The organism is Effusibacillus consociatus (assembly GCF_042652925.1).
Taxonomy (GTDB): domain Bacteria; phylum Bacillota; class Bacilli; order Tumebacillales; family Effusibacillaceae; genus Effusibacillus; species Effusibacillus consociatus.
This window is the reverse complement of sequence record NZ_JBHSHC010000093.1, coordinates 1-57,671: the sequence shown is the minus strand read 5'-3', so window position 1 is coordinate 57,671 and position 57,671 is coordinate 1. Positions and strand designations below refer to the sequence as shown.

The following is a 57,671-nucleotide window of genomic DNA, read 5'->3' as shown; positions in this document are numbered from 1 at the left end:
ACCGTGCTTGCAAGCATTCAGCGTGAACGATCCTGTGTGGGAGAAACACTCTAGCACTTCGGCCCCGGCCCAGAACGGGTTCTTTATCACTTTCCCGCGTTTATCCATGGGTCTGAAGATCAGTTCTCCCTGTTCGTCTTCTTCCCCGGTCGGCTGCAGAGTGATTCCGTGGGTTGCCCCCCATCCGGTCATCAAGGGTGCAATGGCAGCCCGATTCTCCCGCTGATCGAAGAAAAATCCGGTCTTCTGCCCCTCGACAATGTCCACTACATAGCGCAGACCATTTTCCACGATCTCCACTTCCCGCGGTGCCTCTCCCCACACAAGGCCGGTGCGTTGCTCCAGCCCTTCCCGTTCGCGAACCGGTACATCGCTTCGTTCATAGATGCCCTTCGGTTCCAGTACCTTGATCAATGCATGAATAAGTTCGTTCCTGCGTACTTCCATGCCAAGAGACAGAATCTGAATCACAAGCACATCCGCGAACTTGTCCACCACAATTCCAGGCAGAAAATCCGCTTCTCCATAAATAACTCGGCAAGCGTTTGTATCCTCCAACAGACGGAGGCGGTACTCCCATGCGTCCCGAATGCGGCGTTCGAAGAAGGATTCGTCGATTTCCTCTGTCGGATTATAAGTTAACACCCGAACCGTAATCTGCGAATTCGGATTGATCATGCCCTTTGCCAGAAAATGGCCCGAGTGATTCACGACGTCCACAATATCTCCCGGTTGAAGAGCGCCCTCCACACGGTCAATTTCACTCTTATACACCCAGGGATGTCCCAGCTCCAACCGTTTTTTCCGATTGCGATTCAAAAACACCTTTGCCATGATTGGTTCCTCCGAAACAGCATGTCTTCTTCAGGACATGCTCGCATAGAATGTATAGATTGTATGTCATGAAAAATAGTCTACCCCACGGAGGATTGAAATGTATACATCCGTTTTGTTTCTTGCGGTTGGGCTGTCCGGTTTTCTTTGCGGAATCTGGATTCTCCGGCATGGGCTCGAACAAATGGCTATGGAAAAATTGCCCCTGATCCTGAAGCGGTTTGTGAGAACACCAACGCGGGGCTTGGTAACCGGAACTGTTGTTTCCGCGCTTATGCATAGTTCGGCTGCTGTGACCGTGATTACAATCGGATTCGTATCGGCCGGAACGATGACATTTGCCGATTCACTCGGCATTATTCTCGGTTCCAATATCGGAACCACGGTCACCACTCAAATCATTGCCTGGAATCCGGATGAGGCCATCCTCCCATGTGTGGTTCTCGGGGCATTGTTGTGGTTTGTTCTAAAGGATCAGAAAAGGTATATGGGATTGGCGATTTTCGGTTTTGGAGGTACTTTGTTCGCCCTCAATATGATGACGGACGCATTGGCACCATTGGGAAATACGGAGTGGTTTCGCGAGGTGTTGAGAACTGCCTCCCAGAATCCCATCTACGGGGTACTGGCCGGAACAGGGTTAACCGCTCTCGTCCAAAGCTCGACCGCAACCACAGCCTTAACGATTGCCATGGCCTCCCAAGGGCTGATTGATCTGCCGGGAGCGATAGCGATTGTCTTAGGCAATAATATCGGGACGTGCATTACCGCCCTTATAGCTTCTATTGGTAGTCCTTTACCGGCTAAGCGGGTAGCGATAGCCCATGTCGTGTTAAACGTGGCAGGTGTGCTTGCTTTCTTGCCAATTTTGGATACATTCGCGCAGACTGTTCGGTTGTTCAGTCCCTCTTTACCGGTCCAAGTGGCGACTGCACACACGCTGTTTAACATTCTATCGTCATTGGCTGTATGGCCATTTACACGTACTTTCGCCACATTGATCGAGTGGATGGTGCCGGGGCGGAAGTAACCACCAACGGGATTGAACATCAGGGGAACCAACCATGTTGGGTATACTTTTCAAATCCTTTTTGAGTCAGTTCTTGCAGTTCCTGAAACAGTTCGGAGTCGACCTTTTTGAAGTTGAAACATGACTTTCCCTGCATTCTCTTCTTTAGGGATTCTGACGTATTCTCCAGAAGCTCGGGGTATACATAAACCGGCATCAGATGATAGCTCACATATTCTTTACGAATTTGGACCGCCCCGAAAAACCCCTCCCCTTTCGTTCTTGGGTTACTTGAAGAATTCATTGAATATTCCCTATCATTATCGATTTTCACGATCGTGTAGGGTTCAGATTCCTTTAAGATCGATTTCAGTTCCTGGTACACTTGAGAAAAATCGTTCGTCATTTCAACTCTCCAATCTCATCACTTGAGTGTCGTAATCGGAATGTCAAAGTAACAGATCATAAAAATAGTAGATCCCAAACAGACTAACCATGCCCATAGCGGTCTTGTATGATGGAGCGGCATCACCGGGAACATCACACACCAAAGCAAAACTGACCACCCAAAATTCCATCCATTGTGATAGGATGTAATCTTCGTAAGCCAGAACAAACACTCAATTGACGCGAATACAACCACCCAAATGACAGTATAAGCGAACTGCCTCAACGCTCGTGACTTATAAGGATATCGTGAGAGAAACAGCAAGACCATGAGGGAAGTTTGTAAACTTCATAAATAAATCGCCTAATGTATGATTGGGAATGAATAGCGCCTTGTGAAAATACCAGAGTGAGTAATTGTACGTGAGAATCGTGCCAAACAAATTTACACTTATGATGAAAAGGATGGTTGGGTAATATTTCCGCCAATTTCTCCAATCCCCAAAACGCCACACTGCGAGCAGGAGTAATGCGGTTAGAACCAATACCATATATTCACCAATTTTGTATGCCATGTTCCTCCTCCAATTTTCAGAGTACTTTCAGTTCTTCACTCCTCAGATTAACCACTTATAATATCCGAATAAGGTCAAAATGAATTTGAATGATCGATTTCCTATAATTGGTATATCTTTTTAAAGGACGGGGGGCCTAAACCGCGGCTCGCATTCCTAGCAAGCTCAAAATACGCCGCAACCTGTTTTCATAGAAACAGGAGGTCATAATACATGACACAAGAAAAAGAAATTTCACCTTTTGTACGGCCACATCAAATCAACTTTATTCGAGACTGGAGGAAGCGGTCAAAGTACGCGCCCACTAAACTATCGGTCTAAGGCCGCTTTACTAGCTCTTTGTTTAAACACGGCACCTTTTCGTTTTCGATTCTTAGTATCGATCCCGCAATAAAAAAACCAGACTAGTGTTTGAATCGGTAAACCCAAACTATTGATTCGGCAACCCAGGAGGATAATAATAAGGCGGCACCTTTATCCACCCTCGTTTCCGCATTAACGCCTTAAGATTTGCACCATAGATCACGTGTTCTGTTTGAAATTCAAACCACATCATCCCCACGTCGTTTCGAACGGCTTGGATCAATCCTGTTCCACACATTGTTATCGCACTCGTTATTTTCAGTGCCACTCCGTTTGCAAGTTCCTCATCTGTTAGTTTTACCCCCGTTGGAACTGCGTTTGGTTCTGATTTTGGTTTCGATTCAGTCATTGGAGGTAGAGGAATCCCTTCTTGTTTCATGAAATTTTAAGTTGTTTAATTTGTGAGTTACACAGCTTGATTGCATCTTCAAGCATCCTCATTACTTCAGCATCTGTTGTCATATTCAATCCTGCCTCTTCAAAAACAACCGCTTCAGCCATTGCAGCCAGATGCATCCAACAAGTAAGAGCTTCTCCAATATGCAAAGGTGCTTTTGGTTCGTCATCAATCATGGATTTTAATGTATTGATTGCGGCTTCCCATAAGTTTGGCATACTTTCCCTCCTCTACATTAATTTGCTCAATGAGAGTAGAGTGTATGTATTTGATTGAATAACACCGTCACTGTTGTTGTTCGAGTCTCCTTGATTGAAAGTTGTACGGGGAGTAAAAAAATCCGCCCCTGTCAAACGACAAGGGCGGATTTTTGTTTGAAACTACAACACACCAAACTGCTCATCGCGCAAGTCGGTGATAAACATATGTCCAGGTGCATGGGTGATCATCAGTTCCGGCTTCACCTGCATCGCTACAGCCTGAGGGGTCACCCCGCACGCCCAGAAGACCGGAACTTCTCCGTCTTTGATGATAACAGGATCGCCAAAATCGGGCCGATCAATGTTTCGAATTCCGATTGCTTCAGGGTTTCCAATATGAACAGGTGCCCCATGGACTGCCGGAAAGCGTGACGTTACCTGTACTGCGCGAACTACATCTTTTTGAGGAATGGGTCGCATGCTGACCACCACTGGACCTTCGAACCTGCCCGCTTTGACACATGGAATATTTGTCTTATACATCGCCACGTTACGATCTTCTTCAATGTGTCGGACCGGAATTCCGTTGTTCAACATTGCCGACTCGAATGTAAAACTGCATCCGAGAAGAAACGCCACCATATCGTCTTCCCAGAACTTCACAATATCTGTCACTTCTTCAACCAACTCACCATGGCGGTAGATTCGATACTTCGGAAGATCGGTTCGCAAGTCAGCCCCCGGAGCAGCCAATTGCGGGATCGGAGAACCAGGCTCTGTCACGTCAAGTACCGGACAAGGCTTTGGATTGCGCTGACAGAACAAGAGAAACTCAAACGCGAGATCCTTTTTTAAAATCGCCAAATTCGCCTGTGTATAGCCATTTGCCATGCCGGACGTAGGCTTGATCAATTCATTCCGTCGGATCATAGCGCGGACTTCTTCAGGTTTCATGTTTGCAACGTTCATTTCCCTCTCCCCTTTGTAATTTGATTCAACATGATCGCTCAACTTACTTGAACAGGTTCGGTATCTGCTGGACAAGTGTTACCCAGCCCAAATAAGACATAACGGCAACAACCAGAGCCCCGAAGATCGTCAGCCACAACGGATGTTTGTAATTGCCGACAATCTTGCTCTTATAGGCAGCAATCAGCATAATACCCAGGGCAATCGGAAGAATCAAACCGTTCAAGGCCCCTACTAAAATCAGGGTTTTGACAGGACGCCCGATGAAAACGAATACGATCGTTGACACAATAATAAATCCGATAATGATCCATTTGTGGTTCTTTTCCAACTTTTCGCTGAAGGTTCGGATAAACGATACTGACGTATAAGCAGCCCCGACAACAGATGTGATCGCTGCCGCCCACATAACAACTCCAAATAACTTAAAGCCGATATCGCCTGCTGCCAGTTTGAATACAGACGCCGGCGGATTTTTCGGATCCAAAGACAGCCCGGCAGCTACCACACCAAAAGCGGCTAAGAACAATACGGTTCGCATAATAGCGGTGATCAAAATACCTGATACGGAGCTTCTCGTAACTTGCGGCAGGGCATCCGGACCTTTAATTCCGGCATCCAACAAACGATGACCGCCTGCAAAAGTAATATATCCGCCTACAGTACCACCGACTAATGTGACAATCGCCATGAAAAACGCTGCCCTGTCTTTTTCTGCTACCACAGGAGAAAAAGTTCTGATTACCGCCTCTCCTACAGGGGGTGCAGATTTAATTGCCACAAACAAGGTAAGACCGATCATTAGAAAACCCAGAATCTGAGTAAAACGGTCCATCGCCCTGCCTGCTTCTTTGGACAGGAAAATCCCAATTGCAATAATCGCACTTGCAATCGCACCAGTCTTTGGGTCAATGCCAAACAACACCTCAAATCCAAGACCCGCACCTGCTATGTTGCCGATGTTAAATGCAATGCCGCCTATAACGATCAATAAGGCCAGGAAATAACCAAGTCCCGGGAACACCAAGTTGGCAATGTCTTGCGCCCGTTTCTCCGAAACTGCAATGATCCGCCAAATGTTCATCTGGGCACCGATATCAAGAAGAATGGACGCCAGGATTACAAATCCAAAGCTTGCGGCAAACTGTGACGTAAATACGGAGGTCTGAGTCAAGAAGCCAGGCCCGATTGCCGAGGTGGCCATGAGAAACGCGGCTCCGAGCAGCAGACTCCAGTTCAATTTCTTTTCCAATGGAAACTTCTCCTTTCAAATTTTTCAGTCTGTTTTTATCTATGTCCAACCGCCTGAACGTTCACTCCTGAAGCTGTAAGGAGCTCCCGTATTTGACGGGCAAACACCAAGGCATGGGGGCCATCGCCGTGGATACAAACGGTATCAGCCTTGATGGCAACCTCTGTTTTTTGTTGAGATAGCACTTTTCCTTCTTTGACCATACGAACCACCTGTTGAACCGCTTTGTCGTGGTCGGTGATCAAAGCGTCCGGTTGACGGCGTGAAGTCAAAGAGCCGTCCTGCTGATAAGTTCGGTCAGCGAATACTTCGTTTGCTGTCCGAAGTCCGATTGATTCGCCCGCTTTCACCAATTCGCTTCCGGAGAGCCCGAACAGGATGAGTTCCGGATCGACTTTATAAACCGCTTCCGCAATTGCTTTTGACAATTCAGGACTTTTCGCAGCCATATTATACAAAGCACCGTGCGGTTTTACATGCTGCATGGTTCCGCCTTCCGCCTTGACAAATGCGTATAAAGCTCCGATCTGATAGACAACCATGTCATATGCTTCTTGCGGGGAGATGTCCATATTCCGCCGTCCGAAACCAACCAAATCGGGAAGTCCTGGATGGACTCCGATGCCAACCCCTTTTGCAAGGGCGAGTTTGACTGTCTTGCGCATCGTTGTCGGATCCCCTGCATGAAAACCGCATGCGATGTTCGCCGATGTAACAAAACTGAGAATCTCCTCATCGGTTCCCATCTTGTAAGCACCAAAACTTTCTCCCATGTCACAGTTCAAATCCACTCGGAACATAACGATTCCTCCAGAATTTTATTAAAGAAAACTTGGCATTCGCCAAGTCTTAGACTTGTGAATGCCTTAGCTGCCCTTATGTCGATAGGACAAAATTTATAATTTCCTATCGACCAAGTTTCGCCTTACACTTTTAACGCAACGCCTTGTTTCAACATGTGAATTTCCATTTCCCGAACCCGATACAGGTCTTGCGCTTCTTCAAGAGACACCTCTTGAAACCGAATCTTCTCGCCGGGCTTTACCTGTGCAATGACCGGAAGATCGACACTGGCAACCTGGGCAATTTTCGGATATCCGCCTGTTGTCTGACGATCCGCGAGCAGTATGATCGGATTCCCCGCGGGCGGTACCTGCACCGTTCCGGCCGACACCGCTTCCGAGATGAGTTCCATCGGTTCGGATAATGATAATTGCGGGCCTGCCAGCCGGTATCCCATTCGATCCGATTGCGGGGTGACCTGAAATTCCTGTGAGAAAAATTGCTCCCTGCTGTCCAACGTAAAGCGGTTAAATTGGCCGCCCGGCAGTACACGAACTACAGGATTCTTCCTGTAAGCCGAAAGGATGTCGCAGCTTACAGACCACTCACTAACCAAAAACGATTGGGTTCCCGCTGCTTCAGAAAACTGTCGCATCCTTCTGTTAGCCTGCTCGGAAGGTGTCCGCAGATTCAGAACATCCCCGTCTTTCAAGGCTCGTCCCTGAAAACCGCCAATCCCGGCACGCAGATAAGTGCTGCGGCTCCCCATAACTTGCGGGATGTCAAACCCTCCAGCCACTGTCAGATACGCTCGACACCCCGACACAGGTGCTCCAAATTGCACGACACTTCCCTGTTTCACAAATACGGGACGCCATCCGGGAATCTTATGTCCATCGATCGTCGGGGACAAATCTCCACCGCATATTGCAATCAATGTATCTGCCTCAAACAGAAGTGATGGCCCCATCATCGTAATTTCAAGAGCACCTTCTCCCTCTTCGTTACCAACCAACAGATTCCCGACACGAAGAGCGAAGGGATCCATGGCACCGCTCACAATGACCCCGTGTTTTTGCATTCCGAATCTGCCAAGATCTTGAATGGAAGTCAGCAGTCCTGCCCGGAGGACCTTTATACTCATTGCGCATCCTCCTTCCAAGCATCGTATTCCTCTCGGGATATCGGTCGAAACCGAACAATATCTCCCGCCTGCAGCAAACTCGGAGGATTCTCGTTAGGTCGAAAAAGGGCCAGCGGTGTCCGGCCAATCAACTGCCATCCACCCGGGGTTCCAATCGGATACACTCCGGTTTGTGAACCGGCAATTCCAACTGTACCGGCGGGAATGGAAAGACGGGGAGACTCGCGCCTCGGTGCCGCAATGCGTTCAGACATTCCGCCCAAATAGGGAAACCCGGGAGCAAACCCGATCATATACACCAAGTACTCACCGTTTGAATGGATGTCAATCACTTCATCCGGTGTAAGCCCGTTATGTTCCGCCACAAACTCCAGATCCGGACCGAACTCTCCCCCGTAACATACAGGAATCTCAACTGCTCTCGGTTCGGCATCTAGCGTATCCCCGAGTTCTGAAACGATTTCTTCCAGCACGGAACAAATCACTTTATAAGACGTCCTCAAAGGATCATAAAACACCGTAACGGTTGTAAACGCGGGGACATACTCTACCATCCCTGGGATCGGATGTTGATCCAGATACGCTGCCAAGGTTTTCACTTTGCGGTGTGTCTCGAGATGAATCGTTTGGCCTAATTGAACGATCACAGCAGAATCTCCAAGCGGGATCAGTTCAACATATGATACGCTCGGCACCCTCTCACCCCCATTTAGTTTTGTGCCAGGTCAGCCGCCAACGATTCCTTCAGGCCTGTCCATCCTAGTTTGTGCGAAATTTCATTGGCTGCACCCTGCACCTTTTTGATCAGGACCGGTAAGCGATCTTCTTGAAAACGAGCCTCCGGGCCCACAATACTCAGACCGGCGACAACCTGTCCCTGATGATTAAAGATGGGTGCCCCAACCGCAGATGTAGAGTTATGGAGTTCAGAATGACTAACGGAATATCCTGTCTTTCTCGACTCTGACAATACGGTCCGTAACCGGTCAGGATCCGTAATCGTGCCGGAACCAATCGGCTTAAGTTCAACCTCATTCAAATATTTATCCTGTTCAAAATCAGGCAAAAAAGCCAACAGTATTCGTGGACACGCCCCTGCATACATGGGCGCTCTTCGGCCAATTGCGGTATATACCCGGACAGGCTGGTTGGTATCCACTTTCTCGATATAGATGGCTTCATGACCGTCCCGAACAATTAAATTCACCGCTTCCCCGATCTCGTCCCGAAGACGCGTCATAACCGGAAGTGCCACTTGACGAATATCCAACCGCTCCGCCACAAGTTGTCCAAACTGGAGGAACAGCAATCCAAGCGAGTATTTACCCTCTTCGTCCTTCGTAAGGAATCCCATCTCTTCCAGTGAGCCAATCATTCGATGGACAGAAGTCTTTGGAATTTTTGATAACTCGGCCATTTCTTGCAGACTCAACCGCTCATTTGTGAGAAACAGATTCAGAAGTTCCATCGATTTGACAACCGTCTTGTTTTTATGCTGCACCGGGTCGCCCTCCCTACAGTGGATACATTTCGAGAAACTTCGTATTGACATCTCCTTTACAAAAGGCAGGATGACGGAGCACCTTCAGATGGAAAGGAATTGTTGTTTTGATTCCTTCAATCTGAAACTCAAGAAGCGCTCTCTCCATCCGGGCAATTGCTTCCATGCGGGTAGGAGCCCAGACAATTAACTTCGCAATCATCGAATCGTAAAATGGGGTAACCTTGTAACCGTTGTAGGCTGCAGAGTCAACACGGACCCCAAAACCGCCAGGCGGAAGGTACTTTGTGATTGTTCCGGGACAAGGCATAAAATTCTTGTCCGGGTCTTCAGCGTTTATGCGACATTCGATCGCCCAACCGTTGAGTTCGAGATCTTCTTGCGTAAAAGACAGCTTCTCTCCTGCTGCTACTCGAATCTGTTCCTGAACCAAGTCGATTCCGGTAATCATTTCCGTAACCGGATGTTCAACTTGAATCCGTGTGTTCATTTCCATGAAGTAATAATTTCCGTGCTTATCGAGCAGAAATTCAACCGTACCGGCTCCCGAATAATTCACTGCAAGAGCAGCTGCAACTGCTGATTCTCCCATTTGCTTCCTAAGCTCCGGGGTTAGAGCAGGGGAAGGAGCTTCTTCAATCAACTTTTGATGTCTGCGCTGAATGGAGCAGTCCCTTTCTCCCAGATAGACCGCATTTCCGTGCTTGTCAGCCATGACCTGAATTTCTACATGGCGTGGTTCTTCCACAAACTTCTCGAGGTAAACACCTGAGTTACCAAATGCGGTCTCAGCTTCAACTTGAGCCATCTGAATCGATTTTTCCAATTCCTCGGGATTGGAGGCAACGCGCATTCCTTTACCACCGCCTCCGGCAGTCGCTTTTACAATAACGGGATATCCGATTTCCTTGGCAACTTGCAGTGCTTTTTCAATATCCTCTATTAACCCGTCTATTCCGGGAACACAAGGAACATTGGCGTTTTTCATTGTCTCTTTCGCAACCGATTTGTCTCCCATTTTCTCAATTGCTACCACACTCGGACCGATAAAGGTGATGCCGCAAGCTTCAACGATCTCAGCGAAAGCAGCATTTTCTGCAAGGAACCCGTAACCGGGATGAATCGCTTCGGCTCCTGAAGCAGTGGCTGCGGACATAATATTAGGGATATTGAGGTAGCTCTTCGTGCTTGCAGTAGGGCCCACACAATATGCTTCGTCCGCGAGCTTAACGTGTAAAGAGTCTCGATCCGGTTCTGAAAATATTGCCACCGTCTGAATCCCCAGCTCTTTACAAGCCCGGATCACTCGGACAGCAATCTCTCCTCGATTTGCAATCAATATTTTCTTAAACACTTGGCCGCCCCTCCGTATTAGTCGACTTTGACAAGGAACAGCGGCTGTCCGTATTCAACCATTTCGCCGTCTTGGACCAGAACGGCAGCGATTTCACCTCGTACGTCCGCTTCAATTTCGTTCATTAATTTCATCGCTTCCAGAATACAGACCACTGTCTTGTCCGTTACTTTTGAACCGACTTTCACAAATGGCTCCGCGTCAGGTGCCGAAGCTTGGTAGAAAGTACCCACCATAGGGGATACTATTTTATGCAATGTCGGGTCCTCTACCGGTGTATCCGCTTTCTTTTTCGTAACTTTCTCAACAGTAACGGGAGTTTCTGCAGGTGTAACAACGACCGGGTTGATAGGTGAAGATGTCGTATATTCTGCGTTCACGGATGGTATCACCAGCGGAGCCGCAACACTCAACTCCTTTTTTATCACCAGCTTCGTCCCAGCCGCTTCGAGATTCAGTTCGGTCACGGAAGTTTCATCAATTAACCGTACAAGCTCACGAATTTCATTCAACTTCAACATTTTGAATTGTCCTCCGGTTTCACGTTCGTTCCGAATTTCGGAATTTAAGTTCCGAATTTTACAATGTCTTTACATGAATATTACAATTCAGCGAATAAAAAAACAAGAGTAAAAAATTAACCCCTCAACTTTTTGACTTTGAAATCGAAATCGAATCCTAATGCATATGAGTTAACCCAAATAAAATGACATGCCTTTATAAAACAGGCATGTCACTTTTGCAGAAATCTCACAATTTTCAATTCAATCCAATGCCACCCTTTCGCCAAATCATAGGGCAGCAGAATGAACGTGCAAAGAAAAGCCACCGGGAGAACCATTGTGAGCCGTAGAGTCCGGTTCTCCACCAGAGAGTGGATCATATCATATTGGATGTTATGCCGGTTTTCTTCCGCGACTTGCGGCAGAAGCTCCGATAACAACTCATGGTAGATACGGCCCGTAGAATTCACCAAGTAGAGAATCAGCCCGCTTACCAGTGCAATCGATACATATTTCCACAATGGAACAACCCCCTTTTCTCAAAGGTGTCTCTTCCAGTCTATGTACCCGGACAAAAAATGGGTTCCATTGAAAGCACAAAAATAGAGCAGCCAGTCGGAAATCCGACTGGCTTGTAATTAGATGCGTTTTGCTCCAATATAGCGGGGTCCCCAGTACGAACTGCTGAAACTGTCAATCTTTACCCCGTGGGAACTGGTTGCCGAAATAAACTGCTGATCCCCGATATAAATGCCAACGTGGGTAGCTCCTTGCGCGTATGTCGTGAAAAACACCAGATCTCCCGGCTGCAGTTCCGAAACAGCAGAGCCTTGTTCGAACATTGCTTGCGATGTGCGCGGCAGTTCAATGCCTTTCTGTGCAAACACATAACGGACAAATCCGGAACAGTCAAATCCTGATGGACTGGAACCTCCCCAAGCATACGGAACACCGACAAATTGTTTTGCGGTTTCTGCAGCATCCGCGTTGGCTGATTGAGCTTGTTTCAACTCCTCCGCTTTCTTTGCGGCCGCTTCCTCAATTTGTGGGGCGGTAGTCGGCCCGACTTTGCCCGTTTCTTGAATCCCGTGATCCTTTTGGAATGCTTTCACAGCACCTTCAGTGATCTCACCATAGTAACCGGTGTTTGAAGGATATGTGAAATATCCCAAAATCCTCAAGTCTTGCTGTAAGGCAACAACTTCTGATCCTTGTGAGCCTTTTTCCAGCAGCTTTTCCCCGTACTTTGTAGCAGCTTCCGCATTTGAAGCGCCAAGGGAGACAGTAACAATTGTCCCTGCAAATACAAGTGCCTTCAGAAACTTATTCAATTTGATTCGATTCCTCCTGAAGCCTCCGAGGTTAGTTGTCGGGTTCGGGTTGAGGTACCCTTCACAAAAAATGCGATTCACCCCATAAAGTAGGTCCCCCGTACTGACAAACACTGTCAGATTCGGCAATATTTCTACTAATCTTTTAAAAAATATCACGAATGATGTCGAACTTCAATAGACTTTGGTCCGAATGACAGTAGTACTTTAGACCTATTTTCTTTTGTTGATCCACTCTAGAATATCTGTCAAAACCTCTTCCTTTTCCGGTTCGTTCACCAACTCATGATACAATCCCGGATAGATCTTTAACTTCTTATCCCGCGAGCCGGCTTTCTCAACAAACGGAATAGCTGCTTCCGGATCCACAATTCGGTCGGCACCCGCCTGCAGGAGCAGCAGCGGCTGTTGAATTCTGCTTGCTTGGAGCATCGCCTGCTGCATCGCCACCTGCAATTCTTCAAACCATCTGATTGAAACCCGGGACTCGTTATAGGGATCTTCGGAATATTTTTTCACCACGTCAAGCGAACGGGATACATCCGCAGCAGCAATGCCATTGGGCATTCGCAGGCGAGGCGTCAATCTTCCAAGCACCCCTGCCAGGTTCCGTTTCCATTGGGGAACCTGCATCTTTAACCTGAGGCATGGAGAACTCAACACCACTCCTTTGATCGGCAGATTACCCGCATCCGGCTCCTGCAAAAAGCGAACCGTTACCAATCCCCCCATTGAGTGTCCAAAAAGAAACACAGACGTGTCCCCTACAGTATTTTTTGTTTCTGTCAGCCAGTTTCGTACGCAGTCAGTGTAATCGGAGAATCGATCAATATGGCCGCGTGTACCCGGGGACTGTCCGAATCCAGGCAGATCTCCGGCAAAAACTGCAATATTCCTGGCGAGAAACCAGTTGATCACGTGTTCATACCGGCCGCTGTGTTCCCCTGCCCCATGAATAAGTAATATTGCTACCCCAGTGGAGCCTTCCGGAATCCATTGTTGAAAATGTAGTCCCTCCATGTCCCGTCCTCCTTTTGTATCATGACATTATTCGAGGAATTTTCTGAAATTCCTGCAACAAAAAGAGCCGGGGGAATTTCCCCGACTCTCTCGTCACACAATATTAGTGCATATCCGCAAGTGCTTTCTGATCCAGCAGAACAATGTGTCGCTTTTCGACATCGATATGGCCTGCCGTTTTAAACTCATTCAGTATTTTACTGGTGGTTTCCCGCGTGGATCCGATCAGGCTTGCCATATCCTCATGTGTCAGTCGAATCCCGATTTTCACTCCGCCATCCACCCGTTGCCCGTGCAGATCTGCCAATTTCAGCAGCAGCCGGGCCAATCGGGTTTGGACGTCATAGAAAACGAGATTCTCGATTTGTTCCTGTACTTCTTCCAATCTCTGTTCCACAATGTGTGCCAGCCGCAAAGAAATCATCGGGTTGCGGGAAATGATTTTCTCGAACTCGTGCTTGTTGATCGCACAAATATAAGCATCATCAAGCGCTTCCGCATAGTACTTGCGCGGTTCATCGCCAAAAATCGCACTTTCCCCAAAGATCGCACCCGGTTCCAAAATCACCAGTGTAAAGTGTTTCCCTGTATCGGAAAGCCGGGAAATTCGAACCCGGCCTTTTTTTAACAAATATACTGCGTTGCTCGGTTCATCGGGGGTAAAAATAAAGTTTCTTTTTGGTACGACAGAAGGTTGACTCCCTTTCCCTAGCTGATCCAGCTCTTCCTGCTCCACCCCTTCGAACAGTTCAAACTCTCGTAATTCGCATACTGAACACAGACTGAGCATCCGTTGTCCCTCCTCTCAATCCGGAAAGATCCTGTATAGTACACCGTAGCACACTCCCCAGAAACTGACAAGAGGCGGATGAACCTGCACTGGATTTCCAATCTAATGTTCCGCAAGAATTTGCCCCAGCAATACCCCGCCGCCACCAGGTTTCATAGCGGCTTCCATCAGCTCTTCCTCAATCAAAATCCGCAAAGTCTGCTTTCGAGCGTCTCGTACATATACTACATGGTATGCATCCGGAGCAAACTGCGCGAGGACTTTTAACAAAGGTGTGTCTGCTGTCGCAGCGATTGACCTTACCGGAAGCGGGCGGCTACCCCGCTGCCGTTTTTTCGTATCCAGGAAACGAATGGTGTCGTAAGGCAATTGCCTTCGCAACTGCCAAGCAGACACAAACAGAAACACCCCGAGTGTCACCATTCCCATTTGGACGAATCCGGCCCATAATGCCAGCAATCCGGCAATCATCAAAACAGTTGAGAGGATAAAAGCCATTCCAATCGCCACCCCTGTCGCCTTCTGAAATCCCAATGATCGTGAATACGCCGCCCTGAGAATCCTTCCTCCATCGAGCGGTAACGCCGGCAGCAGATTAAAAAACGCAAGGGTCAAATTGATCGTGATCAGATAAGAGGCAGCGTGATCGTTCAGCAGTCGTAAGTCCTGCAGCCCAATCACCACAAACAGCAAAACGAAATTCATGAAAGGGCCCGCCATGGCAATGATCGTCTCATGGCGAGGCTGCCACCCCAGTGCTCCGTGTTCCAAGCGTGCAACTCCGCCAAACGGCAGAATCTCCATCTCTTTGACCCGGTATCCGTAAAAAAAGGCCGCTGCCACATGCCCCAGTTCATGAATCAGTACGGTGGCAAACAACAACACCATCTCACGGAAGTACGGCGTCCAGGCTGACACAACCATCAAGAGAACAAAAAGAGGATGAACCTTGATTTTCATCCCCTTCCCCAAGGCTCCCATCACGGCTTCTTCCCTGCCTGAGTTAAAATATCCTGCGGATTTACCGGTTTGTTTTTTATAAAACGGGCGAAGTACAGATCGGACGGCTCTTTCTTCGCCGTTTTCCCGATCGTCTGTCCCGTGTACACCCAATCTCCCGGTTTAACCGACCCCGACTCCAAGTGACCATAAAGCGTTTGCCCCGCCGACCCGTGATCCACAATGACATAAATGCCGTACTTGTCATTCTTGTCGAATTCTTTCACTTGACCTTTGGTCACCGCTTTCACATCTGCCGCCGAGGTGGTTTGCAAAATGACCGCGGGATGCTTTTCGGCATCGTAAGGGGTTGTAACCTTAAAATCTTTCAGAGGCGGTTCGTAGGTAATATCCTCGATTGTGGTATTGGAACCGGCGGTGGATGTCGGAATAGCCAGGTTCGCATTGCCAAGATGGGAGGCCATCCAATTCGAAAGTGCCGTAATGTCAGTTTCTTTTGTCATTACCGTTCTTACAACGTGTTGAGCGCGTTCTGCCAGTGGATGCGAGGATTGAAACGCTACATAGGTAACCAGCACCAAAACGGCCGCCCCAATCACCTGTGCCACGATTCGGCCGCTCTCATGTTCCTCATATTCGTCATGCTCTTTATATCCCCGCTTGGAACTCCACGGCCCGTCCCAACGGGAGTAATTCGAACGTCCCGCCATTCCGTAACGCCGTTCCATTGATCTGTAAGAACCAAAATCCGGCCGCTGATTTCCGTTCTTCTCCTCTTGTTCACGAATCCCTTGAAAAACCGGATGCGAGGGAGGCGGAAAATTGGAATCCTGTTCATCCCAGGATGGTGTACGTTTCACAGACAGACCCCCTTGTCCATACGTAGTGATACATCCTATTCACTTACGGACAAGGATATGACGCCTAAAACCGGATTTTCTTTCGTCTGTAGCCTACATTGAGAACAAGACCTATGGCCAGCATACTGGACAGTATGGAACTTCCCCCGTAAGACATGAGCGGAAGCGTAATTCCCGTAATTGGCGTTAACGACATTGTCATTCCTACGTTTTCAAAGACCTGTGCCAGAAACATGGAGAGTACCCCGGCCACAATCAAGGAACCCATTGGCTCCCGGGCTTCCCGCCCGATTTTAATCATGCGGATCAATAAAACAAAATAGGACAGCAGCAACAAGCCGGCTCCTGCAAATCCCAACTCTTCTGCAATTACGGAGAAAATAAAGTCCGTATGACGTTCCGGAATCCAAGCCCCCTGCGTCTGCACTCCTCTGAAAATCCCTTCCCCCCAGATCTGCCCGGCACCAATTGCCAGCAATGACTGGTAAAGCTGATAGCCGGCACCCGTCTTTCCTCCTTCAGGGTCTAGAAACATCGTTAAACGCTCCCATTGATAGGGATGGACGATGGAAAAGAACCAGTCTTTCCGGGCGAAATACAACATGGACAAGCTGCTGATCCCGGCACCGGCAAGAGAAAAGAGAATGAGTAAATATCTGCGGGGAATTCCGGCAGCCCAAATCATTCCGCAAGCAATCGAACTCATCATCATGGCGGTTCCCAAATCCGGCTGTAAGATCACCAGGCAGATGGGAAGCAGGATGAGAACCAATGTTTTCAGGAAATGAACGAACGAGGTGCTGGTTTTTGCGTCCTGCAGCAAGCGTGCCAGAACCAGAATCAAGATAATCTTCATGAGTTCAGCCGGTTCCAGCTTAACAGGCCCCAACTGAAACCAGCTCTTGGCTCCGTTGGCAGCATGACCGGCGATGGACAGGAGCATCAGCATGCCGACACCAAAACCGTACAGCCATTTCCAATGCTGACAATATTCGGCGTAATCGATGCGAATCACCAAAAACATCACAATCAATCCGATCATGAACCAGAAAGCTTGACGAATATAAAAATAAGCCGGATCCCCCGTTAGATTTACGCGGGAAGCACTGGAGACCATGACTACTGAAATGACGGCTAAGAAGAATACAATCAGGATGATCAGAACATCCAGATCCTGCAGGCGCTTATTGGGGGCGCGCTCGATCATTTCATCCTCACTCCGCACCTAAAAAAATCAGGGAATCAGGCTGTTTCACCCAATTCCCCTCTTTCCAGTATGTCAATTCCTGCCAGAAGCTATCCTCGCTTCAGGCTTTTTTTCTCTATACAAACCGTCAAGAGCTTGTGAACATCACGCACTTGATCCAGCCGTCCCAACCGTTCAAAAAACTGAAGGGCCGATACAAAAGCCGGAATGGCTTTCTCGTATTGGCCTTGTTCCATATGTATCAACCCTTGGATCCGCTGCACATTCCCGTATTCAGAATGATCCGCGGACAGTTGATCGAGCAGTCTTTCACATAGTTTCAACGAATTTTCATAGTCGCCCCGCTTGAGACACAGTTCTGCTATTTCTGTGTCAACCTCTGCAAGCCAGCTCTCTTCGCCCATTTCTTCAAACCGCTGCCGAACTTCCAAAAACAGTTTTTCCGCAGCTTTGTATCTCCCTGTATCAGCCAGGAACACTGCATAGTGAAAACGGATAATGGCATACACAAGGGGGCCGACCTCTTCGTTTACATTCTCCAGTTTTTGATACATTTCCGCCGCCCGCTCGTAGTCACCGAGAGAATTCAATGAGATCGCCATATTCATCATGGTTATGGATTGTTGAAATACATATTCAGATCCGTTCAGGATTTCCAATGCTTTCAGGTAATACTCGACTGATTTCTCGTGTTCACCCAAATAAAAATTCACAACACCCAAGCGGTTAAAAAGCCGGGCTGTTTGCGCGGGGTCGGGATCCTCAAGCAGACTGATGCGATCCTCCGCTTTCAGCCAGTAATGTTCGGCCAATTTGTAGTTTTGCTGCTTAAAATACACCTGCCCGATTTGTTGAAATGCTTGGCCGCGCCAAGTATGCAGACCACGGGAAACAGCAAGAGCGACCAGTCGCTCCAGCATCAACAAAGCCTGGTCCGCGTCTCCTGTTTCCGTATAGCAGATGCTAAGTTTATAGAGATAAGAAGGGTCCTCTTCCTCCTCCATCTCTTCGGATCGGACTTGTTGGAAATAAGTAAGAGCAATTGAATATTCCTGTTTGTCAAAAAGTACATTGGCCAGTTTCAGAAGATCGGACGGTCTCCGATCCCATGTCACATCTTTCAACAGTTCCCCGATTCCAACATCCAACCGATCCGCAATCTGCAAAAGCAGCTCAATGGATGGAGACGCTTTCCCCGATTCAATTTGGCTTAGTGTGCTCTTTTTTGCGATACCCTCAACCAATTGCTCCTGGGTGAATCCCTTGCTTTGACGGAACAAACGGATTTTCTCACCTAACTGGGGCACATGCAACCCCTCCTGTTACAACAAGACCTGGCTCTCTATTTCCCAAAACCAATCATTTTCTTGAACTTGGTCAGGAGACCCGGTTGATCTTGCAAATTCAATAACGGAACCGAATCTCCCAAAATTCTTCTTGCTATGTTGCGATAAGCCATTGCCGCTTTTGAAGACGGATTGAGCACGGTAGGTTCCCCATGATTGGAGCCGGAAATCACACTCTCGTCATCCGGGACTACACCCAATAAATCAATAGCGAGAATGGAAACAATATCGTCGATATCCAGCATATCTCCCTGGCGAACCATATGTGGACGAATCCGATTAATCACCAATTTCGGGCCATGTATTTTCGCTTTTTCAAGCAATCCGATTACCCGGTCCGCATCGCGAACCGCAGCGTTCTCCGGAGTTGTAACTACAATGGCACGGTCGGCTCCCGCAATTGCAATCTGGAACCCCTGTTCAATTCCGGCAGGACAATCGATCACCACAAAATCAAATCTTTCTTTCAGTTCCTGCACGATCTTTTTCATTGCTTCCGGTACCAAAGCGTTCTTGTCTTTCGTTTGAGACGCCGGAAGCAGATACAAATGATCGAATCTTTTATCTTTGATCAACGCTTGGTCGAGACGACAGGTTTCCGTTACAACGTCTACCACGTCAAAGATAATCCGATTCTCAAGTCCCAACACCACATCCAAATTGCGCAGTCCGATATCGGTATCCACCAAACATACTCTTTTTCCGGCCAGAGCAAGTGCTGTACCAATATTTGCTGAAGTGGAGGTTTTTCCAACCCCTCCCTTACCGGATGTGACAACGATCGCTTCACCCATCCTTCAGACCCTCCCGTAACACATCTCCCAATGTTTATTTTTTTGGTCTGATGCTGTATAAATTCAACAGTTTGTCGACTGCCATCTGCCCATTGCGCAAATAGGCAAATTCCATTTCCGCAGCTTCGATTTGCATCTGCGAATCCACGTCGGGGGCACGTGAAATCACGGAACCGATTCGTAATTGGGTCGGTTGAAAATAGACAGCCCCGATGACCGCGTTCTCGTCCCCCTTGCAGCCGGCATGTGCCATCCCCCGCAATGTGCCCATTACAAAAATGTCCCCGGTCGCCAGTACCTGACCTCCGGGATTTACATCCCCAACGATGGTAATATCGCCATCATGCTCCACCCGCTGGCCGGATCGGACAGTTCCCTTATACAGAAATGGACCCCCGGTTGGATTAATACTTTCACTCTCACGTGCAGAGACAAACTCTTGTATAATCAAGTTTCCGTAAATACTCAAAATTTCCCGAATCTGTTGTTTCTGTATTTCCGTTACTATTCGGCGTCCAGTCTGAATCGTCACACGAACGATCGGACCGAATAACAGTTGGCCCTGTGCACCATGCAATTTCTCTTTGAGATCACTGAGTATCTCCTCAAACGAGCATTGATCGTCAAAAAGAAAAACCAATCCATCACGGATGCCCTTAATAGTTACTGGATGTCTAACGTAGCGAGGCATCTCGCACCCGGGTTGATCCTGCATTTCGGGTCCTCCTGTCTTGCGGTACATTCCGGAATCACATATGTTCGCTCGTACTAATTCGCCAGTTCAAGGCCGATTTCCTTCCTGAAAATACACATCCAGAATTTTTCTAGCAATCGGACCGCTCGAATCCGATCCATGACCTCCCCCGGGAACAACCACTGCAACGGCGATTTGGGGGTTTTCAGCAGGCGCGTATCCGATAAAAAGGGCATTATCCTCCCCCTGTCCCGTTTCCGCTGTTCCCGTTTTGCCTGCTGCTGTATAAGAAGCCCCCTTAAATGTCTGGTGAGCGGTTCCGTAAGGTTTTGCAATCGCATCCCGCATTCCATCCCTCACGACTTTTAATGCCTCGGGATGGATCGGAACTTCGTTTAAAATCTTGGGATTGATGCTGGAGACAAGTTTTCCGTCATGGGATGTTATTTCTTTCACGACATGAGGCTCCATCCTTTTCCCGCCGTTCGCCAGCACACTCACATACTGGGCGAGCTGCATGGCGGTATAAAACTGATTTTGTCCGATCGCGGTAAACGGCAAATCAGCCAATTGCCCAGTCGCATACAGACGGCCTTTTACTTCCTCCGGCAAATCAATTCCTGTTGAAACTCCAAGACCGAACTGGCTATGATAATTCCGAAAGTTCTCAATGGCAGCCGGCAGATCTGTTTTCAACCAACGGGCCGCATCGACGGAGTGACTATATTTCCCAAGCCATAAGCTAAGTTGATACATGTACACATTGCAAGACACCGCCAACGCTTTTCTTGCATCCACATCCCCATGCCCCGCTCGGTCCCAACAATAAAAATAATGAGGATTTCCATTCGTTTCCCACCCAACCTGCAAGCGCCCGGGATCGTGGATATACTGGCGGGGTGTTACCAATCCTTTTTCAAACGCAAGCAGAAATGTCAAAGGTTTTACGGTGGAACCCGGGGCAACGGGTACCTGCAAAGCCCAGTTCTGCTGTGCGGGTTGAAAGGCCCGATAATTTTCCGGCGAGATCCCCCCGACCCAAATATTTGGATTAAATCCCGGGCAGCTTGCCATAGCCAGCACTTCACCCGTATTCGGGTTCACCGCCACAGCGGAAGCATGTGAAACTTTTCGTTTCTTCGGATCCGAATTGATTGCACGAATTTGCTCTTGCAGTGCTTGCTCAGCCGCCGCTTGCAAACGGGCCTCCATGTTTAGAGTCAGATTGTGACCAGGAACGGAGGGGACTTCCGAAACCGAAAACTTACCGGATGCATCCATGCCTGACTGGATCACTAACGCCCCATCGCGGCCTCTCAAGTACCGCTCGTACCTTTTTTCAATTCCATACACTCCAATCTGGGCGTCAAGCGGATATCCTTGCTCTTGATATTTCATCCATTCTTCGGCCGGAATTGAATTCAGGTACCCTATTACATGGGAGGCTCTATGGCCCTGTGGATATTCCCTTTTTGATTCGACCACGATATGAATTCCAGGAAGTGCATCCGGGTGTTCACGAACAAACGACAACTGCTTCTCGTCCGCATTCGAAAAAATTCTTCTCGGCTGTGACCAGGGCAATTTCGGTCTGTCTCCCACGTCCATCGCGGTGAGCAATTCATTCGGATCCTTGTGAAGGACAGGAGCGAGCCGATTGGCAGTCGTACTGGCAGCATCCCGCCCCTCCAGCGGGAGGTAGACAAGGTTAAACACCTTCTTGCTGCCGGCCAGCAGAGTTCCGTTTCGATCCATAATCTGCCCCCGAGGAGCCGCAATGACAAATCGGTCGATCCGCTCATTTTCAATTTTGGCCCGGTACACCTCTCCATTCGTGATCTGCATAGTAAAAAGCCGAAGCAGAAGGGCAAAAAAAGCCACAACCACAACGACCTTGATCCAAAACCATCTTATTGAACGTGTCCGATCCATCTCATGCAAGGAAATCCCTCCCGTTCTACGGTTAGAGATATTCCTCTCCCATGCCCCACTTTTCGTCCGCCGGCAGCCAGCGATCCGCAAACGGATACAGAATCAATGCGAATACACCGTTAAAAATCATCAAGCGAACCGCATGTGTCAGAACCGCCAGCAAATCAACGGAAATCCTCCCAAAAATTACGGCGATTCCATAGTTGATAAACTCATACGCCGCCGAAAACCCAAGAATCATCAGCATCAGCATGATGAGACTTCGATTCAGAAACACCCGGAACATCGATCCGGCAAAATATCCGGTTGCCCCTAATGAGAACATATGCATTCCGATGATGCTTCCATATACGATATCCTGAATCAAGCCGACCAGGATCCCCAGTATCATGGCGAGCAGCTGTCCCCTATAGTAGGCAGTAAACAAAATCAAGATAACCGTAAGAGTCGGCTGAATCCAACTAAAAGGCTTTTGGACAAATATGGTTGCTTGCACAATGAAACCAAGTAACAGAATTAGAAAAAGGAAGATCGGACGCATCGGTTGCCTCCTTATTTCCCACCGTCAGTCGGGTTCACCCGTTGAACCAAAAACACAACCTCGAGACGGTCCAGCTTGGCAGCCGGTTTGATAATCGCCTTTTTGGTCAGTCCGGAATCTTCCATGCCGGATGATGTAATTTCGCCGATCAGAATGCCAGGCGGATAAATGTCAGACAGATTGGAGGTAACAACCTTTTGTCCCGGAGTCAGATTGACTTCCCTGTCGATTAATCCCATTTCGACAGCGCCCAATTCACTGGTCGAACCGTTGACTATTCCAACCGCACGCGAATCCTGAACAACAGCCGATATTCCCATCCGGTTCGTATCCGTGATCAGAATCACCGTACTATTGTACTTGCCAACACTCATGACCCGCCCGACCAGCCCGCCGTCAGGAGCAATCACTGCCATATCTTTTTTGACCCCGTCTTTTTCGCCTTTGTCGATCGTGATGGACGAATTCCATTTGTCCGGGCTTCGCCCGGTAACATTTGCGGGCCACATATGGGATTTATAAGGGGATTGATCTTTGAAATTCAAAGCTGTTTCCAGCAGCTTATTCCGCTGCTCCAATTCGGACAATCTCACGCTGAGAGTATTATAGTCCCGCAAATTTTGTTTCAAAGCGGCGTTTTCTTCATACAGCGCGAGAATGTGCTCAACTTCATCAATAAATCCCGCGATATGCCCCACCGGTTGATACACCACATTTGAAACCGATGAGAAGACATCGATTAAAACTTTCTCGGGCCATGTGATGTCCTTCCTTTCTTTAACGGAAAAGGACACCACGACCGTCAAGATAATCAAGCTTAGAAGCAAAACTAAAAGTCTTTTGTTGGTACTGAAACGGGGCACCCGAAACCCACATCCTTTTCTCGGTTAGCGTAAGGATCTTTTCTTCGAAGTATAACCGCTCCGATTCTTGAACAAGTGAATCAGATCCAGTGCTTTCCCCGTGCCCAACGCCACACAATCCAGCGGGTTCTCGGCAACCACAACAGGCATGCCTGTTTCCCGCGACAATAAGCGGTCCATATCCCGAAGCAGGGCGCCTCCCCCCGTCAGGACAATGCCCCGATCCATAATGTCAGCCGCTAATTCGGGCGGTGATTTCTCTAGCGTAATCTTCACCGCATCCACAATGGAATTGACAGTGTCCCCCAGTGCCTTCGCAATTTCTTCACCGGAGATGGTTAATGTTTTCGGAAGCCCCGTTACCAAGTCGCGTCCGCGAATCTCCGTTGTTTCTTTGCGGTCAGAGGGCATAGCAGAACCAATCGAGATTTTCAGTTCCTCGGCAGTTCGCTCTCCAATCATCAGATTGTAAGCTTTCTTAATGTATTGGATGATCGCTTCATCCATTTCGTCTCCCGCCACACGGATGGAGCGGCTGGTCACGATCCCGCCGAGAGAAATGATCGCAACCTCTGTCGTCCCTCCGCCGATATCCACAACCATGGAACCTGTCGGTTCACCAACAGGCAGTCCGGCGCCGATAGCTGCCGCCATCGGCTCTTCTATCGTGTGAGCTTCCCGCGCACCCGCTTGCAAAGTGGCATCTTCCACCGCGCGTTTCTCGACTGCTGTAATGCCGGACGGAACACAAACCATCACACGGGGACGTCCGGAGAAAACCGATTTCTTTTTCATCGCTTGGCGAATAAAGTGACGAAGCATGGTTGCCGTAGTGTCAAAATCAGCAATTACGCCGTCTTTCATCGGACGTACGGCGACAATATTGCCCGGCGTACGGCCAATCATCATTTTCGCCTGCTCACCCACCGCCTCAATTGCTCCGCTATCAGTACGGATTGCGACAACAGACGGTTCACGAACAATAATCCCCTTTCCTTTTACAAACACCAGCGTGTTGGCTGTCCCTAAATCAATACCCATATCACGATTGCTAAGCATTATTTGATACTCCCTTCAAGACGAGTGCGCTGTGTAAATTAAAATAAGCCCTGTTCTTTCAAACTGACAAAGCGCTGCTCACCGATCACAATGTGATCCAACATTTCAATTCCCATGATCTGACCAACTTCTGCTAAACGCTTGGTAACGAGAATGTCTTCGCGGCTAGGAGTCGGATCGCCGCTGGGATGATTGTGAACACAAATGATGGAAGCAGAACTTTTCTTAAGAGCGGTTTTGAAGATTTCACGAGGGTGCACGATTGAAGAATCAAGCGATCCGATGGAAGCCACTTCTTCCGCGATAATTTGATTTTTTGTATCCAAGTGAATCACGACGAAATGTTCCTTTTTCTCAAAACGCAGACGATCCATAAACAGATCGGCCACATCCTGGGGGCTCCGGATTACAGTTAACGGTTCTCTGGAAAGCCTTGCAATCCGTTTGCCTATTTCGATCGCGGCCTGTATTTGCAGAGCCTTTGCAGGTCCCATGCCCGGAATATCAATGATCTCATGAAAATCCGCTTCCATGAGCGAGCGGAGTCCGCCAAACCGGGATAAGAGTTGTTCGGCCAATCCCAGAACCGATTGTCCGTTGGATCCGGTTCGCAAAAGAATCGCCAACAATTCAACATTGCTAAGACTCGAGGCACCATCGCGGATCATGCGCTCCCGGGGTCTCTCTTCCGCCGGTACATCCCGGACAAGTACACGAATTGATTCCTCAACCTTCAACCAGCTCACCTCTTACTATCCTCCGTTGCCTTCAACACATGAATACCAAAGGAAGTTAACATCGAAGCGAGCAGTTCCATGGGAAGTCCAACGACAGTAAAATAATCCCCGTCAATCCGATCGACGATTGTCGATCCTATACCCTGAATGGCATATGAACCTGCCTTGTCCATCGGTTCGCCTGTCTGGACATACGCCACTATCTCAGCATCTGTTAAAGAACGCATATGTACAAGTGTGGAACGGTGACCTACCAAATGTCTCCCTGTAGAAGCTTCAATCACCGCAACACCGGAATACACCGTATGGGCACGTCCTTGCAGCCTGCTCAACATGCTGCGTGCATCCTGCTCATCAACAGGTTTGCCAAGTACTTGCCCGTCTAGTACAACAATTGTATCTGACCCGATTACGATGCCATCTTGTAAAGTGTTCGAAACAGCAGACGCTTTTCTGTACGCCAATGTACGAACCATTTCTTCCGGGGGCATCTGTTCTTCGATCGTCTCATCCACATCCGAAACGATCACATCGAAAGGAAGCCCCAAACCGGAAAGGAGTTCACGGCGTCGAGGAGAACCTGACGCAAGAACCAATTTGTTCACATGCATCACCTACATCTTTTTTGAAATCCGGTATCCCAACACCAATCCGATTAGGCTTGCCAAATTTAGTTTTACCTGTAAATGAAGATCATATTTGACAATACCAAAATCTGCGGCAGGATTCCAGCTAATCGGTGTCCATGTGTCCAGCCAGGTAATATGAAACGCATTAGCCAACAGGTTCCCGGCGAGTGTCCCGATCGTCAAGCCGATGATCAGGATCCCAATCAGTCTCCATAGATTGGAGGATGACCTTGCCATAATCATACCCCCTTTATCCGCGCATGTCCACTTGCCACAACTCGACAATCTGGTGATTAATTCGACAAAAATGGAAGTGCCTCCTGCTGCAAAACCGAAAAAGATTTATGAAAATCTTGTAAAAACATTCAGAAGCGCTCGTTTGGGCATGCTTACGTTTAAGGAGGGAACGCGAATGGCACTTAAAGAACAAGCGAACAAAAAGAAAAATCCGCGTAATGAAAACAGTGCAAGAAGAGACGGAAAGCCGCTTGAACAAGGAAAGGTCGAACAAATCGGAGAGAAATGATCAGGATGTCCCATTTTGAAGTCTCCCGGAGAGGTCTTTCAGAATGGGACGATTTTTGCATTTCCAGCTTGAAATGAAGTCGGGGGGTGCGGGCATTGATCAGTGTGTTGACCAGATTTTTTACCAATTTGAAACTGATGGTGAACAGCACATCATACGAAACGGAGGTCAACAGGATTTGGCATTCCCTGCGCTTCCCGAAAGATGTGCTTGATTCCCTGCAATCAAACCTTTCAACGGTTCTGAAAGAAGATACAAGTCCCGCCGATTTGAATTCGGTCGAACGTGAAGCTGTGAAAAAGATACAAGAACTTACAGCCAAACGAAACCGAAACAACATCACCCGAACGGAAGCATACCGGCAAATGTATTTTAAATTTCCGGAATTGCACTGGGCATTTTTGGCTCACATGGTCTCCCGCAATGGGGGGTGGCACATGACCGATCTGAAAGGTGACCTTCTTCCCCATCTCTTCGAGGAACAAGAAATCATCCATTTTTTTCATTCCCTTGAACGGGCGAATGCCCTGATTTTCCAAGATGCCTATCCGCAGCTGCTCTTATATGAAGAAAGCGTGAAGCGGCAAAAAAATCTTTTTCACCTCCTGCCCGCCCTGTACGTTTCCAAGTTCATGAGGCCGGTCTGGGAAGAATTCTGGCAGTCGACAAACTCGCAGTTAGTTACAGCAGCACTCATCATTAACGAACAAAACTATATCCAAAAAAGGGTTGCCGAAAATCCGGTGTTTCAGCGGCACGTGTACGGAACTCTTGAATTCAAATCACAGACACTTCTGCAATTGACACAGGTTGTCTTCCCCTTCTTTTCTTATCACAAACAGTCCGAAGCTTCACTTTCCCCCAGACTGGCCGGTCTGATTCTGGAAGATTTTACGGATGTAAAGGAGAGGATACGAGTAGGGATGAGCTTATATTCGATCTTGTTCGGGATACAGGACGTGTATGAAGGTGCTCATCGCTTTGCAAAACAAGTTCCTCATACAGGTTCGAGAGCGGATTTTTGGCCCCATCTGTTTTCAAAATCCATTCACCAAAACGGAGATTATGTAAAAGAAAGAATGGTAGCCGGGACTTTGAAAAAGGATGCCCCGCCATTTTACAGCCCGGAGCTTGAGAGCGTGTGGCCAGATCAGCCGGTGGCCCCCCCCGAAAGGTACGACTGGTTTACGGATCTTTCGGTCATGGAATTTTTCCGGCCGTTTAAAACGCCGTATTCGTTTGATATGACCGATGATTTTTGCCTGGGTTTGAATAAAGTGGAGTTGGCGGTTCTGGCAAAAGAGCATATGGAACCTGACGTCAGGACAAGGTAAAAGGGACAATCTGTCAAAGGAGACCTGATATGAGCACACATACCAGAGCGAAACTTGAATCCTTGCTTCAATCGATACGTCAACTGGCCCAAGACGAAAGAAACAATGAACAGTTAGCCAAAGGGCTGGAGGAACACCCTCAATCTGCCGTAGGGGAGCACCTGCAAACATTCATTCGGAGAGAAAATCGCGCTGTTGCCACGCTAACCTCGCTCCACAATTCCTTGCACCAAATCATTGAGGAAGTAAAGTCGATTTCACATCCCAATCAGGAACAACTGGTGGAAGATCTGCAATATTCATATCGGATGCTGGGTGAATTGTCCCAGCAGGAGGGGATCAACGCTTCAACAGCCCAAACCGTGACAAATGACCCCTTCCTGCAAACCGGACAGGTGTTCTCCGCACTGGAAAGGCTTGAAAGTTATGCGCACGAAGGACTCAGTGAAATCGAGCAGCGGCTGACGAAGGTTGCGAGAAATCTGTAAAAAGCAAAAAGGGTGGGGCAAAAGGAGTAAGTCCATCCTTTTTACCCGCCCTTTCTGTTATTTCCGATCCCCAAACAGCAGCTGGGCTCCAGCGATTCCCGGCGTTGTCATTTCCAGCGGATTCAGGATCACATCCAATTCCTCTTTTGTCAGGATGCCTCTTTCCAGACAAATTTCACGGACAGAACGCCCCGTTGTAATTGCTTCCTTGGCCACCATCGAGGCCGTCTCGTATCCAACATGCGGATTGATGGCCGTAATAATTCCGACACTGCGTTCCACCAACTCTTTGCACCGTTCCATATTCGCTTCCAATCCTTGAACGAGATGAATGGTGAATACCCGTACCGCATTTTGCAGGATCGAAAGTGATTGCAGAAGATTAAACACCAGAACGGGCTCCATCACATTCAATTCCAGCTGCCCGGCTTCAGACGCCAGACAAATGGTTTGGTCATTGCCTTGAATTTGGAACGCGACCTGGTTTACGACTTCTGCCATTACCGGGTTCACTTTTCCCGGCATGATCGACGACCCCGGCTGACGGGGCGGCAATTTCAATTCGCCCAGCCCGGTGCGCGGGCCGGATGCCATCAGGCGAATATCGTTGCAGATTTTGGACAAATTGACCGAGCAAATCTTGAGCGCTGCCGACACTTCCGTATAAGCGTCGGTATTCTGGGTGGCATCCACCAGATCATCCGCCCGTTTTAAATCAAGTCCGGTAATCTGTCGCAAATACTCGGTTACTTTGGTTATGTATTCCGGCATGGCATTTAATCCGGTTCCGACAGCAGTGGCTCCCATATTCACCTCGCGCAGATTATCCAAGGAACGCCGGATCCGCGCAATATCACGTCCAATCACTCTGGCGTAGGCCCCGAATTCTTGGCCCATTCGAATCGGAACCGCATCCTGCAGATGGGTACGGCCCATTTTTATCACCTGGTCAAACTCTTTCGCTTTCGTTTCGAAAGCGGATTTGAGACTCGAAAGAGATTCGATAACCCCCGCCGCCAAATTGAGCGACGCAATCCGAATGGCGGTTGGAAACACGTCATTTGTAGACTGCGCCATGTTCACATGAGTATTAGGGGAACATTTAATGTACTCTCCCTTTTGACCGCCCATCAGTTCGATTGCCCGGTTGGCAATCACTTCATTGGCGTTCATGTTCATCGATGTCCCGGCTCCGCCTTGTATGGAATCGACGATAAATTGTTCATGCAGTCTCCCTTCCAGTACTTCTTCCGCCGCCCGAATCACTGCATCCGCAATGTCGGACCGCAGCACTCCAACATCTCGATTGGCCATGGCTGCCGCCTTTTTTATCGCCGCCAGAGCACGAATCATCTCTTTATGCGGAGGTATTCCCGTGATCGGGAAATTCTCCACCGCCCGCAAGGTTTGAATCCCGTAATACGCTTGGGCTGGTACTTCCTTTGTACCTAAAAGGTCCTTTTCTGTGCGAACGTTGCTCATATAACCGACCCCTTTGTCAGCAGTGACGTGTAATCAGATTCTAAGATATCACACTGATCAAACGCTTGTCCAAAAAAGGGCCGCAGGGTCTTGGAAATTCCGGGTATTCAGGCGGATGCGACATACTTAAGAGTGATTATGGTGCGGTGGCAGGCATCAATTTCACGGTCAATTCCTCGTAGTCCACCACGCTTTGCACCAGAGAGCGCTGTGCTTCCAGAATGCCTTTTCCTTGCGTCATGGAAGCACTCGCTTCTTGCAACTGCTGAATCATATCGTCGAGGCGTGTCAATTCACCTTTCTTGCCCGCTTTTTCCAAACTCTTCCGGGCAATCTCCGCTTGGCGGACAAGTGATTGGACCCGTTGACTCCATACCTCAACCTTTTCTTTCTTGGGAGTCTTCTCGACAGCCAACGGGACCCCGTCCTTCATGATCTGCACCGCTTGGGCAAGAACATTGGCAAGGTTGGCTGCCTCTTTGGCCGGAATCCCCGTCATCGCACCTTTTCGCTGCGGGATCTTGAACTCTTTGACATACAAAGGTGCCTTCGCCTCACTTAAAGCACCTGCATTCTGCTGCAAAGCATCGGCAATTGTTTGTCCTTGGGTCTTGTCCACGGCAAGGCCGACAAACAGCTGAACTTTATCGGAGTTTCGGAGTACGGGACGGATGCCAAACTTCTCAAACTCGGCAGCCCCTTTTTTCGCGCTCTCATGATCCTTATAGACCCCGACTTGGTAGGCGACCAAATCCAGACCGGGAAATGTCTGTATGGAGGAAGCGGCGTTCGCGCCCGGTTGACCGGAATTAACGGTTGTGACACTGGCTCCCGACTCAGGGTCTGCGTGTTTAAATAAGAACAACACCCCAAGCCCCAGCGTAATGCCGGTAATGGCCGCTAATGCGGCAGGCATCAACCAAGTCAGGCCCATAATCTCAGAATGAAGATCTCTTTTTTTGCGCGGATCCGCATTTCGAATGAACGATTTTCGTTCCGAACGGGCTTTATATTCAAACGGACGGCGATCTCGCAATTCCCTGGTCACAACCGGCGATTCTTTTTTTGGACGAAAGGTAAACGTCATACGGGACTTGTCCATTGTACTTGCTCCTTCCGAATCTATCATTTGTTTCTACCATATGACATGTTTTAAGCTCATATGCCAAAAATGATAGAGTTAAGAGAAGTTCGTCCTGGAGACATACAACGTGAAACTTTTTTTCCGTCTGCAACGTCTATAGTATTGGATAGAGAAAAACCGCCCCCAAAAGGAGCGGCTTCCCTGTAAATTATTATTCGACAATGTGTACGACCACTTGACGGCGGCCGAATTGAAGGCATTCTGCCTGGGTGTTGAATACAAGGTCAATTTTCATGCCCTTGATGGCTCCACCCGTATCAGCGGCAATTGCGTATCCGTATCCTTCGATATAAAGTTTGGTGCCTAGCGGAATTACACTCGGGTCAACCGCTGCCACGCCAAATTGCGCAGGGCGGCCAGTGGCGGTACGTCCGCCAGCCGCGTAAGCGGTCGCCGACATCACCATTTTCTTGGCAGAAGTGAAGCTGCCTCCCGAACGCGATGCAACTATCACCGGTTTTGTTCCATATGCTACTACGTTTTTTTCGGGCTCCTTGACGACTTCTCTTTCGACTTTCCGGTCTACTTCGACCCCATTTTCCAGAATAATCCGGGTCGTCACTTTTGCCAACCCTTCCACACCGTGCGTCAGCACCTTTTCCTGTCCTTTAAAAATATCCTGGTTCGGCTGGCGTTCGGTCTGAAAAGGTATTTTTTCTTCGGTTACTGCAACTTGAATTTCGCGACGAGTTATTGCGATGGTTTGCCCTTCGATCGGAGTGGATTTCAGTTCTACGTTTACGCGATCTTGGTCGGCAAGCTCGATACCGGCTTGCTTCAAGACTTCCGCAACAGAATCTGCGGTGGTAACCAACTGTTTCGGTTCGTTGTTACCATCCTTAAGCAATACCTTACGCGCGTGCTTGATTACAATGCTCATTCCCTCTGTCACCGGTGTTTTAAGGCCCGGTTGCACAAGATCCTGGGCTGAAACTTGGATACCCTGTTTCTGCAGGAGCTCTTGAAGTGATCCTGTAAAAAATCCGGACACTTCCTGTGACTGTCCATCCACTTTGACGGATACAGTCTTATGCAGGGAGATTGCAGTACCGCTGCCGGCGGCAGTTACTGCAGCAACCGCAGCAAGAATTGAGATTGACTTCCCACTCAACTTTCGCACTCGATCACCTCTTTAATGTGCAGGATGCATTCAGCTCCCCCACGATATTAAATTGTCGATTTACTCCTCCAGTATATCGAAAGAAAAAGTTGGTTACAAGACCATAATTTTAAAATGTTAAATTCGGATAACTTATCCAACCATCAGATCCCCATAGTACAACCAAAAGTGAGCCCCCGACTATAAACGGACACCCCCTTACCTTCTCCTGATAGTCTTTCGTCACTGGCCAATGATCTCCTACAGGTTAATTTCCCGAAATTTTTGAATATATAAAAAGTAGGGGGGATAAAAAATGCATCAGCTATGGTTTGATATAGTCGGCAGTATCGCAGCAGCCCTGGTATTGGCCGGAATCCCTGTTTTCATTCTTCACAAATATTCACGAAAGGAAGAAGAGCGGCTGCAGGAAAAGAATCAGGACCGATAAATCCAACAAACCGTCAAGCCAAAAAGCCGGCTTGACGGTTTGTTACGGAGGGATGTTTGTTACTTGACATGTGCTTCTATAAACGACAGGATCTCATCAAGATTTTGATTGTATCTGTGTTTCTCAGTGCTTAAGGGGCTGAAACAAATCCCCTTTTTCCTTTATTCGTTCGGCCATATTCCACATTGTCAAATCGGACGGGTGGAAGCCGTCTGCCACTTCCTCCCACGTCACCGGTGCCGAAACGGTGGCAAGGGGTCTTGCTCCATCGATCGCATCCCGCCCCCACCTAAAAATTACGGCCAACAAGTAGTATCTGAGCATCCATGTTTCTATTGAACCACTCTTGCACCGGCTACCCGCTCAGCTACCTTGTAAATGTCGCCTGCTCCCATAGTCAGGATTAAGTCTCCGTCCTGCATGTTTTCGAGCAGATAGGACACAACATCTTCTTTTGTGGGCAGATACACCGTGTGAACTCCGCTGTTTTCCGAGATCAGCAGGGCCAATTTTTCCGAGGATACTCCGTCAATCGGTTTCTCCCCTGCCGGCGAATAAATGTCAGTGAGTACCACTTCATCAGCTGCTTGAAATGCCCGGCTGAATTCTTCAAACAGATAATAAGTCCTTGTATACCGCTGTGGCTGGAAGACGGCGACAATCCGCCTGCCGCTTGCTTTCGCGGCTGCAAGAGTGGCACGTATCTCCGTCGGATGATGGGCGTAATCATCCACAACCGTTAAAACTGGGGACTCGTAATGTACCTGAAAGCGTCGTTTGGCCCCGGTAAATTTCTTTAAGGCGGAGGCTATTTTGGCAAATTCAACCCCCGCTTCAAGAGCCGCCAGTGCCGCGGCCATCGCGTTGCAAACGTTGTGAATCCCGGGTATCGATAACTCCAATACCCCAATTGGGACTCCGGCACGAACCATTTCAAATCGGGCCCCCCGATCGAACAGCTCAATCTCCTTTGCAGTCGCATCTTCCCCCTGCTGCAAACCGTATTTTAAAATGGGATGCGGATCGTCTGCGAGAAGTTCCCTGACAATCGGATCGTCCCAGCACGCGATAATCTTGCCCGCACTGTTCACATTTGAGAAAAACTTTCGGTATGCACCTTTCAGTTTTTCAAAATTCCCGTCATAGTTCTCCAAGTGGTCCGCTTCTATGTTTGTTACTACCGCATACTGCGGCCGGTAATGAATGAAAGAACCATCGCTCTCATCCGCTTCCGCCACTAAGTATTCGCCCGTTCCGGCACGAGCATTATCGCCTACATTCGTCAAAACTCCGCCGATCACGTAGGTCGGATCAAGGCCGGCATCCTGCAGAATAAATGAGATCATTGAGGTGGTCGTGGTTTTCCCGTGTGCACCGGCAATGGCAATTCCTTTCCTTTCATCCATTAGCTTTGCCAATAATTGTGACCTGTGGTAGACGGGAATTCCCGCTTCCCGCGCTGCAATCAGTTCCTCGTTGTCGGAAGTCACCGCCGTGGAATATACAACACAGTCAACCCCTGACACATGGTTCCGATCATGTCCGATGTATACAGTGGCTCCCAACAGCTCCAATCGCGTGGTTGCATCCTGTCGGGATACATCCGAACCGGACACGATATAGCCAAGATCCAGCATTACCCTTGCGATCGCACTCATGCCATAACCGCCAATCCCCACAAAATGGACTCGTTGGAACTGATTCACAAGCACGTCATCCTTTCTTGGAGGTAAATTGTCTTGCTTCCGAGATTGTGTAAAGAGACCCTGTAACAAGAACCACTTCCTCTGAGCCGATGCTGCGGATGGCGTGATCAACAGCTTCTGCAACGTTGGGGATTAACTCAATCGGTACTGTCACCCTGTCTCGAATAAACATCTCCACATCCCGTACATCTGCCGCTCGCGGTGAATTTGGCGCAGTTACAATAATCTTATGCGCAAACGGGACAATCGGGTCAATTACACCCGGCACCAACTTGTCTTGCAGAATCCCAAGAACCAGAACGAGCTTGCGATTTCCCAACAGTTCGTGCAGAGCAGCCGCTAACGCCTCTGCTCCGTGGGGATTATGGGCACCGTCGAGCAACACAAGCGGGTGGTGGCGTACGATCTCCAACCGTCCGGGCCAACGTGTCAACTTCAGGCCGGTACGCAAGTCATTCTCTTCCACAGGGAGTACCCCCTGTTCGGATAGATGGAGAACTGTCCGAACGGCTAATGCCGCATTTTTGCATTGATGTTCCCCTAACATCGAAATTTCCAAATCGTGCAACTCAATATCGGTTGAATAAAAATCAAATGCCTGCCCTGCAAGGGAATACCCTTTTCGCGAATATCCGAATTCTTTTCCCAATACCCGATAAGGAGCTCCCACCTCCTGCGCCTTAGCCAAAATTACCGAGAGAGCCGGTTCCTCAGCACCTGTAAAAAGAGGAACTCCCTCTTTTGCGATTCCCGCTTTTTCACGTGCAATCACTTCAACCGTCGGTCCGAGATGAACCAAATGATCCAATCCCACGTTGGTAATCACAGTCGCAAGCGGGGATACAACATTGGTGGCATCCAACCGGCCGCCAAGCCCCGTTTCCCAGACTACCAGATCCACTTTCTGATCGATAAAGAACAAAATTGCCAACAAGGTAACAATTTCAAATTCGGTTGGCTCTCCAACCTCACTGAACCGGATCTCCTCAATATGAGGTTTCAGTTGTTCCGCATAGATAGACAGCTGCTGTTCTGTCACATCAATTCCATTGACTGACATCCGGTCATAAAAGTGCAGAATGTAGGGAGAAGTATAACGACCGACCCGGTAACCGGCTTGTTGGTAGATGCAAGCCAAATAAGCGCAGGTTGAACCTTTTCCATTGGTACCGGCTACATGAATAAACTGCAGTTGATGATGAGGGTTGCCCATTCGTTCCAATAAAGCTTCCATTCGCTCCAACCCAAGTTTGATCCCCCATCTTCCGTCAAACTTAGGAAAACTTGAGATCCAGTCGATAATCAAAATCAATCAGTCCTTAGCATCGTATTCCTGACCATTCATCAAAGTGACGGCCCGTTAATCAAACAGATTGGGTCTCGCCAAAGTCAGCGGGAGACCCACTCCTGCACCCGATCTATGAACGGAGTTCTTGAATGCGTGCCTTTACCTTATCGCGTTTTTCGGCATAGTCTTTGCCTTTCGCCCGTTCCGCCTCGATCACTTCCGCCGGAGCTTTCGCAACGAAACCTTGGTTTGCCAGTTTCTTGTCAACCCTCTCGACTTCCGCATCGAGATGCTTAAGCTCCTTTTCGAGCCGGGCAATTTCGGCCTCAATGTCGATCAGGCCGGCAAGCGGCAGGAATAATTCTGCACCCGTGACTACAGCTGTAACCGATTTTTCCGGAGTGGCGAGGTTCCGGTCGATTGTAAGCGACTCCGGATTGCAGAATCGGACGATGTACGCTTCACCACGGCGAATCAACGCCTCAGCCTCTTCACTCGCAGGCTTGATGATCAGAGTGACCGGACGGCTTGGCGGAACATTCATTTCGGCTCGAATATTGCGAACGGCACGGATCATATCCATCAACAGTTCCATCTCCCGGACTGCCTGCTCAGCGACGAAACGTCCTTCGAACTTCGGATAATCCGCCAGCGTGATTGTCTTTCCCTGGTGCGGGATATGCTGCCAAATCTCCTCCGTAATGAAAGGCATAAACGGATGGAGAAGACGAAGGGATTGATCAAGTACGTATACAAGTACCGATTGGGTTGTTCTCTTCGCTTCCGCGTCATCTCCCTGCAGATACAGTTTCGCCAGTTCGATGTACCAGTCACAATACTCATTCCAGATGAATTCATAGATCTGGCGTCCGGCTTCCCCGAAGTCGTATCGCTCCAGCGCCGAGTTTACTTCTTCAGCCGTTTCATTCAAGCGATGGAGAATCCATTTGTCTGCTGTTCCCAGATCTCCGCTCAGATTGACATCTTCATATTTGAAGTCACCTACGTTCATCATTACAAAGCGGGAAGCGTTCCAAATCTTGTTGGCGAAGTTGCGTGCCGACTCCACCTTCTCCCAGTTGAAGCGCAGATCGTTCCCCGGACTGCTGCCCGTCATCAACATGAAGCGCAGCGCATCGGCACCATACTTTTCGATCACTTCCAGCGGGTCGACTCCGTTGCCGAGAGATTTCGACATTTTGCGTCCTTGTGCATCACGAACCAGACCGTGGATCAATACGTCTTTAAACGGCTTCTCACCGGTGAACTCAAGGGCGGTAAAAATCATTCGTGCCACCCAGAAATAGATGATGTCAAATCCGGTGACAAGTACATCGGTTGGACAGTAACGCTGCATATCCGGGGTTTCATCAGGCCAGCCCATTGTAGAAAACGGCCACAGCCCGGAGGAGAACCAGGTATCCAGCACGTCTTCATCTTGCCGCAGTTCGGCATGGCCGCACTTCGGACAAGCGGTCGGATCATCCGTCGCTACAATGGTTTCCCCGCAGCTGTCACAATACCAAGCGGGAATTCGATGGCCCCACCAAAGCTGACGGGAGATGCACCAATCCCGGATATTCTCGATCCAATGCAGGTAAATTTTCTCAAAACGGTCAGGTACGAACCGCACCGCATCCTCACTTTTCTGAAGCTGTATCGCTCGTTCCGCCAACGGCTTCATGTCGACAAACCATTGTGTCGACAAAAACGGTTCGACAACGGCACCGCTCCGCTCCGAATGGCCGACCGAATGATCATGCTCCTCAATCTTAAAGAGAACTCCCTGCTCCTGCAGATCCGCCACAATCTTTTTCCGGCATTCGAACCGGTCAAGTCCTGCATATGGTCCCGCGTTCCCGTTCATAGTCGCTTTTTCATCCATCACGTTGATCATTTCCAGGTTGTGACGAAGCCCCATTTCAAAGTCGTTCGGATCGTGAGCCGGGGTTACTTTTACCGCACCGGAACCAAAATCCTTGTCTACATACTCATCCGCAAAGATCGGGATCTCACGACCGATAATCGGCAAAATCACCATTTTTCCAATCAGGTCTTTGTATCGTTCATCTTCCGGATGGACCGCAATCCCTGTATCACCCAACATTGTTTCCGGCCGGGTGGTGGCAACCGTGATATGCCCGCTTCCGTCCTTTAACGGATAACGCAAATGATAAAGCGCACCTTTGACGTCTTTATATTCGACTTCTATATCGGACAAAGCGGTGCATGCGGCAGGATCCCAGTTGATAATCCGTTTGCCGCGATAGATCAGCCCTTTTTCATAAAGCTTCACGAAGACGGTCCGAACAGCCCGCGACAGTCCTTCATCCATCGTGAACCGCTCCCGGGAATAATCAAGCGAGAAGCCCATCCGTCTCCATTGCGAGCGAATCACGGACGCATAATGCTCCTTCCACTCCCAGACTTTCTCAAGGAATTTCTCGCGCCCGAGGTCGTAACGGCTCACACCCTCTTCCCGCAAGGTGGCTTCCACACGTGCCTGGGTTGCAATCCCCGCATGATCCATACCCGGCAGCCATAAAGCATCATAGCCCTGCATCCGCTTATGGCGAATCAGTACATCCTGCAGAGTGCAGTCCAAAGCATGTCCCATGTGGAGCATACCTGTCACATTCGGCGGTGGAATCACGATGCAATACGGCTGCTTCTCGGGATCCCCGGTTGCTTTGAAAAATTCGTTTTCGATCCACCAGTCGTAAAGCCTTTGTTCCGCAGCCTGCGGATCATAGACAGTCGGAATTTGATTTTGTGCGTTTTGTTGTTCAACTGACATAGCCAACCCCCCAATAGGCCCAAAAATATTAAAAATAAAAAACCTTCCATCCGATTAAGGACGAAAGGATTGCTTCCGTGGTACCACCTTACTTTGCGAGCCTCTGACATGCACGCACACTCAAAAGAAGATAACGGATTCACCGGCCCAGCTTACTGAGAGCAGACTGACGAAACGCCTTGCAGCTCTGTTCGCCTGGGCAACTCCGGGACGACGTTCAAGCACGAACTGGCCGGGATACCTTGCAGCCAACGGTGTGACAGTTGAAACGAGATTCCATGCCATCCGCGGGTTTCCCTCTCTGTAGGGCTCGTTGCTTTACTCTTTCCCATCGATGTTTTTGCTTACTATTGGATTCATATCATAGTATACGTGAAAAGATGATTTTGTCAAAATCAAGCCAGCCTAGTTTTACTTTATGTGGTATAATTTGGTTGCACAATTCCATAGGTTCGGGTGGGCGGTCAAATCCCCTTGAAGAAAGGGGGTGAGGCCATGACTGTTTATGAAGCGTTGACTTTGATGATTTCGTTTGCAACATTGATTGCGACAGTAATCTACGCTTCACAACGAAAAAAGTAACCCACCCAGCCAAGGAAAAGGTTACTTTTTTCTGGCTTAACCTATGACCGCTCATCCGCGGTGTTGTGCATCAACCGGGGTGCTGCCAACACCTCGGTTGTTTGCATTTTATGCTATCTCTGGCTCCATTATAACCTACTTAGTTGAAAATTGGCAAACAACCTAATAGGAGGGTCTTAACCTGATGATCTGATCGTCGTCTTCCCGCGGTTGTCCCCGCCCGTCTCTGTTATTGGTGAGAAGATACAGCGAACCGTCAGGCCCTTCCACAATATCGCGCATCCGGCCGAATTGATCCGGCAAACCGTTCTACAGTAGTGTAATCCGGCGCTTTCCATTCGATCTTCAGAACCTGAGCTCCACGCAAATTGGCTACCAGCAGCTGCCCTTTCCACGGACCCTTGGTGACATAAGTCATACCGGAAGGCGCCCACGTAATGTTCCGGCTATGGAGCAACGGACGTTTTAATTTCAATGTCGGTGCCCCCGGCGCTTGCGTCTGATCCCCTTGAATCAACGGCCAACCGTAATTGGCTCCCGGCTCAATCAGGTTGATTTCATCAAGAGCAGACTGACCGTGTTCGGAACTGTAAAATTTCCCGCTGACCGGATGCCAAGCCAGACCCTGCGAATTACGATGCCCCAAACTGTAGACGGGGGAACCCGTGAAAGGATTGTCCTGCGGAATCGAACCGTCCAACCCGATCCGCAGTATTTTTCCCGCCAGCGCTCCGATGAACACTTTCGCCCATTTTTTCATAGAAAAGCTTCTATTTCTTTTTCTTGTACTTTCGCTTCGGGCGGTTCTTATACATCTCTTTCTTTTTCGCCTTTTCCTCAAGCCTCCGCTTCTCCTGAGCAGCCAGAACCCGCTCGCGTGTCCGACTGAAGACCCAAGATCCGAAGACACTGATGATCAAAAACAATGGCACCAGAAATGCGGCGGAAAGCAGAAGGGCCTGTCCGACTGTTCCTCCAGCCGCCAGATTCGAATAGTTCCAAATCAGATAAATCAACCATCCGAGGACCCCCGCTACAAGAGAAGCATTTAATCCCGCCCAGAAACGTCTGCCCTGAGCCCGATTCACAGCAACCCAACTGGCAATCATCATGCCGCCGGGGACAGCCCAGTTATAGAACTGCTTGCCAAACAGGGATAGCAGCCCGGCCACCCCACCCAGGAGTAAACCTGTTACGATCGCCAGTTTCCATTCAATCGGTTGCGCCGCTTGTTCCCCCGCAAATTGTTGTCCCATTGTCATTCTCGATTCTCCCCTTATTTAACTTGATCAATCGGTCGCCATAGGCGGCCATCTCTTCATCATGCGTTACGACCAGAACCGTTTTCCCCTGTCTATGGATTTCGCGGAAAATCTCCATGATCCTTCTTCCCATACTTTTGTCAAGTCCACCCGTAGGTTCATCCGCAAGAATTACATCGGGATCGTTGATTAAGGCACGAGCCAATGCGATCCGACGCTGTTCTCCACCGGAGAGTTCATAGGATCGGCTGTACCGTTTTTCGGCAAGGCCTGCCTGCTCCAACAGTTCATCTGCCCGGTTCCAATCTTCTTCTGTCAGCTTTCCGCTCAGCATTTTGGGCAGCAGCACATTTTCCCGAGTGTTTAATGTGTTTACCAGGCTGGGGAACTGAAAGACAAAGCCGAATTTTTGACCGCGAAAATCGGTCTTCTGCCGATCCGACAGTTGGCTTGCATTCAGACCCTCCAGAATCAGCTCCCCTTCAGACGGACTGCTCAGCAAACCGATCAGGGAAAGAAGCGTGGATTTGCCAGAACCGGAAGGTCCCATAATCGTTACAAATTCACCAGGTTCAATCGAAAGGTTAATATTCTCCAATGCTGTGACATTTCCCTGCTTGGCAGAAAACGATTTGGTAACTTGTCTGAGACGGATCATCATTCTCCCTCCCGAATCGCCAGGTACGGTTCTTGTTTGAGAAACGATCGAATTGGAATGGACGCGGCGAGCACGGCTATCAAAACGGTAAAGAGCACGGCTGCCATCGCAATCAAGGCCGCTGCCCCCCAAGTCGGAAACAGCAGCGGCAGATGAATCAACTTTCGGATAAACGTACGATTGTCATACAATACAATCACCATCGAGAGCGTTCCCACAACGCCTCCCATTCCGCCTGCCAAAGCGGCTTCTTGCAGCAGGAACCGATAAACTGCACCTTGGGTGGCTCCCAAGGCGCGGAACATCCCAATCTCCCTTTTCCTTTCCGCAACTATCGCTGAAAACAGCGTCATCGCTTGCATACCCGCCATTGCCAACACACAGCCAATCATCAAGAAGGACAGCAGCCTTATGGGAAAAAGCTGTTTTTCAACCGTTTCCCGAACACCCATCCCCGTTACCGCTGACACCTCCGGAATTTTTCTCTCAATCTCCCGCCGCACGTACTCTTCATCGCCCCGCTTTGTCTTCACCAAAACAACAGAGATTGAATTCTGGGGAAACTTGAGAGATGTACGGGGGGATTTGCGAAGCTCACGGACTTTGCCGAGATCCATAAAAATCGTATTGTCCGCATCCGTGCCTGTGGGGTACAAAAGATGGGAAACGACGAACTGGTGCTGGAACAAATTCAGATGTTCCTGATACGAAGCGGAATTCAGATGATCGATCGCATTCCGCCCACCCGCGTCACTCCCGATGATAATCGAGTTTTCGGTAAACTTGCGCCCGCCTGCATTTGACAACCAGGGTTTTAATGTGAAATCTGTCTTTGGATCGAAAGCCACAATCGGAAAGTCACCTTCTACCTGACAACACACGCCGGAATAGGTTTCCAAATACAACTGCGGTGAGGCGGCCGTCACTTCGGGAATGGAACGAACCTGATGCAGCACAGATTCCGGCATGTAAAATGAGCTGATGGTACCTGACAGCAGCAGTTGTTGGGCCACGACCCCATATCCTTTGGGTACCACCATCACATCCGCGCCAAATCGTTCTCCTGCAGCAGACAAGCTGCGGTCCATACTATTGAGAAAAAAATAGCTGAGGAATAGAGTGGAGGCCGTAATAGCAGACGACGCCACCAACAAAATCGTGCGAAACGGTTTCCGCCACAAATTGTTCCAAATCAATCGAAACCGCAAAAAAAAGATTTGATGGCCAACAACGCTTTCTTCGTTATCGCCCGGTTCTTTGGATCGCATGGTAACAACGATCATCACCGCGGCCCCAACCAAAACGGAAAGCCACAGAAAATCAAACACCAGCTCCGGAACGGAAAACATCTCGTCACCCACTTTTTATTCGCCATTTTTCAGCTTTTCCAATGAATGGGGGAATTAAGCACCATACACTGTTTCCCCTCATAGGTTAGAGTAGGCTTTTGCTCAGGAGGGAGTTTCCATGGGATTTTTCCTTGGGTTGGTCAAGTACGTGAAAGTAGCTTTGCTCACTTCAATCTTTCTGCTTTTCATCCGGGCGATTTTCTTTCCTAACTTCCTGGATATCATCATTTTGATGATGCTCTCGTTTGTTTTATTCATCATGCTGATTGCCCGTCCCTAAACTAGTATAAAAAAGAGGCGGCTTATCGCCGCCTTCCCGGAATGATCAGTACCTGACCGACATCCACTTGCTCGTTGGTCAGTCCGTTCGCTCGCATTAAGTTTTCAATCGGTGTCTCATAATTGTTGGCAATCTGATCCAAAGATTCTGCCTCCTGAATTATACGGAATTTTAACGTGAACTTGTTATCGGATGCTTTTTGAATCCAGTTCCCCCAGATGCTCGAACTGCTTTCATTGGTCACATCCGTCAAATTTTCTCCGGTCTGTTCTGCCGGCTCCTCCCTGGGAGAGCTGACTGGTTCGGAGTCTTGCTGCAAAGCATTTTGAGATACTGCTGCAGCCGGATCGTCTGTTGGAACGCTTTCCCGAGCGAAATTCTTTGCCAACGATCCCCCATGGAGCAAGCCTGACAGCTTAACCGGCGCTGGAGCCTCCTCCTCTTTTTTCGAGCCGAATGAAAGTTTCGGCCCTGCAGGAGACTGAAGAGCCGGGGCCTCGGCAGCAACAGGTTCCGTTTCCATCGGTTCCCCTTGAGCAGTAACTATCTGCTCCTCTGCTGGACCATCTGAAGCATTCGCGGCAGAAACAATCTCCTGCATCTGTTGTTCCGGTTGAGTCATGGCAGTCACCGGTTTCTCCGGAGGTTCCCCCACCGGCCATAACTTCTCAACGGATGCCTTCTTCACCACTTCGTCCGCTAACGCTTCAAACTGGTAATCCTCTTCTTGGTCTCGTATCTCCTTTTCCGCCTCATCCGCTTCCTGATCTGCACGATTCTCCATATCCAAATCTTCCTCTTGGAAGACTTGTTCCACTCGAACCTCTTCCATCTCCGAGGGTTGCTCGAGAGCGGAATTCAACTGCTCATGCCAGCCGTAATCAGGGTTAAAAACAAGGGTATCTTGTTCGTCTCGTTCTTCTTGCGCTTCGATCAACCAATCTTGCTCGTTATACCCCTGTTCTTCCTGATCCTGTCTGGTTTCGAGCAGGGCGGCTTCAAAATTTGCAGCCGCTGCATTTGTTCTGGGCGTTCCTTCAGATCGATCGATTGATTCCTCCGCTGTGACAATCTGGGGCTGAACCCAGTCCTCCTGTTCTCCACAATAGAACGAATAGCCATTTTTCCCATTCAGACCTTGAATGGCCAGTTCAGCTTGCAGTTGCAGAAATCCCGGAGCAAGAGGCTGCACATCCCACTTGCCAATTCGAGTATTGACTTCCAGGAAGTTAGGCTGCCCTTGAACCGGAAGCCGCAAAGCAAAAGGCAGCCGGTACGAAATAGGAGTTACCGAATCCGGACCGGAGTCTTCTCCCTCTCTCGCAGGGGATTCCACAGCCCCTGAGAATGCCAGAATCCCTTCTAAAATATACGAATCCCCGATCCTGTCAAAATACGTTATTTCAGTAGATACAGTTGCATCCTCGCGTAAATCGCCAACCACTCCGGATTCCAATGCCAACCGTTGGTCAACCTGGATCCGAATCACCTGATTATGATCGCCGAGAGCCACGGGTATTCCCTCCTCCACGTTCTCCTTGTATCAGTTCACTTTATGTCCATGCATCTTGTCATATGACAAAAAAAGACTGCAGGCGGTTCAGCTTAGCAGTCCAATCGCAATTCATCCAGGATCCGGAGGACTTCTTCCCTTGTTTTTACCTGTTTCAATTTCCCGACTACTTGTTGTGAATGTTGACGGGACAATTCCGAAATGCTCTTTTTGAGCGACAGTACCCGGTTCGGATTGACGGACAGTTCATTGACCCCGAGTCCAATCCAGAATGACAGCATTCGTTCGTCACCGGCAAGTTCCCCGCAAACACCCACCCAGACTCCTTTTTGACTTGCGGATGCAACCACATCCCGAATTAATTTCAAAACGGCAGGGTGAAACGGATCATACAATTCTTTGACTCTATCGTTCTGACGATCCACCGCCAAGGTATACTGTGTCAAATCATTGGTCCCGATGCTGACAAACTCAAGATCATCCAAAAAGAAATCAATCAAAATAGCCGCGGCCGGCGTCTCCACCATGATGCCCAGCGGGACTCTGCCCGTTCCTACTTCGCTTTGCACTTCTTCGCAAATGTTTTTAATGCTTCGCCATTCCTCAACCGAATGTATCATCGGGAACATGATCTTCACAGGTCCGTACTTGGAGGCTCGGTATAAAGCCCGAAGTTGGCTCCGAAACTTGTCCACTTGATCAAAAAGAACCCGAATTCCGCGATATCCCAGAAACGGATTTTGCTCCTCGATCAGATAATAAGGAAGGGGCTTGTCCCCTCCAATGTCCAATACCCGGAAGATCACCGGCCGCCCGTTCATTTCCTCCAGAATGCCCCGGTACGCTTCAAACTGTTCCTCTTCCTCGGGCCAATGGTCAAAACTCATAAATAAGACTTCAGTTCGAAACAAACCGATTTCGTCCGCTCCAAATTTTCGAGCCCGCTTGGTGTCCGCTAATCCGCCGATATTCGCCCCGATTGAGATCGCAAAATCGTCCTTCGTGACAGCCGGCTTGTCTTTCCAGACGAGCAGTTCCCTTTCATGTTCCTTTTGACGTTCAAGTTCGTTTTGATAATGAGCAATTACAGCCTTCTCAGCATTTACGATAACGAGTCCGCGGGTTCCGTCCACAATCAAAAAATCGCCCGGTTGAACAGCGTGAACCTGCTCTGCCAATCCGGATACCACTGGAATTCCGAGTGATCTCGCGACGATGGAACCATGGCTGGTTTCGTTCCCCTTCGCCGTTACGATGCCAAGAATGTGTGAAACCTTCGGCTCACCTGCTATGGAAGCAGGAATTTCGTCCATCACCAGAACACTGTCAGCATCCAAATGGTAATTGAAGAAATGAGCCCCCCCATCAAGCGCTATGAGGAGTCTGTCCCGGACATCAATCAGATCGATAGCCCGTCCCCGCATATAGGGGTCTTCCATCGCAGAGAATTCTTGAATCCAGCGCTGCATGACGTCCCAGACCATTGCCTCCGCGTTGTATCCCCATTTTTTTATGCCGTCCAGTACCTCTTCCATCACGATCGGATCTTCCAGCAGCAGCTCCTGGGCGGATAAGATCTCTACCTCTTGTGCCGAAAGGCGGGTAACGGCGGTTTCGATTAAATCACTCATCGCTTTCTTTGCGGTTTGAATCGCATGTCGAAACCGATGGCTTTCCGCGTATCGGTCCGACACCACATATCGGTTCACATTGTACTCCGGCTGAACCACAACGGCAGTCCCCATGGCGATTCCATCCGAGATCGGCAGACCCTTCAGTTCTCTCCCCTCCGGATTCCGCTTCAGGATAACCGAATACAAAACGTCACCTGCCCCGGGTTCAATCCGCTCTACCAGCTCCATGTTCGTTACAAGCACCGGAGTCAACAGAGAATGAGTTGTTCCGACTTTTTCCCAGTCAAAGCGGATCAGTTCCTGTCCAATTGTCACCGTGTCTCCTACATTCACGAACGAAGTGAACCCTTCGCCCTCGAGCTCAACGGTGTCGATTCCGATATGAATCATAATGTCCAACCCGTGCGAAGTCCGTATCGCAATTGCATGGAAGGACGGAAATAACACCACGATCTCACCGTCTACCGGTGATCGTACGATTCCGTTTTCCGCTTGTATCGCCAATCCGTCTCCCAATAGCTTTGCGGAAAATACCGGATCCGGAATTTGTTCAACCGGGACAGTCGATCCTTGCACAGGTCTGTAAACAGGCACTATATTTTGTTCAAGCATATGTGAAATTCCTCCTAAGCAGAACCACAGGGGGCTGCCCCTCAAGTAGTTTTACCTACTTTGGGCCAGCCCCCTTTCAGTCATTTATGAAATCCGTTATAGAGTCTTTAAAGCATCCCGCGATGCTTCCAATGTTCTGTCGATATCATCATCCGTGTGGACTAAGGAAGTGAAACCCGCCTCCAACTGGGAAGGTGCCAGATACACTCCCCGCTTGAGCATTTCCCGGAAATATTTTCCGTAACGTTCCAGATCGGATGTCTTCGCTGTAGTATAATCGACAACCTGCGTATCGGTGAAAAAGCAGCCAAACATGCCTCCGACATAAGTAGCGTAAGACGGAATCCCAAGTTCTGCGGTGGCTTCTTTGAACCCTTCCGCGATTCGCTTCGACTTGGCCGTTAATTCTTCATACACGCCGGGGCGTCCGAGCAGTTTTAAAGTGGTGTACCCGGCGATCATGGCCAGCGGATTTCCCGACAGGGTGCCCGCTTGATAAATGGGTCCCGCAGGAGCAATCATTTCCATAATTTCTTTCTTGCCGCCATAAGCCCCTACCGGCAGCCCGCCCCCGATCACTTTCCCCAACGTGGTCAGATCGGGTTCAATGTCGTAGAAGGCCTGAGCTCCACCGTACGCAACGCGGAATCCGGTCATCACTTCGTCAAAGATCAAAAGTGCACCGTATTCGCGGGTAATACGACGAACTTCCTGCAGGTAACCCCGCTGCGGAAGCACGCACCCCATATTCCCGGGAACAGGCTCAATAATGACGGCTGCGATATCTTCGCCGAATTTCTCGAACGCCAGCTTTAGAGATTCGACATCATTAAACGGAACGGTCAATGTGTTTGCCGCTACCGAGTCGGGTACTCCGGGAGAATCCGGCAGCCCCAGTGTTGCGACCCCCGATCCGGCTTTAATCAGCAAGCTGTCCGCATGGCCATGGTAACACCCTTCAAATTTAATGATTTTGCTGCGTTTGGTGTACCCTCTAGCAAGACGCAGGGCACTCATTGTGGCTTCCGTTCCGGAGTTTACCATGCGAACAATTTCAACTGAGGGAACAATCTCCGTCACCAGCTTGGCCATCTCGGTTTCAAGCAAGGTCGGCGCCCCGAAAGAAGTCCCTTTTTTGGCAGATTCAATGATAGCATCTGTCACTGCAGGATGGGCGTGACCAAGAATCAAAGGCCCCCAGGACAACACGTAGTCAATATATTCATTCCCGTCAATATCAAACATGCGGCAACCTTGCCCGCGTTCAATGAACACCGGATCGGTTCCTACCGCCCGAAACGCTCGAACAGGAGAGTTAACCCCGCCTGGAATCAGGTTTTTTGCTTCGGCAAATGCAGCATGTGATTTCTCGTATCCTTTGTGCATCGCGGTTACCCCCGTAGCCATTCTGCGGCTTCTTTCGCATGATAGGTGATGATCAGATCCGATCCCGCGCGCTTCAAGCCCGTGAGCAACTCCAACACGATGCGCTGTTCATCCACCCAGCCGTTTTGTGCAGCCGCTTTAATCATCGAATATTCGCCCGATACGTTATACGATATGATCGGCAGATCGAAGTTGTCCCTCAACTGACGGATAATGTCCATATAAGCCATCGCCGGCTTCACCATGAGAAAATCCGCCCCTTCCTCGACGTCGGCCACCGCTTCTCTCAGTGCCTCGCGAGCATTGGCGGGATCCATCTGATAAGTCTTGCGATCCCCAAAGGCGGGCGCAGAATGAGCCGCATCACGGAAAGGTCCGTAAAACGATGATGCATACTTAACTGAATACGACATAATCGGAATATCCAAAAATCCTGCCTGATCCAATCCGGCCCGAATCGCTGCAATCCGCCCATCCATCATATCCGAAGGGGCAATGATATCGGCACCCGCCTGCGCGTGTGAAATTGCAGTTTTTGCAAGAAGTTCCAGAGTCGGGTCGTTCAGGATTTGTCCCTCACGCACAATTCCGCAATGTCCATGCGGATTGTACGCACACAGGCAAACGTCCGTGATGACAGTCAAATCGGGATTTTCTTCTTTGACCGCCCGTACAGCTTGCTGGACGATTCCTTCTTGAGCATAAGCCTCCGAGCTGAGATCGTCCTTCTCTGCAGGCACTCCGAATAGCAGCACAGACCTGATCCCCGCTTCCGAGACTTCCTGGATTTCCCGGCGCAGCCTGTCAATCGAAAAATGATACACGCCCGGCATCGAACCGATCTCCTCTTTCACGCCCTTTCCATGGGCAGCAAAAAGCGGATAGATAAAATCCTGCACATTCAACTCTGTCTCCCGGACCATCGAACGAACACCTGCAGTCCGGCGCAATCTCCTCAGACGCTGAAAATCTTTTGGCAGTTGCATAAACAACGCACCCTTCTTAAATAAAATTCTTTTTGTTTCGATGAGCAATCAATGCTTCAACCAACCCGGCTATCGTGTGGATATCGGCTGTCACATCCACCCGAAGGCCTAATTTTTCGGCCGTTTCGGTGGTAATCGGACCAATGGAGGCGATTGTCACGCCGTCAAGAAGAGTATTGAGATCCTCCCCTTCCATTGCCTTCACGAAATTTTTCACCGTTGAAGAACTGGTAAATGTGATCATATGTACATCGCCGTCCCGGAGCACCTGTTTGGCTTCGGCTGCATTTTCGGAGACTGGGACGTTCTCATAAACATCGATCTCCGTCACTTCACAGCCAATTTGTCGGAGGGCATCAGGCAGTGCTTTCCTTGCGATGTCCGCTCTTGGCAAAAGCACCTTTTGTCCGGGCCGGATCCGGGTTTCCAACTCTTTGAACAAGGATTCCCCGACAAACTGTTTCGGGATCAGATCCGCGAACAACCCTCTGGCCCGTAAAGCTTCCTCTGTGGTTGTGCCAACGACTGCAAGCTTGCCGTGAATTCGACGGACATCAATGCCTGTTTCCCGCATTCGATTAAAGAAAAATTCAACTCCATTGACGGACGTAAACACAATCCAATCATACGTTTCAAGTTGATGAAGCGCGGAATCGACCGGACCCCAATCCTGCGGGGGAGCCAATCGAATGACAGGGAACTCGTATGCTTCTCCGCCAAACTCCTCAATCAACTGAGATAATTCGCTTGCTTGAGACCGGGTGCGGGTAATCATCACCCGTTTCCCAAAAAGCGGCTTTTTCTCAGCCCAGGCAATTTTCTCTCTTAAGTGAACCACATCTCCAACGACAATGACAGCCGGATTGCGAAAATTTGCCGCTTCCACTTTGTTCACAATATCGGCAAGTGTCCCGGTGAGCGTTTCCTGCTCCGCCCAAGTTCCCCACCGGATCAAAGCTATTGGTGTATCGGCCGGTCGCCCGTTGCGGATCAAATTCTCTACAATGGAAGCCAATCTTCCTACTCCCATCAAAAAAACAGTGGTATCCGCAGCGACCGCCACGCGTGCCCAATCAATGCCTGATGTCCCCTTTTCGGGGTCCTCGTGACCGGTAATCACTGCAAATGAGGTGGCAACCCCCCGGCTCGTTACGGGAATCCCCGCATAAATCGGAACGCTGATCGCGGACGTGATCCCGGGGACAACCTCATATTCAATTCCGTGTTCCGCCAGTGCAGCCATTTCTTCGCCCACTCGTCCGAAAACGCTGGGATCTCCGCCTTTTAACCGCACGACCGTCATCCCCGCCTTGGCCTTTTCCACCAGAAGCCGGTTGATCTCCTCTTGCGGGAGAGTATGTTTGTCAGGGGTCTTCCCCGAATAGATCCGTTCCGCTGTTGGCGGGGCATACGAAAGCAGCCGCGGCGAACAAAGCCGGTCATACAGAATCACGTCCGCTTTTTTCAGCATGTTCATGCCCTTGACGGTAATCAAATTCGGATCGCCCGGGCCTGCCCCAACCAGATATACAATGCCGGAAGCCATTAGGATTTCAACTCCTCGCGGACATCAGCCAGAATCTTACGGGCGCCTTTTTCAAGCAGTTTCTCGGCCATTAACAAACCGAGCTCCTCCGGATTGTCTCCTTCCGCAAAATCTTTCAGCAGTGTTTCGCCATCAGGAGTTCCGACAATTCCCCGAAGAGACACCGTCTGGTCATGATACTCTGCGTATCCGCCAATCGGCACCTGGCATCCGCCGTTCAGTTTGCCCAGAAAAGCCCGCTCCGCCCTCACTTCCAGGCGAGTCGCTTGATGTTCCAACGCCGCCAATAAATCGATCATGTCTTCGTCGTCAGCCCGGCATTGGATGGCAAGCGCACCCTGTCCGACAGCCGGAATGCAGATGTCAACCGATAACCTCTCCGTTGCGCGATTCAGCCACCCCATCCGGGAAAGACCTGCGGCCGCAAGGATAATCGCATCGAGACCTTCCTCTTCCAGCTTTCGCAACCGTGTGTCGATATTTCCGCGCAGCGGCAGAATCTCGAGGTCAGGTCGGGCAGCCTTTAATTGGGCGGCCCGGCGCAAAGAACTGGTTCCGACTTTCGCACCTTTCGGAAGCTCGGAAAACGTGCGGCCATCCCGGCTGATCAACACATCCCGGGGATCTTCACGCTCAGGAACTGCAGCAATAATCAGCCCTTCCGGCATTTCAGCGGGCATATCCTTCATGCTGTGCACGGCGAAATCGACCGTTTTATCGAGCAGTGCCTGCTCAATCTCTTTCACAAACAATCCTTTGCCGCCCACCTTGGACAATGTGACTTCAAGAATGCGATCGCCTTTGGTTACAATTTTCTCCGTTTCGATATTTAAGCCCGGATAGATGGACTCAAGCTGGGAGCATACCCAATTCGTTTGTGTAAGCGCTAAAGAACTCTGTCGAGTTCCGACTTTAATATGCCTCATGAATTTCTCCGCCCCTCTATGATGACTCGGATCGTCCGGTCTGCTTCCGCCTCGTTTCCCGAACGAAGCAATTCCCGTACGTTTGACTGGACAATCTCCCTGATAATCTCCGCACGTACTGCCTCATCTTCGATTGTTTTCATCAGCATGTTCCGAATCGAGCTTACTTTATGCAGATACAGTTCGTACTCTGTGTCAAAATAGTTCTCAAGCTCCTCACGAACAGCGCGGGCAACAGCAGGTCCCGTTCCCGAAGTGGAAATCGCCACCTGTAAAGGGCCTCGCCGGACTACCGCGGGAAAAATCGTATTTCCTCTAGTGGAAGCATGCACGGAGTTGACCAATCGTCCATCCGCCTCCGCTTCTTGGACAACCAATCGGTTAACCTCGGGAGAATTGGTGGCCGCAACTGTCAAAAAGGCCCCTTTTGTATCCCCTGATTGGAAGGATCGCTCCACATATTCAATTCGTCCTTCCGATACAAGTTCAGCCAATGCAGGTGTCAGGGTGGGGGAAACGATTCGCACCCTCGCCTCACAAAGCAGCAAAGATTGGACCTTGCGCTCCGCAACTTTTCCTCCCCCAATCACCACACACAACCGTTTGGACAAATCCAGGAATGCACCGAAAAATTGTTTATCCATGCAGGCCCCCGATTATTTCCAATTGTGGAACTCGGAGAAAAAGTTCCCGACAATCAAATAATTGATCACTACAGCCATGAACGCGGTGATGTTGATCCATGCCAATCTTCTCCCAAGCCACCCGGCCGACACTCTGAGGTACAGATAGATCCCGTAGATCACCAAAAGAGCAACCGAAACGACAGGCTTCGGATCCAATATCAACACCTGATCAAATCGGGCATTATACCAGATTGCCCCAAGAATCATCGCAACCAACAGCATCGGGAACCCGAATACGATCAACCGGTAAGAAAATTGTTCCAGTTGATCAAGCGACGGCAATCTCCGGAACAGATCATTCCATCTCTTCTCTTTGAGAAGCTTCTCCTGAATCAGATACATGATGGAGAAGATCGTTGCCAGAAGAAAACAGGCATAGCTCAAAAATGCCATGGTGACATGCAGCACCAACAGATTTCCCTGCAGCGAGGCGGACAACGAGGTGGCTCCCTTATCCGTAAAAGTGACAAAAGCTACCACCGCAAAGCCGACCACGTTCGTAAAAAACGTAAAGAGATCGATTCTGTAAAAGAAATTGATGACCAGTGAGAACGTAATTAAGATCCACGAAAAGAAAATCATGGTTTCAAACGTTGTCAGTACTGGAACATAATTCAATTCCAGCATCCGTAAAACGAAGAATACCGATTGAATCACCCAAACCGCGGATAACAGAACAAACGCCGCGCGATTTACTTTACGGTTCGGTTGTACAAAGTCCACGAAATACAGCAGTACCGCGACCGCGTAAATAAATGTCATAACATCATACAGAAGGACACTTCCCTGCATCATATGCCCCCCCTTATTGTGACAGGCCGCCGATCAATTGACTATCGACGGAAGCCTTCCTGGTAGTGGTCTTATAATTTGCACTCGGACCCGCAGAAGAACCGGTTGTCTGCAGTTTCGGCTGCTTGTCTCCTTCCGGTTGGGGAGTTGGCTGGTTTTTTGGAGTTTCAGCAGCTGCTTCGAGTCCAAAAATCCTCGAGAAAGCTTTCAAATAAAGTTCAGCCTCCGGCTCAACCGCCATTTCTTTGATCTGGATAATCGGGTCATGAAGCAGCTGGTTAATCATGGTCATTGTGTGTTTTTCAAGCTGATAGAGATCCCGTTCCGTCAGATGCGGCAGCTTGTTTTTCAAGCTTTCCATCACCGACTGCTGGATGGCCCCCGCTTTCTTCTGGACCGCCTGAATGAGCGGAATGGCTGCCCGCTCCGTCTGCCATTGCTTGAAAGCAACAAGCTCCTGTTCCAGCAGGACGCTGATTTTTTCCGCTTCTTTCTTGCGTTCCGCCAGATTGGCCGCAATTACGCCTTCCAAATCATCAATGTCGTAGAGGAACACATTGTCCAGCTTGTTAATGGCAGGATCCAAGTCGCGCGGAACAGCAATATCAATCAAAAACAACGGTCGAAAACGGCGCTGCTTCATGACTCCTGCTACCTGGTTTTTGGTGACGACGTACCCTTCGGCACCGGTCGAAGAAATCACAATATCCGCCTCTTTCAAGGCGAGGTCAATCGACTTAAGCTCCAGAGCATGTCCTTCGAACTTCTCTGCCAGTTCCTTGGCCCTGTCAAAAGTTCGATTCACTACCAGCACGCGGCGAGCTCCGGAAGAATACAGATGTTTCGCCGTCAACTCGCTCATTTTTCCCGCCCCGATGATAAGAACGGTTTTATTGTTGAGTTCTTCGAAAATTTTCTTAGCCAATTCAACGGCAGCATAAGAAACAGACACCGCGTGACGGCCAATCTCGGTCTCGGAATGGGCAAGTTTTGCAAGAGTGACCGCCCGTTTGAACAAGTTGTTAAACGTCGATCCCGTAACGCCCAACTCCTGTGCGTGAAGGAAGGCATCCCGCACCTGGCCGAGAATTTGCGTTTCACCAAGCACCATTGAATCCAAACCGCACGTTACGCGGAACAAGTGACGTACAGCCTGATCGTCAATGTAAATATATAGATACGGCAAAAACACCTCACGGTTGATCCCTGAGGCGTCGGCCAAATAGTCGATAATCTCTTCCCGTCCAAACTCCACTGTATTGGTTACCGCATAAACCTCAGTCCGATTGCATGTCGATACGATCACCGATTCCGCCAGATGACAAGACTCGGTAAGCTGGTGGAGCGCGTTGATCAACACTTGATCGGATACACTGAACCGTTCACGGATTTCCACAGGGGCAGTCCGGTAGTTAAGGCCAACTACGAGGATATTCATCTATCCCCCTCCGTTCAAAACAAAACAATTGAATCCATGCACTTCAACTTTCGACCTATTATAACACTAATACACCCAAAATCGAAATACGAGTATACAAGTTTGATCTGTCAACTTTATGACGTCCCCGTTGTGTCCCTTGGATTTCACCTTTTTTGGGCGAATGCATAGGATGGATATCATGCAAAAGGAGGTCAAGGACTCGTGAAATGGAAAACAATCGGAAGCCTCTTGCTTACAGGAGCGCTGCTGCTGGCTTCTGTCGGCTGCGGAGCGGAACCGGCGGCTGAAAAAACGAAAATTCGCCTGTCGGAGGTGATTCGCTCCGTGTTCTATGCGCCGCAGTATGTGGCGATTGAAAAAGGGTTCTTCAAAGAACAAGGTTTGGAAGTGGAATTGACCACCGCCTGGGGCGGGGACAAAGTCATGACCGCCATCTTGTCCAATCAGGCGGATGTGGGCTTGGTAGGAGCTGAAACCACCGTCTTTGTGCATCAGCAGGGTTCACCGGAACCGGTCGTGAATTTCGCGCAACTTACCCAACGGGACGGCACCTTCCTGGTGGCACGGCAAAAAATCGAGAATTTCGATTGGTCGATGACCAAAGGAAAATCGATCGTCGGCTCCCGCAACGGTTCAATGCCGGAGATGGTAAGTGAATTCGTTCAGCGCAAAAACGGTGTCAATCCCAAAGCAGACAATCAAATCATTCAAAACATCTCATTTGACAACCAAACGGCCGCGTTTGCGTCCGGAACGGGCGACTTTTACCAAGCGTTTGAACCGGCTGCCTCGATTCTTGAGAAGCAGGGCAAAGGATATCCGGTAATCTCCTTGGGGAAGGACAGCGGAAAACTCCCTTACACCGTATTTTTGGCAAAAGACAGCTTCATTAAAGCCAACCCGAACACGATCCAGAAGTTCACAAACGCGATCCAGAAAGCGCAAAATTGGGTCCACAACGCAACGCCGCAAGAAGTCGCTGACGTCATCGCCCCCTACTTCCCGCAGGTTGAAAAAGACATTCTGGTCAGTGTCGCGGACCGCTACAAAAAAGCGGACGTCTGGGCAAAAGACCCGATTATCGACCAGGAAGAATGGGAAAACATGCACACCGTGATGCGGCAGGCAGGCGAACTGAAAACCCCCGGTCCTTACGACAAGCTTGTGAACACTTCGTTTGCCGAGAAGGCGAAGCAGGTGAAGTGATGATTGTTCCGTATATATAAATAACCCGCCGAGTGCGGGCTTTTCTCCATCGTGTAGTGTAAAACCCTCTGCAAAGATGTGACAGAGGGTTAATTCTTCTCGAAATTATTCTTACTTTAAAATGCTCCAATTGTCAATATTTTTGTCAAATGAGATATTAACTGTAACAACGTCGCCATTACCTTCATTCCGAGCGAAGACAATCTGTCCTTTTGTAAGATCCGGATTTATCAAGATAACAGGAACAGTGTCTCCAGATTGACGGAACAAGTTCATCGCTTCTTCCTGAACTTTTATAAAAGAAGTAGCAGCTTTAAGTGAATATTTAGCACGAATCTGATCCTCAATCAAACTGCTTTGAATATAGGAGGTGTAAGTCCAATTGGTTCCCGACTTGTCCGTCAGAGTTGCCAAATTATTAAGCTTACTCTCATTGACATCAATCCCTACCGCTTTCAGAGCCTTCACATGAAAAGATTTTGTTTCTTTACCGATTTCAGCGTCTTTTTGAGACTCACCTTTATACTTTCCAAATGTCTTGTCGGCTTCCTCCCATGATTTCGGCTCGTTATGGTTAAACAGTTCGTAGTTTGACCCGGAAGCGAATGTTGCAGAAATCAATGTAGTCCCGATTAAAGAACCGGCTATCAATAGTTTCTTATTCATTTTAAATACCACCTCAAATTTACTTAGATTAGATTGTATCTTAGACTGTAAGAAGTTTTTTAATACGCGTATTTCGAAGCATAAGATGATCGTCTATCCTCGGTACCATCTTTCCCATATGCTACATGAACGGATTTTCCCTCATAAAGTACACCTCCCAATACATTAATTGCCCTGTTCTCCGCGTAGGCATAAGTTGCACCTGTACTGGAAGCGCTTTTCTGCCAAACTCCACCCTTATATAGCTCCGTGTATGTCTTCACGTAACTCAAATCTGTACCAGAGGCTTCGGTTTGTCCATATTCAAGCACCGCGCCACTATCAATAATTACTACGGTTTCGTATCTTGTGATCCCGTAACCGGCAGGAGCTGCATAACTGGATTGAATACCAGCTGCCAATATCCCACCAATAATCAAGGTGGTAGTTAATGCTTTTTTCATCATTCTAATCTCTCCCTAAAAAGTATTTTTCACATCAATTAACCGATAGACTAAATTTACTAGTTTCTGCTGAATAACGACTACGAAAAAACATTCAGATCCACCTGAAATTTCTTTCAGGTTGTCTATGGTTCATCTCAGGGATAGAAATAGCTTCAACTTCTTCTTCAAAAAACCGAAGTATAAATCCTCCTTTACCCTTCTTATAAGCAAGTAATATTTTGGGATCATTGGGGTTACATTCGAGCTTTTCCCTTAATTTTCGAAATATAATGATAGAGATTACTAAAACTGACTTCGTATTCTCCTGTCCAAACCAAATCCAAAAGCTCTTTTGCAGTAATAGGGGTTCCCACCCGTTAACGCAACGCCGCAAGAAGTGGCTGACGTCATCGTCCCCTACTTCCCGCAGGTTGAAAAAGACATTCTGGTCAGTGTCGCGGACCGCTACAAAAAAGCGGACGTCTGGGCAAAAGACCCGATTATCGACCAGGAAGAATGGGAAAACATGCACACCGTGATGTGGCAGGCAGGCGAACTGAAAACCCTCGATCCTTACGACAAGCTTGTGAACACTTCGTTTGCCGAGAAGGCGAAGCAGGTGAAGTGAGGATTCGCTCCGACAAATCGTATAAGCCCGCCGAGTGCGGGCTTATAAACTTTCACAATATCCATTAATTTTTAGAGTTGTTCATTGCAAAAGTTCTTTAGGCTAAATACAAAAATACTAAAACCAAAGAAGACTAGCAATACAATTCGCACTTAATAATCTTCGCCCCTTTTATCTATAAGAGAAAGCCTTTAGAGCCACTCCAGTTGTAGCATCGACAACTACATTCAATTCACTATGTTTGCCTTTAGGCGATTCTGTTTGCTTTTTAGGACCGCTTTGTTCAATTTCAACACCTTTAAAAGTGACAATATAAACAGGTAACCTGTCAATTCCTTTTGTTTTCAGACTAGGGTTCTTCTGAATTGCCTCTTCCGAGAACAGTTGGAAAGACTTATTAGTCAGCATATGATACTCTACCTTAACTTGTTTTGCACCTACAACTAAACCACCAAATGTTGCTTTTGCACTTTCTATTGCTGCATCTTCATCAATGGGTGCTGGAGATACTGATAATTCCAGCTTCATATCCATTTCTTCCAATTTGGTTAAATTTTGTTCCGTCTTAACTCCTGCGTTAACTGTGGTATCAACCATTGTCACTCCTAAAACTGTTGCTAATAATCCTAACGTTGAAATTCCGATCACCATTGTTTTCTTCATGTTCCTACCTCCCTTGTATAGTAAGAGCAGCTGCCAATTTGGTTCACATAAAACCAGGCTGGAGTTGCTCTTTTAAATTTT

General features: G+C 48.9%; 61 protein-coding genes, 1 pseudogene and 1 riboswitch (1 of these 63 running past the window's edge). Of the genes and pseudogenes, 8 read left to right on the top strand and 54 right to left on the bottom strand.

The features are described 5' to 3' along the window. Nucleotides 1–834: the 5' portion of a class I SAM-dependent rRNA methyltransferase gene (locus tag ACFO8Q_RS11155; protein WP_380025851.1), read on the bottom strand. Its footprint begins 468 nt before the window's first position; 834 of the gene's 1,302 nt are visible here — the first part of the coding sequence; the start codon lies at nt 832–834; the stop codon falls past the left edge of the window. A gap of 100 nt (nt 835–934) precedes the next feature. Here ACFO8Q_RS11155 and ACFO8Q_RS11150 point away from each other — a divergent pair, with 100 nt between their 5' ends. Continuing rightward, a complete protein-coding gene (locus ACFO8Q_RS11150) occupies nt 935–1,864 on the top strand; it encodes a Na/Pi cotransporter family protein (protein WP_380025850.1) in 930 nt (309 codons plus the stop codon). 19 nt (nt 1,865–1,883) lie between these two features. Here ACFO8Q_RS11150 and ACFO8Q_RS11145 read toward each other — a convergent pair whose 3' ends face one another. The 29 genes from ACFO8Q_RS11145 to ACFO8Q_RS11005 form a co-directional block, all read right to left on the bottom strand. Further along, nucleotides 1,884–2,249, bottom strand: coding sequence for a hypothetical protein (locus tag ACFO8Q_RS11145; protein WP_380025849.1), 366 nt, complete (start codon nt 2,247–2,249; stop codon nt 1,884–1,886). 277 nt (nt 2,250–2,526) lie between these two features. Further along, complete coding sequence (locus ACFO8Q_RS11140; RefSeq protein WP_380025848.1) at nt 2,527–2,805, bottom strand: hypothetical protein; 279 nt, start codon at nt 2,803–2,805, stop codon at nt 2,527–2,529. Between the two features lie 430 nt (nt 2,806–3,235). Next, nucleotides 3,236–3,517 carry a DUF3231 family protein gene (locus ACFO8Q_RS11135; RefSeq protein WP_380025847.1) on the bottom strand — a complete coding sequence of 94 codons (282 nt, stop codon included), beginning with the start codon at nt 3,515–3,517 and terminating at the stop codon, nt 3,236–3,238. 26 nt (nt 3,518–3,543) lie between these two features. Continuing rightward, nucleotides 3,544–3,783, bottom strand: a complete 240-nt coding sequence (locus ACFO8Q_RS11130) for a hypothetical protein (protein WP_380025846.1) — start codon at nt 3,781–3,783, stop codon at nt 3,544–3,546. A gap of 162 nt (nt 3,784–3,945) precedes the next feature. Then, on the bottom strand, nt 3,946–4,734 hold the full coding sequence (locus ACFO8Q_RS11125; protein WP_380025845.1) for a putative hydro-lyase: 789 nt from the start codon (nt 4,732–4,734) through the stop codon (nt 3,946–3,948). A 43-nt stretch (nt 4,735–4,777) separates the two neighbouring features. Beyond that, nucleotides 4,778–5,938, bottom strand: a complete 1,161-nt coding sequence (locus ACFO8Q_RS11120; protein ID WP_380025897.1) for an NRAMP family divalent metal transporter — start codon at nt 5,936–5,938, stop codon at nt 4,778–4,780. Between the two features lie 83 nt (nt 5,939–6,021). Next, nucleotides 6,022–6,786, bottom strand: a complete 765-nt coding sequence (gene pxpA / locus ACFO8Q_RS11115; RefSeq protein WP_380025844.1) for a 5-oxoprolinase subunit PxpA — start codon at nt 6,784–6,786, stop codon at nt 6,022–6,024. Between the two features lie 125 nt (nt 6,787–6,911). Next, nucleotides 6,912–7,913, bottom strand: a complete 1,002-nt coding sequence (locus ACFO8Q_RS11110) for a 5-oxoprolinase subunit C family protein (RefSeq protein ID WP_380025842.1) — start codon at nt 7,911–7,913, stop codon at nt 6,912–6,914. Next, on the bottom strand, nt 7,910–8,608 hold the full coding sequence (pxpB, locus tag ACFO8Q_RS11105; protein ID WP_380025841.1) for a 5-oxoprolinase subunit PxpB: 699 nt from the start codon (nt 8,606–8,608) through the stop codon (nt 7,910–7,912). The genes ACFO8Q_RS11110 and pxpB overlap by 4 nt, the downstream gene beginning before the upstream one ends. Before the next feature lie 14 nt (nt 8,609–8,622). Beyond that, nucleotides 8,623–9,414, bottom strand: a complete 792-nt coding sequence (locus tag ACFO8Q_RS11100) for an IclR family transcriptional regulator (protein ID WP_380025840.1) — start codon at nt 9,412–9,414, stop codon at nt 8,623–8,625. A gap of 13 nt (nt 9,415–9,427) precedes the next feature. Next, nucleotides 9,428–10,768, bottom strand: a complete 1,341-nt coding sequence (accC, locus tag ACFO8Q_RS11095) for an acetyl-CoA carboxylase biotin carboxylase subunit (RefSeq protein ID WP_380025839.1) — start codon at nt 10,766–10,768, stop codon at nt 9,428–9,430. Nucleotides 10,769–10,785: 17 nt separating this feature from the next. Continuing rightward, nucleotides 10,786–11,289, bottom strand: coding sequence for an acetyl-CoA carboxylase biotin carboxyl carrier protein (gene accB, locus ACFO8Q_RS11090; RefSeq protein ID WP_380025838.1), 504 nt, complete (start codon nt 11,287–11,289; stop codon nt 10,786–10,788). A 212-nt stretch (nt 11,290–11,501) separates the two neighbouring features. Continuing rightward, on the bottom strand, nt 11,502–11,792 hold the full coding sequence (locus ACFO8Q_RS11085) for a hypothetical protein (protein ID WP_380025837.1): 291 nt from the start codon (nt 11,790–11,792) through the stop codon (nt 11,502–11,504). 117 nt (nt 11,793–11,909) lie between these two features. Then, nucleotides 11,910–12,602 carry a C40 family peptidase gene (locus tag ACFO8Q_RS11080; protein WP_380025836.1) on the bottom strand — a complete coding sequence of 231 codons (693 nt, stop codon included), beginning with the start codon at nt 12,600–12,602 and terminating at the stop codon, nt 11,910–11,912. 5 nt (nt 12,603–12,607) lie between these two features. After that, a riboswitch (cyclic di-AMP (ydaO/yuaA leader) is annotated at nt 12,608–12,740 on the bottom strand. A gap of 75 nt (nt 12,741–12,815) precedes the next feature. Beyond that, nucleotides 12,816–13,622 (bottom strand): alpha/beta hydrolase, encoded by an 807-nt coding sequence (locus ACFO8Q_RS11075; RefSeq protein ID WP_380025835.1) that lies wholly within the window; start codon nt 13,620–13,622, stop codon nt 12,816–12,818. Nucleotides 13,623–13,725: 103 nt separating this feature from the next. Beyond that, a complete protein-coding gene (locus tag ACFO8Q_RS11070) occupies nt 13,726–14,412 on the bottom strand; it encodes a Crp/Fnr family transcriptional regulator (protein WP_380025834.1) in 687 nt (228 codons plus the stop codon). Nucleotides 14,413–14,514: 102 nt separating this feature from the next. Then, the gene (locus ACFO8Q_RS11065; protein WP_380025833.1) at nt 14,515–15,393 is read right to left on the bottom strand and encodes a M50 family metallopeptidase; all 879 of its coding nucleotides are present in this window, start codon (nt 15,391–15,393) and stop codon (nt 14,515–14,517) included. Further along, nucleotides 15,393–16,232: a peptidoglycan DD-metalloendopeptidase family protein gene (locus tag ACFO8Q_RS11060; RefSeq protein WP_380025832.1), complete on the bottom strand. Its 840-nt coding sequence runs from the start codon at nt 16,230–16,232 to the stop codon at nt 15,393–15,395. Before ACFO8Q_RS11060 ends, ACFO8Q_RS11065 begins: the two co-directional genes overlap by 1 nt. Before the next feature lie 64 nt (nt 16,233–16,296). Beyond that, the gene (rodA, locus tag ACFO8Q_RS11055; RefSeq protein WP_380025831.1) at nt 16,297–17,439 is read right to left on the bottom strand and encodes a rod shape-determining protein RodA; all 1,143 of its coding nucleotides are present in this window, start codon (nt 17,437–17,439) and stop codon (nt 16,297–16,299) included. Between the two features lie 89 nt (nt 17,440–17,528). After that, nucleotides 17,529–18,746 carry a tetratricopeptide repeat protein gene (locus tag ACFO8Q_RS11050; protein WP_380025830.1) on the bottom strand — a complete coding sequence of 406 codons (1,218 nt, stop codon included), beginning with the start codon at nt 18,744–18,746 and terminating at the stop codon, nt 17,529–17,531. Between the two features lie 35 nt (nt 18,747–18,781). Beyond that, a complete protein-coding gene (gene minD, locus ACFO8Q_RS11045) occupies nt 18,782–19,579 on the bottom strand; it encodes a septum site-determining protein MinD (protein ID WP_380025829.1) in 798 nt (265 codons plus the stop codon). Nucleotides 19,580–19,613: 34 nt separating this feature from the next. Then, a complete protein-coding gene (minC, locus tag ACFO8Q_RS11040; protein WP_380025828.1) occupies nt 19,614–20,294 on the bottom strand; it encodes a septum site-determining protein MinC in 681 nt (226 codons plus the stop codon). A 66-nt stretch (nt 20,295–20,360) separates the two neighbouring features. After that, nucleotides 20,361–22,205, bottom strand: coding sequence for a penicillin-binding protein 2 (mrdA, locus tag ACFO8Q_RS11035; protein WP_380025896.1), 1,845 nt, complete (start codon nt 22,203–22,205; stop codon nt 20,361–20,363). 31 nt (nt 22,206–22,236) lie between these two features. Then, nucleotides 22,237–22,746, bottom strand: coding sequence for a rod shape-determining protein MreD (gene mreD, locus ACFO8Q_RS11030; RefSeq protein ID WP_380025827.1), 510 nt, complete (start codon nt 22,744–22,746; stop codon nt 22,237–22,239). Between the two features lie 11 nt (nt 22,747–22,757). Then, nucleotides 22,758–23,609, bottom strand: a complete 852-nt coding sequence (gene mreC / locus ACFO8Q_RS11025; protein WP_380025826.1) for a rod shape-determining protein MreC — start codon at nt 23,607–23,609, stop codon at nt 22,758–22,760. A gap of 24 nt (nt 23,610–23,633) precedes the next feature. Next, entirely contained in the window at nt 23,634–24,668 is a 1,035-nt protein-coding gene (locus ACFO8Q_RS11020) for a rod shape-determining protein (RefSeq protein ID WP_380025825.1), read from the bottom strand. A 38-nt stretch (nt 24,669–24,706) separates the two neighbouring features. Next, entirely contained in the window at nt 24,707–25,414 is a 708-nt protein-coding gene (gene radC / locus ACFO8Q_RS11015; RefSeq protein ID WP_380025824.1) for a RadC family protein, read from the bottom strand. Beyond that, entirely contained in the window at nt 25,411–26,016 is a 606-nt protein-coding gene (locus ACFO8Q_RS11010) for a Maf family protein (protein WP_380025823.1), read from the bottom strand. Before ACFO8Q_RS11010 ends, radC begins: the two co-directional genes overlap by 4 nt. Nucleotides 26,017–26,019: 3 nt before the next feature. Next, a complete protein-coding gene (locus tag ACFO8Q_RS11005) occupies nt 26,020–26,271 on the bottom strand; it encodes a DUF4321 domain-containing protein (RefSeq protein ID WP_380025822.1) in 252 nt (83 codons plus the stop codon). A gap of 393 nt (nt 26,272–26,664) precedes the next feature. Here ACFO8Q_RS11005 and ACFO8Q_RS11000 point away from each other — a divergent pair, with 393 nt between their 5' ends. Beyond that, nucleotides 26,665–27,894: a DUF2515 domain-containing protein gene (locus ACFO8Q_RS11000; RefSeq protein WP_380025895.1), complete on the top strand. Its 1,230-nt coding sequence runs from the start codon at nt 26,665–26,667 to the stop codon at nt 27,892–27,894. 29 nt (nt 27,895–27,923) lie between these two features. Then, entirely contained in the window at nt 27,924–28,382 is a 459-nt protein-coding gene (locus ACFO8Q_RS10995; protein WP_380025821.1) for a hypothetical protein, read from the top strand. A gap of 57 nt (nt 28,383–28,439) precedes the next feature. Here the strand turns inward: ACFO8Q_RS10995 and aspA are convergent, their stop codons facing one another. The 3 genes from aspA to ACFO8Q_RS10980 all read right to left on the bottom strand — a co-directional run bounded on the left by aspA (nt 28,440) and on the right by ACFO8Q_RS10980 (nt 32,128). Beyond that, the gene (aspA, locus tag ACFO8Q_RS10990) at nt 28,440–29,864 is read right to left on the bottom strand and encodes an aspartate ammonia-lyase (RefSeq protein ID WP_380025820.1); all 1,425 of its coding nucleotides are present in this window, start codon (nt 29,862–29,864) and stop codon (nt 28,440–28,442) included. 136 nt (nt 29,865–30,000) lie between these two features. After that, complete coding sequence (locus tag ACFO8Q_RS10985) at nt 30,001–30,966, bottom strand: hypothetical protein (protein WP_380025819.1); 966 nt, start codon at nt 30,964–30,966, stop codon at nt 30,001–30,003. A gap of 193 nt (nt 30,967–31,159) precedes the next feature. Continuing rightward, entirely contained in the window at nt 31,160–32,128 is a 969-nt protein-coding gene (locus ACFO8Q_RS10980) for a ubiquitin-like domain-containing protein (RefSeq protein WP_380025818.1), read from the bottom strand. A 295-nt stretch (nt 32,129–32,423) separates the two neighbouring features. Between ACFO8Q_RS10980 and ACFO8Q_RS10975 the strand changes: the two genes are divergently transcribed. Further along, entirely contained in the window at nt 32,424–32,558 is a 135-nt protein-coding gene (locus ACFO8Q_RS10975; protein WP_380025817.1) for a hypothetical protein, read from the top strand. A 123-nt stretch (nt 32,559–32,681) separates the two neighbouring features. Here ACFO8Q_RS10975 and ligD read toward each other — a convergent pair whose 3' ends face one another. The 5 genes from ligD to ACFO8Q_RS10950 all read right to left on the bottom strand — a co-directional run bounded on the left by ligD (nt 32,682) and on the right by ACFO8Q_RS10950 (nt 38,634). Further along, entirely contained in the window at nt 32,682–32,882 is a 201-nt protein-coding gene (ligD, locus tag ACFO8Q_RS10970; RefSeq protein ID WP_380025816.1) for a non-homologous end-joining DNA ligase LigD, read from the bottom strand. Nucleotides 32,883–32,890: 8 nt separating this feature from the next. Beyond that, a complete protein-coding gene (gene murC / locus ACFO8Q_RS10965; RefSeq protein ID WP_380025815.1) occupies nt 32,891–34,264 on the bottom strand; it encodes a UDP-N-acetylmuramate--L-alanine ligase in 1,374 nt (457 codons plus the stop codon). A 7-nt stretch (nt 34,265–34,271) separates the two neighbouring features. Next, nucleotides 34,272–35,570, bottom strand: coding sequence for a bifunctional folylpolyglutamate synthase/dihydrofolate synthase (locus ACFO8Q_RS10960; RefSeq protein ID WP_380025814.1), 1,299 nt, complete (start codon nt 35,568–35,570; stop codon nt 34,272–34,274). Between the two features lie 112 nt (nt 35,571–35,682). Beyond that, nucleotides 35,683–38,349 carry a valine--tRNA ligase gene (locus tag ACFO8Q_RS10955; RefSeq protein ID WP_380025813.1) on the bottom strand — a complete coding sequence of 889 codons (2,667 nt, stop codon included), beginning with the start codon at nt 38,347–38,349 and terminating at the stop codon, nt 35,683–35,685. Between the two features lie 120 nt (nt 38,350–38,469). Continuing rightward, a complete protein-coding gene (locus ACFO8Q_RS10950; protein WP_380025812.1) occupies nt 38,470–38,634 on the bottom strand; it encodes a hypothetical protein in 165 nt (54 codons plus the stop codon). A gap of 189 nt (nt 38,635–38,823) precedes the next feature. Here ACFO8Q_RS10950 and ACFO8Q_RS10945 point away from each other — a divergent pair, with 189 nt between their 5' ends. Continuing rightward, a complete protein-coding gene (locus tag ACFO8Q_RS10945) occupies nt 38,824–38,931 on the top strand; it encodes a putative holin-like toxin (protein WP_380025811.1) in 108 nt (35 codons plus the stop codon). A 162-nt stretch (nt 38,932–39,093) separates the two neighbouring features. Here ACFO8Q_RS10945 and ACFO8Q_RS10940 read toward each other — a convergent pair. From ACFO8Q_RS10940 to ACFO8Q_RS10925, 4 genes and pseudogenes are all read right to left on the bottom strand, one after another. Then, a pseudogene (locus ACFO8Q_RS10940) lies at nt 39,094–39,661 on the bottom strand (PQQ-dependent sugar dehydrogenase); the annotation flags it as partial. Nucleotides 39,662–39,701: 40 nt separating this feature from the next. Then, entirely contained in the window at nt 39,702–40,193 is a 492-nt protein-coding gene (locus tag ACFO8Q_RS10935; RefSeq protein ID WP_380025810.1) for a hypothetical protein, read from the bottom strand. Further along, complete coding sequence (locus ACFO8Q_RS10930) at nt 40,144–40,851, bottom strand: ABC transporter ATP-binding protein (protein WP_380025809.1); 708 nt, start codon at nt 40,849–40,851, stop codon at nt 40,144–40,146. The genes ACFO8Q_RS10935 and ACFO8Q_RS10930 overlap by 50 nt, the downstream gene beginning before the upstream one ends. Further along, complete coding sequence (locus tag ACFO8Q_RS10925) at nt 40,851–42,200, bottom strand: ABC transporter permease (protein ID WP_380025808.1); 1,350 nt, start codon at nt 42,198–42,200, stop codon at nt 40,851–40,853. The genes ACFO8Q_RS10930 and ACFO8Q_RS10925 overlap by 1 nt, the downstream gene beginning before the upstream one ends. A gap of 118 nt (nt 42,201–42,318) precedes the next feature. Between ACFO8Q_RS10925 and ACFO8Q_RS10920 the strand changes: the two genes are divergently transcribed. Further along, nucleotides 42,319–42,480, top strand: a complete 162-nt coding sequence (locus ACFO8Q_RS10920) for a hypothetical protein (protein ID WP_380025807.1) — start codon at nt 42,319–42,321, stop codon at nt 42,478–42,480. Nucleotides 42,481–42,502: 22 nt separating this feature from the next. On the opposite strand, the gene ACFO8Q_RS10915 is transcribed toward ACFO8Q_RS10920, so the two are convergent. From ACFO8Q_RS10915 to hemA, 9 genes are all read right to left on the bottom strand, one after another. Further along, nucleotides 42,503–43,993, bottom strand: a complete 1,491-nt coding sequence (locus ACFO8Q_RS10915) for a LysM peptidoglycan-binding domain-containing protein (protein ID WP_380025806.1) — start codon at nt 43,991–43,993, stop codon at nt 42,503–42,505. Nucleotides 43,994–44,085: 92 nt separating this feature from the next. Next, a complete protein-coding gene (gene ptsP, locus ACFO8Q_RS10910; protein ID WP_380025805.1) occupies nt 44,086–46,239 on the bottom strand; it encodes a phosphoenolpyruvate--protein phosphotransferase in 2,154 nt (717 codons plus the stop codon). A gap of 96 nt (nt 46,240–46,335) precedes the next feature. Next, nucleotides 46,336–47,625: a glutamate-1-semialdehyde 2,1-aminomutase gene (gene hemL / locus ACFO8Q_RS10905; RefSeq protein ID WP_380025804.1), complete on the bottom strand. Its 1,290-nt coding sequence runs from the start codon at nt 47,623–47,625 to the stop codon at nt 46,336–46,338. A gap of 5 nt (nt 47,626–47,630) precedes the next feature. After that, nucleotides 47,631–48,611: a porphobilinogen synthase gene (gene hemB, locus ACFO8Q_RS10900; protein ID WP_380025803.1), complete on the bottom strand. Its 981-nt coding sequence runs from the start codon at nt 48,609–48,611 to the stop codon at nt 47,631–47,633. A 16-nt stretch (nt 48,612–48,627) separates the two neighbouring features. Then, nucleotides 48,628–50,157: a uroporphyrinogen-III C-methyltransferase gene (gene cobA / locus ACFO8Q_RS10895; protein WP_380025802.1), complete on the bottom strand. Its 1,530-nt coding sequence runs from the start codon at nt 50,155–50,157 to the stop codon at nt 48,628–48,630. Continuing rightward, nucleotides 50,157–51,083, bottom strand: a complete 927-nt coding sequence (gene hemC, locus ACFO8Q_RS10890; protein WP_380025801.1) for a hydroxymethylbilane synthase — start codon at nt 51,081–51,083, stop codon at nt 50,157–50,159. The genes cobA and hemC overlap by 1 nt, the downstream gene beginning before the upstream one ends. Further along, nucleotides 51,080–51,727, bottom strand: a complete 648-nt coding sequence (locus ACFO8Q_RS10885) for a precorrin-2 dehydrogenase/sirohydrochlorin ferrochelatase family protein (RefSeq protein ID WP_380025800.1) — start codon at nt 51,725–51,727, stop codon at nt 51,080–51,082. The genes hemC and ACFO8Q_RS10885 overlap by 4 nt, the downstream gene beginning before the upstream one ends. A 12-nt stretch (nt 51,728–51,739) precedes the next feature. Next, nucleotides 51,740–52,561, bottom strand: a complete 822-nt coding sequence (locus ACFO8Q_RS10880; protein WP_380025799.1) for a cytochrome C assembly family protein — start codon at nt 52,559–52,561, stop codon at nt 51,740–51,742. Nucleotides 52,562–52,574: 13 nt separating this feature from the next. Next, complete coding sequence (gene hemA, locus ACFO8Q_RS10875; RefSeq protein WP_380025798.1) at nt 52,575–53,999, bottom strand: glutamyl-tRNA reductase; 1,425 nt, start codon at nt 53,997–53,999, stop codon at nt 52,575–52,577. A gap of 204 nt (nt 54,000–54,203) precedes the next feature. Here hemA and ACFO8Q_RS10870 point away from each other — a divergent pair, with 204 nt between their 5' ends. Continuing rightward, nucleotides 54,204–55,208 carry an ABC transporter substrate-binding protein gene (locus ACFO8Q_RS10870; protein WP_380025797.1) on the top strand — a complete coding sequence of 335 codons (1,005 nt, stop codon included), beginning with the start codon at nt 54,204–54,206 and terminating at the stop codon, nt 55,206–55,208. Nucleotides 55,209–55,319: 111 nt separating this feature from the next. Here ACFO8Q_RS10870 and ACFO8Q_RS10865 read toward each other — a convergent pair whose 3' ends face one another. Together ACFO8Q_RS10865 and ACFO8Q_RS10860 are read right to left on the bottom strand one after the other, a co-directional pair. Further along, nucleotides 55,320–55,874, bottom strand: a complete 555-nt coding sequence (locus ACFO8Q_RS10865) for a hypothetical protein (protein ID WP_380025796.1) — start codon at nt 55,872–55,874, stop codon at nt 55,320–55,322. Nucleotides 55,875–55,933: 59 nt separating this feature from the next. Then, nucleotides 55,934–56,320 (bottom strand): hypothetical protein, encoded by a 387-nt coding sequence (locus ACFO8Q_RS10860; protein WP_380025795.1) that lies wholly within the window; start codon nt 56,318–56,320, stop codon nt 55,934–55,936. Between the two features lie 376 nt (nt 56,321–56,696). On the opposite strand from ACFO8Q_RS10860, the gene ACFO8Q_RS10855 reads away from it, so the two are divergent. Continuing rightward, nucleotides 56,697–56,927, top strand: a complete 231-nt coding sequence (locus ACFO8Q_RS10855; protein ID WP_380025794.1) for a hypothetical protein — start codon at nt 56,697–56,699, stop codon at nt 56,925–56,927. A gap of 171 nt (nt 56,928–57,098) precedes the next feature. Here ACFO8Q_RS10855 and ACFO8Q_RS10850 read toward each other — a convergent pair whose 3' ends face one another. Continuing rightward, nucleotides 57,099–57,590 carry a hypothetical protein gene (locus ACFO8Q_RS10850; protein WP_380025793.1) on the bottom strand — a complete coding sequence of 164 codons (492 nt, stop codon included), beginning with the start codon at nt 57,588–57,590 and terminating at the stop codon, nt 57,099–57,101. Between the last annotated feature and the right edge of the window lie 81 nt (nt 57,591–57,671).

Coding starts and splice junctions, on each gene's coding strand:
- cobA (WP_380025802.1), bottom strand. CDS start 50,157: ATGGCTTCCGGCATTGTATATCTGGTTGGGGCAGGCCCGGGCGATCCG.
- ACFO8Q_RS11130 (WP_380025846.1), bottom strand. CDS start 3,783: ATGCCAAACTTATGGGAAGCCGCAATCAATACATTAAAATCCATGATT.
- ACFO8Q_RS10985 (WP_380025819.1), bottom strand. CDS start 30,966: ATGGACAAGTCCCGTATGACGTTTACCTTTCGTCCAAAAAAAGAATCG.
- ACFO8Q_RS11120 (WP_380025897.1), bottom strand. CDS start 5,938: ATGGCCACCTCGGCAATCGGGCCTGGCTTCTTGACTCAGACCTCCGTA.
- ACFO8Q_RS10930 (WP_380025809.1), bottom strand. CDS start 40,851: ATGATCCGTCTCAGACAAGTTACCAAATCGTTTTCTGCCAAGCAGGGA.
- mrdA (WP_380025896.1), bottom strand. CDS start 22,205: ATGGATCGGACACGTTCAATAAGATGGTTTTGGATCAAGGTCGTTGTG.
- ACFO8Q_RS11125 (WP_380025845.1), bottom strand. CDS start 4,734: ATGAACGTTGCAAACATGAAACCTGAAGAAGTCCGCGCTATGATCCGA.
- ACFO8Q_RS11110 (WP_380025842.1), bottom strand. CDS start 7,913: ATGAGTATAAAGGTCCTCCGGGCAGGACTGCTGACTTCCATTCAAGAT.
- mreD (WP_380025827.1), bottom strand. CDS start 22,746: ATGCGTCCGATCTTCCTTTTTCTAATTCTGTTACTTGGTTTCATTGTG.
- minD (WP_380025829.1), bottom strand. CDS start 19,579: ATGGGTGAAGCGATCGTTGTCACATCCGGTAAGGGAGGGGTTGGAAAA.
- ACFO8Q_RS10880 (WP_380025799.1), bottom strand. CDS start 52,561: ATGCAGGGAAGTGTCCTTCTGTATGATGTTATGACATTTATTTACGCG.
- ACFO8Q_RS10850 (WP_380025793.1), bottom strand. CDS start 57,590: ATGAAGAAAACAATGGTGATCGGAATTTCAACGTTAGGATTATTAGCA.
- pxpA (WP_380025844.1), bottom strand. CDS start 6,786: ATGTTCCGAGTGGATTTGAACTGTGACATGGGAGAAAGTTTTGGTGCT.
- ptsP (WP_380025805.1), bottom strand. CDS start 46,239: ATGCTTGAACAAAATATAGTGCCTGTTTACAGACCTGTGCAAGGATCG.
- ligD (WP_380025816.1), bottom strand. CDS start 32,882: ATGCTCAGATACTACTTGTTGGCCGTAATTTTTAGGTGGGGGCGGGAT.
- ACFO8Q_RS10935 (WP_380025810.1), bottom strand. CDS start 40,193: ATGACAATGGGACAACAATTTGCGGGGGAACAAGCGGCGCAACCGATT.
- ACFO8Q_RS10920 (WP_380025807.1), top strand. CDS start 42,319: ATGGGATTTTTCCTTGGGTTGGTCAAGTACGTGAAAGTAGCTTTGCTC.
- ACFO8Q_RS11065 (WP_380025833.1), bottom strand. CDS start 15,393: ATGGGAGCCTTGGGGAAGGGGATGAAAATCAAGGTTCATCCTCTTTTT.
- ACFO8Q_RS11070 (WP_380025834.1), bottom strand. CDS start 14,412: ATGCTCAGTCTGTGTTCAGTATGCGAATTACGAGAGTTTGAACTGTTC.
- hemC (WP_380025801.1), bottom strand. CDS start 51,083: ATGAGGCATATTAAAGTCGGAACTCGACAGAGTTCTTTAGCGCTTACA.
- ACFO8Q_RS10950 (WP_380025812.1), bottom strand. CDS start 38,634: ATGGCATGGAATCTCGTTTCAACTGTCACACCGTTGGCTGCAAGGTAT.
- hemL (WP_380025804.1), bottom strand. CDS start 47,625: ATGCACAAAGGATACGAGAAATCACATGCTGCATTTGCCGAAGCAAAA.
- hemA (WP_380025798.1), bottom strand. CDS start 53,999: ATGAATATCCTCGTAGTTGGCCTTAACTACCGGACTGCCCCTGTGGAA.
- ACFO8Q_RS10975 (WP_380025817.1), top strand. CDS start 32,424: ATGCATCAGCTATGGTTTGATATAGTCGGCAGTATCGCAGCAGCCCTG.
- ACFO8Q_RS11020 (WP_380025825.1), bottom strand. CDS start 24,668: ATGCTTAGCAATCGTGATATGGGTATTGATTTAGGGACAGCCAACACG.
- ACFO8Q_RS11075 (WP_380025835.1), bottom strand. CDS start 13,622: ATGGAGGGACTACATTTTCAACAATGGATTCCGGAAGGCTCCACTGGG.
- ACFO8Q_RS11150 (WP_380025850.1), top strand. CDS start 935: ATGTATACATCCGTTTTGTTTCTTGCGGTTGGGCTGTCCGGTTTTCTT.
- accB (WP_380025838.1), bottom strand. CDS start 11,289: ATGTTGAAGTTGAATGAAATTCGTGAGCTTGTACGGTTAATTGATGAA.
- ACFO8Q_RS10925 (WP_380025808.1), bottom strand. CDS start 42,200: ATGTTTTCCGTTCCGGAGCTGGTGTTTGATTTTCTGTGGCTTTCCGTT.
- ACFO8Q_RS11135 (WP_380025847.1), bottom strand. CDS start 3,517: ATGACTGAATCGAAACCAAAATCAGAACCAAACGCAGTTCCAACGGGG.
- ACFO8Q_RS10955 (WP_380025813.1), bottom strand. CDS start 38,349: ATGTCAGTTGAACAACAAAACGCACAAAATCAAATTCCGACTGTCTAT.
- rodA (WP_380025831.1), bottom strand. CDS start 17,439: ATGATCGAGCGCGCCCCCAATAAGCGCCTGCAGGATCTGGATGTTCTG.
- minC (WP_380025828.1), bottom strand. CDS start 20,294: ATGCAGGATCAACCCGGGTGCGAGATGCCTCGCTACGTTAGACATCCA.
- ACFO8Q_RS10885 (WP_380025800.1), bottom strand. CDS start 51,727: ATGGATAAACAATTTTTCGGTGCATTCCTGGATTTGTCCAAACGGTTG.
- ACFO8Q_RS10860 (WP_380025795.1), bottom strand. CDS start 56,320: ATGATGAAAAAAGCATTAACTACCACCTTGATTATTGGTGGGATATTG.
- hemB (WP_380025803.1), bottom strand. CDS start 48,611: ATGCAACTGCCAAAAGATTTTCAGCGTCTGAGGAGATTGCGCCGGACT.
- ACFO8Q_RS10995 (WP_380025821.1), top strand. CDS start 27,924: ATGAGCACACATACCAGAGCGAAACTTGAATCCTTGCTTCAATCGATA.
- ACFO8Q_RS11145 (WP_380025849.1), bottom strand. CDS start 2,249: ATGACGAACGATTTTTCTCAAGTGTACCAGGAACTGAAATCGATCTTA.
- ACFO8Q_RS11010 (WP_380025823.1), bottom strand. CDS start 26,016: ATGCATGTGAACAAATTGGTTCTTGCGTCAGGTTCTCCTCGACGCCGT.
- ACFO8Q_RS11005 (WP_380025822.1), bottom strand. CDS start 26,271: ATGGCAAGGTCATCCTCCAATCTATGGAGACTGATTGGGATCCTGATC.
- ACFO8Q_RS11140 (WP_380025848.1), bottom strand. CDS start 2,805: ATGGCATACAAAATTGGTGAATATATGGTATTGGTTCTAACCGCATTA.
- aspA (WP_380025820.1), bottom strand. CDS start 29,864: ATGAGCAACGTTCGCACAGAAAAGGACCTTTTAGGTACAAAGGAAGTA.
- ACFO8Q_RS10865 (WP_380025796.1), bottom strand. CDS start 55,874: ATGAATAAGAAACTATTGATAGCCGGTTCTTTAATCGGGACTACATTG.